Origin of the sequence: Rubricoccus marinus, assembly GCF_002257665.1 — a bacterium.
Taxonomy (GTDB): domain Bacteria; phylum Bacteroidota; class Rhodothermia; order Rhodothermales; family Rubricoccaceae; genus Rubricoccus; species Rubricoccus marinus.
On record NZ_MQWB01000014.1, the window covers coordinates 1 to 57671 of the forward strand.

At 70.2% G+C, this 57671-nt stretch carries 46 protein-coding genes (1 of these 46 running past the window's edge); 22 read left to right on the forward strand and 24 right to left on the reverse strand.

Annotated features, from left to right (window positions below):
- The coding region (locus BSZ36_RS20115; protein WP_143537000.1) for an alpha/beta fold hydrolase at nt 1–177 on the reverse strand (177 nt) is incomplete at its 3' end.
- Nucleotides 178–331: 154 nt separating this feature from the next.
- Nucleotides 332–1021 (reverse strand): type 1 glutamine amidotransferase domain-containing protein, encoded by a 690-nt coding sequence (locus tag BSZ36_RS18085; protein ID WP_094551922.1) that lies wholly within the window; start codon nt 1019–1021, stop codon nt 332–334.
- Nucleotides 1022–1339: 318 nt separating this feature from the next.
- On the opposite strand from BSZ36_RS18085, the gene BSZ36_RS18090 reads away from it, so the two are divergent.
- Nucleotides 1340–2611 (forward strand): ATP-binding protein, encoded by a 1272-nt coding sequence (locus BSZ36_RS18090; protein WP_094551923.1) that lies wholly within the window; start codon nt 1340–1342, stop codon nt 2609–2611.
- 187 nt (nt 2612–2798) lie between these two features.
- Here BSZ36_RS18090 and BSZ36_RS18095 read toward each other — a convergent pair whose 3' ends face one another.
- The 4 genes from BSZ36_RS18095 to BSZ36_RS18110 all read right to left on the reverse strand — a co-directional run bounded on the left by BSZ36_RS18095 (nt 2799) and on the right by BSZ36_RS18110 (nt 8538).
- Complete coding sequence (locus tag BSZ36_RS18095) at nt 2799–4526, reverse strand: hypothetical protein (RefSeq protein ID WP_094551925.1); 1728 nt, start codon at nt 4524–4526, stop codon at nt 2799–2801.
- A gap of 524 nt (nt 4527–5050) precedes the next feature.
- Entirely contained in the window at nt 5051–6448 is a 1398-nt protein-coding gene (locus BSZ36_RS18100) for an ATP-binding protein (protein ID WP_094551928.1), read from the reverse strand.
- A complete protein-coding gene (locus BSZ36_RS18105; RefSeq protein WP_094551930.1) occupies nt 6445–7134 on the reverse strand; it encodes a DUF4062 domain-containing protein in 690 nt (229 codons plus the stop codon). The genes BSZ36_RS18100 and BSZ36_RS18105 overlap by 4 nt, the downstream gene beginning before the upstream one ends.
- 120 nt (nt 7135–7254) lie before the next feature.
- Nucleotides 7255–8538, reverse strand: a complete 1284-nt coding sequence (locus tag BSZ36_RS18110; protein ID WP_094551932.1) for a hypothetical protein — start codon at nt 8536–8538, stop codon at nt 7255–7257.
- A gap of 199 nt (nt 8539–8737) precedes the next feature.
- On the opposite strand from BSZ36_RS18110, the gene BSZ36_RS18115 reads away from it, so the two are divergent.
- From BSZ36_RS18115 to BSZ36_RS18135, 5 genes are all read left to right on the forward strand, one after another.
- On the forward strand, nt 8738–12202 hold the full coding sequence (locus BSZ36_RS18115) for a hypothetical protein (RefSeq protein ID WP_094551934.1): 3465 nt from the start codon (nt 8738–8740) through the stop codon (nt 12200–12202).
- The gene (locus tag BSZ36_RS18120) at nt 12168–12881 is read left to right on the forward strand and encodes a hypothetical protein (RefSeq protein ID WP_094551936.1); all 714 of its coding nucleotides are present in this window, start codon (nt 12168–12170) and stop codon (nt 12879–12881) included. The genes BSZ36_RS18115 and BSZ36_RS18120 overlap by 35 nt, the downstream gene beginning before the upstream one ends.
- A 29-nt stretch (nt 12882–12910) precedes the next feature.
- Complete coding sequence (locus BSZ36_RS18125; protein WP_094551938.1) at nt 12911–13954, forward strand: site-specific integrase; 1044 nt, start codon at nt 12911–12913, stop codon at nt 13952–13954.
- A 125-nt stretch (nt 13955–14079) separates the two neighbouring features.
- The gene (locus tag BSZ36_RS18130; RefSeq protein ID WP_143537001.1) at nt 14080–16137 is read left to right on the forward strand and encodes an AAA family ATPase; all 2058 of its coding nucleotides are present in this window, start codon (nt 14080–14082) and stop codon (nt 16135–16137) included.
- Entirely contained in the window at nt 16134–20555 is a 4422-nt protein-coding gene (locus BSZ36_RS18135) for an ATP-binding protein (RefSeq protein WP_143537002.1), read from the forward strand. The genes BSZ36_RS18130 and BSZ36_RS18135 overlap by 4 nt, the downstream gene beginning before the upstream one ends.
- 15 nt (nt 20556–20570) lie before the next feature.
- Here the strand turns inward: BSZ36_RS18135 and BSZ36_RS18140 are convergent, their stop codons facing one another.
- The 9 genes from BSZ36_RS18140 to BSZ36_RS18185 form a co-directional block, all read right to left on the reverse strand.
- On the reverse strand, nt 20571–24518 hold the full coding sequence (locus BSZ36_RS18140) for a hypothetical protein (protein WP_143537003.1): 3948 nt from the start codon (nt 24516–24518) through the stop codon (nt 20571–20573).
- Nucleotides 24519–24794: 276 nt separating this feature from the next.
- A complete protein-coding gene (locus tag BSZ36_RS18145) occupies nt 24795–25106 on the reverse strand; it encodes a hypothetical protein (RefSeq protein ID WP_094551947.1) in 312 nt (103 codons plus the stop codon).
- Between the two features lie 110 nt (nt 25107–25216).
- Complete coding sequence (locus tag BSZ36_RS19765; RefSeq protein WP_218827762.1) at nt 25217–25996, reverse strand: JAB domain-containing protein; 780 nt, start codon at nt 25994–25996, stop codon at nt 25217–25219.
- 184 nt (nt 25997–26180) lie between these two features.
- Entirely contained in the window at nt 26181–26882 is a 702-nt protein-coding gene (locus tag BSZ36_RS18155) for a hypothetical protein (RefSeq protein ID WP_143537004.1), read from the reverse strand.
- A 428-nt stretch (nt 26883–27310) separates the two neighbouring features.
- Entirely contained in the window at nt 27311–28303 is a 993-nt protein-coding gene (locus tag BSZ36_RS18160) for a DUF6166 domain-containing protein (protein WP_143537005.1), read from the reverse strand.
- A 151-nt stretch (nt 28304–28454) separates the two neighbouring features.
- Entirely contained in the window at nt 28455–28958 is a 504-nt protein-coding gene (locus BSZ36_RS18165; protein ID WP_094551953.1) for a hypothetical protein, read from the reverse strand.
- 68 nt (nt 28959–29026) lie between these two features.
- Nucleotides 29027–32347 carry a strawberry notch-like NTP hydrolase domain-containing protein gene (locus tag BSZ36_RS18170; protein WP_094551955.1) on the reverse strand — a complete coding sequence of 1107 codons (3321 nt, stop codon included), beginning with the start codon at nt 32345–32347 and terminating at the stop codon, nt 29027–29029.
- A 762-nt stretch (nt 32348–33109) separates the two neighbouring features.
- Nucleotides 33110–34075 (reverse strand): ring-cleaving dioxygenase, encoded by a 966-nt coding sequence (locus BSZ36_RS18180; RefSeq protein ID WP_094551959.1) that lies wholly within the window; start codon nt 34073–34075, stop codon nt 33110–33112.
- Nucleotides 34076–34091: 16 nt separating this feature from the next.
- Nucleotides 34092–35105 carry a zinc-dependent alcohol dehydrogenase family protein gene (locus BSZ36_RS18185; RefSeq protein ID WP_094551961.1) on the reverse strand — a complete coding sequence of 338 codons (1014 nt, stop codon included), beginning with the start codon at nt 35103–35105 and terminating at the stop codon, nt 34092–34094.
- A 140-nt stretch (nt 35106–35245) separates the two neighbouring features.
- Between BSZ36_RS18185 and BSZ36_RS18190 the strand changes: the two genes are divergently transcribed.
- Nucleotides 35246–35716, forward strand: a complete 471-nt coding sequence (locus tag BSZ36_RS18190) for a DUF488 domain-containing protein (RefSeq protein ID WP_094551963.1) — start codon at nt 35246–35248, stop codon at nt 35714–35716.
- Complete coding sequence (locus BSZ36_RS18195) at nt 35713–36567, forward strand: SDR family oxidoreductase (protein WP_094551965.1); 855 nt, start codon at nt 35713–35715, stop codon at nt 36565–36567. The genes BSZ36_RS18190 and BSZ36_RS18195 overlap by 4 nt, the downstream gene beginning before the upstream one ends.
- 10 nt (nt 36568–36577) lie before the next feature.
- Here the strand turns inward: BSZ36_RS18195 and BSZ36_RS18200 are convergent, their stop codons facing one another.
- From BSZ36_RS18200 to BSZ36_RS18220, 5 genes are all read right to left on the reverse strand, one after another.
- Nucleotides 36578–36832, reverse strand: coding sequence for a CoA-transferase (locus BSZ36_RS18200; RefSeq protein ID WP_094551967.1), 255 nt, complete (start codon nt 36830–36832; stop codon nt 36578–36580).
- A 193-nt stretch (nt 36833–37025) separates the two neighbouring features.
- Nucleotides 37026–37421 (reverse strand): UBP-type zinc finger domain-containing protein, encoded by a 396-nt coding sequence (locus tag BSZ36_RS20195; protein ID WP_094551969.1) that lies wholly within the window; start codon nt 37419–37421, stop codon nt 37026–37028.
- Between the two features lie 33 nt (nt 37422–37454).
- Nucleotides 37455–38219, reverse strand: coding sequence for a TrkA C-terminal domain-containing protein (locus tag BSZ36_RS18210; RefSeq protein ID WP_094551971.1), 765 nt, complete (start codon nt 38217–38219; stop codon nt 37455–37457).
- 363 nt (nt 38220–38582) lie between these two features.
- Nucleotides 38583–38882, reverse strand: coding sequence for a putative quinol monooxygenase (locus tag BSZ36_RS18215; protein WP_094551973.1), 300 nt, complete (start codon nt 38880–38882; stop codon nt 38583–38585).
- Nucleotides 38883–39549: 667 nt separating this feature from the next.
- Nucleotides 39550–40746: a cation:proton antiporter gene (locus BSZ36_RS18220; protein WP_094551975.1), complete on the reverse strand. Its 1197-nt coding sequence runs from the start codon at nt 40744–40746 to the stop codon at nt 39550–39552.
- 288 nt (nt 40747–41034) lie between these two features.
- Here BSZ36_RS18220 and BSZ36_RS18225 point away from each other — a divergent pair, with 288 nt between their 5' ends.
- The 5 genes from BSZ36_RS18225 (at nt 41035) to BSZ36_RS18245 (ending at nt 46409) form a co-directional block, all read left to right on the forward strand.
- Complete coding sequence (locus BSZ36_RS18225; RefSeq protein ID WP_218827763.1) at nt 41035–42066, forward strand: YeiH family protein; 1032 nt, start codon at nt 41035–41037, stop codon at nt 42064–42066.
- An 896-nt stretch (nt 42067–42962) separates the two neighbouring features.
- Nucleotides 42963–44138 carry a zinc-dependent alcohol dehydrogenase gene (locus BSZ36_RS18230; protein WP_094551977.1) on the forward strand — a complete coding sequence of 392 codons (1176 nt, stop codon included), beginning with the start codon at nt 42963–42965 and terminating at the stop codon, nt 44136–44138.
- 37 nt (nt 44139–44175) lie between these two features.
- Nucleotides 44176–44580, forward strand: a complete 405-nt coding sequence (locus BSZ36_RS18235; RefSeq protein ID WP_094551979.1) for a GlcG/HbpS family heme-binding protein — start codon at nt 44176–44178, stop codon at nt 44578–44580.
- 277 nt (nt 44581–44857) lie between these two features.
- Nucleotides 44858–45385, forward strand: a complete 528-nt coding sequence (locus BSZ36_RS18240) for a TolB family protein (RefSeq protein WP_094551981.1) — start codon at nt 44858–44860, stop codon at nt 45383–45385.
- A gap of 4 nt (nt 45386–45389) precedes the next feature.
- Entirely contained in the window at nt 45390–46409 is a 1020-nt protein-coding gene (locus BSZ36_RS18245; RefSeq protein WP_094551983.1) for an L-dopachrome tautomerase-related protein, read from the forward strand.
- A gap of 73 nt (nt 46410–46482) precedes the next feature.
- Here BSZ36_RS18245 and BSZ36_RS19770 read toward each other — a convergent pair whose 3' ends face one another.
- A complete protein-coding gene (locus tag BSZ36_RS19770) occupies nt 46483–46848 on the reverse strand; it encodes a strawberry notch-like NTP hydrolase domain-containing protein (RefSeq protein WP_218827764.1) in 366 nt (121 codons plus the stop codon).
- Nucleotides 46849–47368: 520 nt separating this feature from the next.
- On the opposite strand from BSZ36_RS19770, the gene BSZ36_RS18255 reads away from it, so the two are divergent.
- Both BSZ36_RS18255 and BSZ36_RS18260 read left to right on the forward strand, forming a co-directional pair.
- A complete protein-coding gene (locus BSZ36_RS18255) occupies nt 47369–49501 on the forward strand; it encodes a catalase (protein WP_094551987.1) in 2133 nt (710 codons plus the stop codon).
- 54 nt (nt 49502–49555) lie between these two features.
- Nucleotides 49556–50215 carry a TraB/GumN family protein gene (locus BSZ36_RS18260; RefSeq protein ID WP_094551989.1) on the forward strand — a complete coding sequence of 220 codons (660 nt, stop codon included), beginning with the start codon at nt 49556–49558 and terminating at the stop codon, nt 50213–50215.
- On the opposite strand, the gene BSZ36_RS18265 is transcribed toward BSZ36_RS18260, so the two are convergent.
- On the reverse strand, nt 50163–51212 hold the full coding sequence (locus tag BSZ36_RS18265; RefSeq protein WP_094551991.1) for a class I SAM-dependent methyltransferase: 1050 nt from the start codon (nt 51210–51212) through the stop codon (nt 50163–50165). The two genes, BSZ36_RS18260 and BSZ36_RS18265, sit on opposite strands and share 53 nt — an antisense overlap.
- A 292-nt stretch (nt 51213–51504) precedes the next feature.
- Here BSZ36_RS18265 and BSZ36_RS18270 point away from each other — a divergent pair, with 292 nt between their 5' ends.
- From BSZ36_RS18270 to BSZ36_RS18280, 3 genes are read left to right on the forward strand one after another with little or no spacing between them, the layout of a single operon-like run.
- Complete coding sequence (locus BSZ36_RS18270; protein ID WP_094551993.1) at nt 51505–52134, forward strand: LexA family protein; 630 nt, start codon at nt 51505–51507, stop codon at nt 52132–52134.
- Between the two features lie 19 nt (nt 52135–52153).
- On the forward strand, nt 52154–52768 hold the full coding sequence (locus BSZ36_RS18275; protein WP_094551996.1) for an ECF-type sigma factor: 615 nt from the start codon (nt 52154–52156) through the stop codon (nt 52766–52768).
- Nucleotides 52765–53985, forward strand: coding sequence for a serine/threonine-protein kinase (locus BSZ36_RS18280; protein WP_094551998.1), 1221 nt, complete (start codon nt 52765–52767; stop codon nt 53983–53985). The genes BSZ36_RS18275 and BSZ36_RS18280 overlap by 4 nt, the downstream gene beginning before the upstream one ends.
- Here the strand turns inward: BSZ36_RS18280 and BSZ36_RS18285 are convergent.
- Together BSZ36_RS18285 and BSZ36_RS18290 are read right to left on the reverse strand one after the other, a co-directional pair.
- Nucleotides 53982–54425, reverse strand: a complete 444-nt coding sequence (locus BSZ36_RS18285) for a hypothetical protein (RefSeq protein ID WP_094552000.1) — start codon at nt 54423–54425, stop codon at nt 53982–53984. The genes BSZ36_RS18280 and BSZ36_RS18285 overlap by 4 nt on opposite strands.
- 46 nt (nt 54426–54471) lie before the next feature.
- Nucleotides 54472–55257: a ParA family protein gene (locus BSZ36_RS18290; RefSeq protein WP_094552002.1), complete on the reverse strand. Its 786-nt coding sequence runs from the start codon at nt 55255–55257 to the stop codon at nt 54472–54474.
- A gap of 147 nt (nt 55258–55404) precedes the next feature.
- Here BSZ36_RS18290 and BSZ36_RS18295 point away from each other — a divergent pair, with 147 nt between their 5' ends.
- The 4 genes from BSZ36_RS18295 to BSZ36_RS18310 form a co-directional block, all read left to right on the forward strand.
- Nucleotides 55405–55983, forward strand: a complete 579-nt coding sequence (locus BSZ36_RS18295; RefSeq protein WP_094552004.1) for a S26 family signal peptidase — start codon at nt 55405–55407, stop codon at nt 55981–55983.
- Between the two features lie 117 nt (nt 55984–56100).
- Complete coding sequence (trbB, locus tag BSZ36_RS18300) at nt 56101–57099, forward strand: P-type conjugative transfer ATPase TrbB (protein ID WP_218827765.1); 999 nt, start codon at nt 56101–56103, stop codon at nt 57097–57099.
- A gap of 124 nt (nt 57100–57223) precedes the next feature.
- Nucleotides 57224–57562: a TrbC/VirB2 family type IV secretion system protein gene (locus BSZ36_RS18305; protein WP_094552006.1), complete on the forward strand. Its 339-nt coding sequence runs from the start codon at nt 57224–57226 to the stop codon at nt 57560–57562.
- Nucleotides 57559–57671, forward strand: the beginning of a protein-coding gene (locus BSZ36_RS18310; RefSeq protein ID WP_094552008.1) for a VirB3 family type IV secretion system protein. 232 nt of this gene lie beyond the right edge of the window; the window shows 113 of its 345 coding nt (coding positions 1–113); the start codon lies at nt 57559–57561; the stop codon falls past the right edge of the window. Before BSZ36_RS18305 ends, BSZ36_RS18310 begins: the two co-directional genes overlap by 4 nt.

Consider the following 57671-nt stretch of genomic DNA (forward strand, 5'->3'; position numbering starts at 1 on the left):
GGAGACCTCGCCGTCGAGCGGCGGCGTCTCGCCGAAGCCGGGGAGGTCCGGGGCGATCACGTCGCGCTCGGCGGCGAGGGCGTCGAGGACCGTCTCCCAGGAGCGCCACGTGCCGCCAAGCCCGTGGACGAGGAGGAGCGGGGGGCCGGTCCCCTTACGGACGTAGTTCATGTTCATGGGGGTTCCGAGCAGGACCTTGTTAGATCCCGCAGTTGGGGTGGCGCGCTCTCATGTAGAGGCCGTGCGGGCCTTTCCGAGAGAGCATAAAAGACCGTGGGGCATCTCGGGGCGTGTAGGCCCGCTTTTCGAGCAGCGGCGCGGCAGGCGACGACTACGCCTCGGCGGTCTCGAGCGCGCGCAGGAGCGCCTCGGCGGCCGGGCCGGACGAGGCCGGGTTCTGGCCCGTGATCAGCAGCCCGTCTTGGACCACGTGCACGCCCCAGTCGGAGGTCTTGGAGTAGTCGCCGCCCTTCGCCTGGAGCATGTCCTCGATCAGGAACGGCACCACGTCGGTCAGGCCGACGGCCGCCTCCTCGGAGTTGGTAAAGCCGGTGACCGTCTTGCCCTTCACGAGCGGCGAGCCGTCGGCGGCCTTCGTGTGGCGGAGCACGGCGGGCGCGTGGCAGACGGCGGCGACGGGCGTGCCGGCCGCGATGGCATCTTCGATAAGCGCGATTGAGGCCTTGTCCTCGGCCAAGTCCCACATGGGGCCGTGGCCGCCGGGGTAAAAGACAGCGTCGAAGTCGCCGACGGCGATCTGGTCGAGTTTGGTCGTGCTGGCGAGCGCGGCCTGGGCGTCGTCGTCGGCCTTGAAGCGGCGCGTGTCGTCGGTCTGGTTGTCCTCGGTGTCGCTGGACGGGTCGAGCGGGGGCTGTCCGCCCTTCGGCGAGGCGAGCGTGATCGTCGCGTCGGCGTCCTTGAAGACGTAGTAGGGCGCGGCAAACTCTTCGAGCCAGAAGCCGGTCTTGTTGCCAGTGTCGCCGAGCTCGTCGTGGGAGGTCAGGATCATCAGGACGTTCATATCAACAGAGAAGGTGGGAAGGCGTACGTCAGGTCGTCGGGATGGAACGAGCCCGCGGCGCCCGACAGTTCCGCGAGCTTTCCGCGCGCATGTCGCCGCTGAGTCCGGACCGGCACGATGCCAGAGCTCATCGGAGCCTAAAGCAGATGCCCGCGGGAGCCGACGTCCCCCTCGACGCCGACTCGCACTCTGTCCATGTGCACCGCGCCGGCTTGCTCATCGGTAGTCTAGGACCCTACGTGATGGTAGCTTAGGGCGGCTCGCAACGGTAGCGTAGATGCGAGCGATGCGCAGGCCGAGACTCCCTACCCCAACCCCATGTCGTACCTCCGCCGCGTCGTTGACCGCGAACTGGACGAGCTCGTGCCTGCTCTCCCGGCGATCGCGTTGGAGGGGGCGAAGGGGGTGGGGAAGACGGAGACGGCGCTCCAGCGGGCGGCCACGGTCCACCGGCTCGACGACCCCGCGCAGCGGGCGATCGCCGAGGCCGCGCCGGAGCGTTTGCTCGAGGGAGACCGCCCCGTCCTCCTCGATGAGTGGCAGCGGGTGCCGCCGCTGTGGGACGGGGTCCGACGCGCCGTCGACGGTGGGGCCGCGCCGGGAGCGTTCCTCCTTACGGGGTCGGCCAGCCCGGCCCAGCCGCCGCCGCACTCCGGCGCAGCGCGGGTCGTGACCGTCCGGATGCGACCGCTGTCGCTGGCCGAGCGGGGCCTCGCCGGTCCGACCGTGAGCCTCCGGGCGCTGCTCGCAGGGGGCAGACCAGACGTTCAGGGGAAGACCCACGTCGCGCTCGCCGACTACACGCGCGAGATCGTCGGGTCCGGGTTCCCTGGACTCCGTCACCTCTCTGGGCGACCGCTCCGGGCGCAGCTCGACGGGTACCTCCGCCGGATCGTCGACACCGACTTCGAGGAGATGGGCCGGGAGGTCCGCCGGCCCCAGCTGCTCCGGCGGTGGATGGCGGCCTACGCCGCCGCGACGGCGACGAGCGCGAGCTACGAGACGATCCGGGGCGCCGCGACGCCAGGCGAGGCCGACAAGCCCGCCAAGACGACGACCATCCCGTACCGGGACGTGCTGGAACGGCTATGGATCGTGGACCCGGTGCCCGCCTGGATGCCGACGCGGAACCCGATCACGCGGCTGACGCGCTCGCCGAAGCACCACCTGGTCGACCCCGCGCTGGCGGCGCGGCTCCTGGGCGCGGGCGAGGAGGCGCTCTTGAGCGGCGACGACGCGGGGCCACCCGTCCCCCGTGACGGGACGCTCCTGGGGCACCTGTTCGAGTCGCTCGTCACGCTCTCGGTCCGGGTCTACGCCCAGGCGGCTGAGGCGGGCGTCGGCCACCTGCGGACGGCGGGCGGGCAGCAAGAGGTCGACCTGATTGTGGAGCGGGACGACCGCAAAGTGGTCGCTGTCGAGGTCAAGCTGAGCGGGTCGATCGCCGACCGCGACGTGAGGCACTTGCTGTGGCTTCGGGACCGGCTAGGCGAGGATCTGCTCGACGCCATCATCGTGACGACGGGACCCCAGGCGTACCGGCGGCCGGACGGGGTGGCCGTCGTTCCGGCATCTCTTCTCGGTCCATAGCGCAGTCGCGTCTCGGGTGGGCACCGCTGTCGGCCGTAAGAGGTATAGCCATTATTGCAAGTTCACCCGTGCCGACCCGACTCTCGACGGTCGTCAAATGCGGCCGATTCGTTTCCAAGCGAACGCGACATAACGGGCCTTATGTGATGAAAGAAGATCGGTGTGACGGACGCCGCCTTGTCTGCGACTAGGTGGAGCTCAAAGCAGAATTTGCGCCGGGTTGAGGTGGGAGGCCGAGATGGTGGTGCCACTGGATGACGGGGAGAGGCCCGGGCTGCTCGAGGGCGAGGAGAGGCTCAGCGCCCGGGTAGAGCTCAACGGCGCGTTGGATGAGACGTCGCGCGTCGTCCTCAGAGCCCGCTTCGCGGTAAGCCTCGGCGAGTTCGAGCGCGATGGCGGCGTCGAAGAGGGGCGGGAGGTGGAAGGCGTTTTTCTTCGACCGGCGGTTCAGGTAGGTGTTGAACGCCGCTTCCAAGGGTTCGATTGGACCCGCGAGGTTGAGGCCGCCGAGAGTGGCTGCGATGAGGGCCTCGACGGACGGCTCGTCGAAGGCCGCCGTGTACTGGTTGGCCGTCTCCAGCCAGTCGTCCGGGACCGACTCGGGGTTCACCGCGGAACAGTAGACCACGAACAGCGCGAGCATCGGGCGTTGTTGCGCAGGTGACACGCCCTTGATCTGCTCCCTGATCTTCTCGAGGACGGGCGCGAGGTTCGTAAGTGTTGCTGATTCGGGGCGGAGGTAGACCGCGGCGAGCTCCTCGAGGAGCCCACTGAGGTAGCGGGTGGCAGAGGCGTGGTTGTAGCCGTCGGCATAGCCGAGCAGGAACGTCGGAGCGAGGCGAACGGAGACCGTGTTGCCCATCCGCTTGAGGTACTCGATCTCCTCCGTCTCGACCTTCTCGCTCCGCCGGACGAACTCCCGGATTGCGGCCCGCGCGACGTGGGTGAGCCCCGCGACCGTCAACGCGGGGCGGCCCTCGACCGCGGTGTAGTCGGCGTGGGACGGGACGGCGCCGATGGGGTCCGGGAGGCCACTCAAGGTGTGGACTGCGGACGACCTCAGATTGTAGGCCTGCCGAACGGCGACCCCGATAAGGTCGCGTGGGATGGGGCATGGCCGGCCGACCGCGTCGACTCGGAAGAACGAGTCGGGGATGTGGTTGGTGGTGAAGGCCTGGAATCGTCGGCCGAGAGCGAGGTGCTCGTGTTGGAGGATCGCCTCACGAACTCGGTCGGCTTCTTCGCCTTCAACGCCCTCGAGAGCCTTGTCGATCGGGGCGCGCCGTTGGTCGGGTAGGTCCGACCAGTTGGTCTCGTGGTCGTCGTACTTCTGCGCGAGCGACTCGACGGCGGCGACGAGCAGCGCATAGGCCATTCCAGGGTCGTCGTCGAGGCGACGGAGAGCGGTCACGTAGCGCCGGATCGCTCGCATGACCGATTCGAAGCGGTCTCGGCGTAGACCGACGAGGTCCTCGATGAATGTCGCGAGGCGCGGTCCGTCGGAGGGGTCCCATTTGACCTCGGGATCAAACACGCGAGCGACGAACGAGGCGGGCGCTCCGTTGTGAGGCGGCTTGGTTTTCCGGGTGAGGCGAGCGACAACGTCGGGAGTTGGGGAGCACGTGACCTGGAGCTCGAACGACAGGATGGCGGCCATGTCCACTAGGATCGAGTCGACCCCGACCCCCATGATGAACTCCTTCGTCCCGTCGCGCCGGACCTTCTCGATCCGCTGCTCGAACTCGTAGACGAGGTGGAGCGGCCGCTGGCCGAAGACGTCGTCGACGGGTTTGAGCACGCCGACCGGTGTCGTGATCGGGCGGTGCAGCGCGTAGTTGGTGTGGAGGACGCCGCGCTGGGAGGTGACGAAGACGTCGTCGGTCGCGAAGAACTTGCCAGTGAGTACCTGAATCATTGAGGTAGACAGTATTTCACCATCGACAACGCCGGAACCCTCTACGAGGTTGGCCGCGCACCAGACGATCGACGACTGCCTGATGAAGCCGCGCAGCGGCAGCGCCACCCATTCCCTTGGTATCCGTCTCCGTGGAGTGGAACCGACGCCTTCGCTCGTGCGATGCTATCGCTTCGCGAGCGGGACGCGGCTGTCGTCCGAGCCACGGTGGCCATGGACCGGCTTATTCGCTCACGCAGCGAGGTCATACTCCTCGCCTCCCGTCGCAGGCGACTCGGAGAGACGGCCTCCAAATCCCGAGCGGTCGCTTTGACAGCAAAGAGGTGTCCGCTTTATGTCCGGTTTGTTGTCTTCCCAGGCCGGGCCACGAGCAAGAAAGAGCGCGAATAGCGCGAATGGCGCGATCTCGGCCTTTGAGAAAAAACCGGACGTGTCCGCTTCATGTCCCCTTTCCCTCACCGCGCGTTCTCCCGCGCTTCGGCGGGAAGGACGTGTGAGTGATCTTGGTCGGCGTACCGTCCGGTTCAGAAGGGGTCCCGGTTGGTACGGATGTAGCGGCTCCCACGGCCACGTCCTTCCTGCCGGAGGAGGTCGATGCGCGTGAGCTCTGCGAGGTCCCGCCGGGCGGTCCGCTCGGTGAGGTCGTCGGCGAACTCGGAGTGGTACTCGCCGAGGGTGACCTGGTCGCCGGTCGTGAGGCGGTCGAGGAGTGCGCGTTGGCGATCGTTGAGGTCAGCTTGGGGAGCGCGCGCCGACGCACGACTGAAGAGGGTGAGGCGGACGCCGTGAGAGCCGGACTCCCAAAGTGGCACGGGAAGCCCCTCTTCCCGGCAGGTCTGGATCATTTTCAGGGTGCCCCGCCCAATGCGCTCCATAAGGTCGCGAAGGTAGAGGACGTGAACGATGTCAGGGTTCGTCGGGAGTGAGGGATGGGGAGTAAAGAGGGTTTTGGGTTTCCATCCCTCCGGGAGCCTGCCCGCGTTCCAGATTTCGACGCGGGCGGGGTAGACCTCGACGGTGACTCCGCTGGACGAGGCGGCGTAGTCCCGGTGGGCGAGGGCATTGACGAGCCCCTCGCGGACGACGTAGGTGGGGTAGGACGTGCGGTTGGTCCGGCGGAGGTTATCGGGCTCGAATTCGGCCGAGAGCGGCGCGCGCTCTCGGATGAAGGCGGCGGCGCGTTCGATGACCTGAACGATGGGACCCGAGAACGTCTGGTGGTCGACGAAGTCGCCGGCCCGGTCGCTCTCATATGCGAAGGCGCGGACACGGACTTGGGGGTGGCGGATGGCCGGGTCGCGGCCGAAGCAGACGTCGGCGGCATTGGTGAGAGCGCCGCGGGTGGCCATGCCGAGCGCTGCGAGCGTGCGTTCAGGGTCTTCGCCGTCGACGGATGGGAGGTTGGCCCGTTGGAGGTCAGCGGCGGACCGAACGGTCCGCCGGATCTCGTCGAGGTCGAGGTCGTCGTCGTTGAGGGTCGGGGCTGGGCGTCGTTCCCAACGCTCGGTCGCGGCGACGGTACGTTGGAGGAGGGCTTGGAGCTCGTCCCCGGTGGCCGGGCGGGTCTCGGAGCCGGTACGGATGTAGACGCGCTCGTTGGCGACAAACGGTCCGTCCTTGCCGCCAGGAACGACGATCGTTACGACGTGGAGGCCGTCAGGGGTCTCATCGACGCCGACGTCAACGAGGGTGGCGGGGGTGATGTGGCGGGCGAGGTAGCTCTGAAGCGTGGTCGCACTCGCCTCCGCATCGACGTCGCCAGAGGGCCGACCGAGTTCGTCGACGCCGACGAGGATGTACCCGCCGCCGCTGTTGAGGAGGGCAGCGACGTGGGCGGCGACGCGGGCGGGGTCCGCGAACGCATTGACGAACTCGATTGACGGCCCCTCGCCCTGAGCGATGATCTGGTCGATGTTCGTCATGGGGTCTCGGAGGAGCCCTCCGGGTCGCGTCCTGAGCGGCGGTCGATCTCATCGATCAGGGTGTCGGCGTCGCCGATGGTCCCCCGAGCGAAGGCCTCTGCCTCCTGGTACCGTCGGAACTGGCTGGTGGCGAAGAGGAGCGCGTCGCCGTCCGTGACGAACGTCTGGACCCAGTTGCCGCGGCGGTGTTCGAGCCGGACGTCGTGGCGCGTCGCGAGCTCGTAAAGGTCGATGATGCGGAGGTCATCGAGGGGGGGCTTCCTCTTAAAGAGGGACTTGCCCTCGTCGTCCGTGCGAGCCATGAGGGCCTGGCGGTCCTCGGGGCTGCCAAACCCGAGGTTGCGGAGGAGGGCGCGCGCGACGACCACATGCTCGTGGGCGAGGATCCATCGCGGCTTCTCATTAGCAATGGCGTAGCGGATCTCCTCGTGCGTGATGGATTCCCCGCCGTCCCTCTCGATGCCGGATCCGTAGCGGGGGAGGATGATGCCGAGGAAGAGGTCGCAGGCCTCGACGACCTGTCGGCAGTTCTCGAGCGCTGAGAGGGACGAGTCGACGGGGACAGTCCCCTTGTGGGACATCCAGACCTCAAAGCCGAGGCTGTCGAGGATAGCGTAGAGGCGGTCGAGGAGCTCTTCGAATCCGAAGACGGCGGAGGACACCATGAGGATCGGTCGTCGGGCCATCGAACGGGGGCTGGCGGAAGTCGTGAGGAAAACGAAAGCTAGCGGTCCCCAGGGACACATGCGTCGGATTCCCCGAGGGAGCCTATGTCCGGCAGGGCGTACCTTGGGCTGACGGCAGCGTCAGACGTTGAAGAGGCTCGGGTACCGCTTGGCGATGAACGCGGCGGGGGTTGAACGCTCGGCTTCACGAGGGATGACGCTGTCCATCAAGAAGCCGTCGGCGTAGCTGGCGGCCACGCCGGCCACGGTGCCAACGATGGCGCCAGCGGTGGGGTCGACGGCAGCCGTGGCAAGACCCGTTCCCGTGGCGGCCACCCACCGAAGCCGTCGGCCGAGGGGCGTCTTGAGGAAGAAGGCGAACCGGCGCCCGAGGGAGTCGACATGATACGCGAGCTGCTCTTGGACCTCGTCGTCGGTGAGATCGGGAGCCGCCCAGAGCCAGTCGCGGAACGCCTTGCCCTCGGGGGAGTCGCGTGCGTCAAGGAGAGCGTGTAGGTTGACCTCCTCGGCGACGCCGGGGGCACGGAGATTCGGGAGCCCTTGGAGCGTTACAACACGCGCGAGGGCGTCGGAGGGCGTGTCGGGGTCGACCTGGCGGACGAGATAGTCGAGGTGGGACACGTAGAGGGAGGCGTCCGTCTCCGAGAACGGGGTGAGGGCGCGGAAGAGGCGCATCTCGCTCACTCGGTTGACCTCGGAGGCGAGCGCGAGGAGGGCGTCCTGGACGACCTGCCCGGCCGTCTTGGCGTCGAAGCCGAAGACGGACTCGATGTCAGTGTCGACGTGAAACACCCGGTCGTCAACACTGACTTCGAACCGGTACGGACTATCGTTGGGGCCGACGCTGTTTCGAGCGAGAGCAGCTTCCACGAACGGGTCAAACCGCCCTCGGGTCGTCGCGGCGATCGTGAAGTCGTGCGTCCTCTGCCGATCGGACGCGGCAAGGTCGGCGAACGAGGCTGGGCGCCGCTCGACGGATGCCCGGAGGGCGCTGGTTAGAGACCGCCAGTCTGAGAGGCGAGAGATCTGGTAGGACTCGCGAAAGAGTTGGATGTCCTTGTGGAAGGACTGGGGCTGCTGGTACCGAAAGGCGTCGACGTGGAGCGCGTAGGGGTTGGCGGGGCCATCCGTCGGACTGAAGACGCCGAACGAGGCCTTGTCGACGGAGAGCTCGACGGCGTCGGACTTGAAGAGGCGGATGAGGGCCTGGACCCCGAACCGGTCAGCCAGGACCGGGAGTTCGAAGAGGTTCTGGGAGTGGAAGACGTAGGTGTCGAACAGGAGAAGCCGCTCGACGAAGGCGCCGATGTCGACGTCGACGTGGGCGGGGTCCTGAATTGGGGCTCGGATGCTAGGGGCGTAGAGCCGGCGGCGGGGGTCGGTTGCGGGTCGGGGCTCGGGCATTGGGACTGTTATTGCATTATCACCATTCCAATCAACGAGCGTGCCACGAACACGGACTCATGGCGGTTGATAGACTCGTTCTGATAACAACCGATAAGGGGACGTTATCACGCCTTGACAGAGAAAGAGAGGACCTCAGTGACGGGTGGAGCGATCAGGGCCTGGGTAGAGCTAGATTGCAATAACAGCAATACACTCCATGTCCCGCCCATCGGATGAGCAACGTCGGCTGGCCGAGTCGCTCGAGCGACTCGGCCAGGACGCCGCGGCTTCGTTCTACCGCGACGGATGCCGCATGATGGTGGAGCCGCAGCGGTTCGAGACTACATCGCACCTCGTCAGCCACGCGCTCCGAGAGACGGAGTCGGCCATACGAAAGTCGCTGATCGGGTTTCTAGGGGCCCCGCCCCACGACAGCCCCAACGAGGAAGAGGCTGTCCGACTGCTCGCCACAATCGAGAAGAGTCCTAGGTCAAAGTTCTATCGGCGCGTACTTCAGATGGCACGCACCGCCGACGAGAGGACGAGGAAGGGCACGCACCGGGCCGAGATTGAACGGATTGTCCAAATTACCGGCGCTAGCGACGACCTTGCCCAAGCGTGGCTTCGGCTCACCGGGTTCACGCGCGATGAGGACGGACGCCCAACCCAGGGCCTCCATGCGAGAGCCCACAGGAACCAGCTCGGAAGGCCTCGTGCAGTGGGAGACGAGTTCGAGGCCGTGTGGCGCCAGGCCGAAGTATTCCTCCGAAAGGTCGTCGCTCACCTCGAAGCGCGGTTCGACCTCGTGCTCTTCGAGGTCGAGCGGTTGCTGACCGTCGACGCGCCGACGCGAGAGGACGCCGGTCTCTTGGTCGCTTCGGCCCTCCGGAGCCCACCCGCATTGACTCAGTTCCTCGACCGCTTGAACGGCCCATTATGGGTGGCCCAGCTTATCAAGGTCGGGCTCTTTGCGCGCCCTACCGGTCGGGTCCGCGACGAAGACGAGGGATCGACGTGGTACCCCGTGTGGCCTCCCTCACGGTTCATCCGCCGCGTCGCCGGGGACCAAGTGTGGCCCGACGACATTGTGGCGGAGGCACTACTCGCCGTGCCTCCGACGAACAACCAGCGGGTCGTAGGCGATCTAGTCGACGCTGCGAAGCGACTGCCGGGCACGCTCGTCGCCGAGTGGGCGCGAACGCGGCTCGCGGGCGACGTGCTCGGCGCGCTCGACACGCCGCTCCACTTCAATTCCTTCGCGGACATCAGCGAGCTGGCTGCGCACCTCGCGCGGGAACGCGAGGCGGGTGCCGCCCTCGACGTGGTCCGTGCCCTGTACCGGCTGACGCCGCCGCCGGAGCCGGACCCCGAGGCGTTCTGGCCGTCGAAGGACCCGGGCACGCTCGCCAGTTCGTCGTTCTACTACCGCAACGGGCTGCGCGACGACCTGCCGGCGGTCGCGTCGGTCGTCCCGTGGGAGGTGCTCGAGTTCCTGGCGGACCAGGTCGACGCCTATACCGGGTGGACGACAGACGACGTGGATCCGGACGACGGCTCCGAGCATTGGTTGGACGACGTTGGGGTGGACGATGACGGATCGTCGATGTACGAGACCGGCGCGTGGCTGGCCCGTGCCCTCTGCAGGACGGCGCTGGGGGTGGCTGCGGGCGAGACCCCACCGAGTGGGGTCATCACGTGGCTCTTGGCCCGCGAGCGCCACGTGTATATAAGGTGCGCACTGACGGTCGCTCGGGAGCACGGAACGGCGTCCGACGTCGCATCTCTCCTCTCCGACCGAGACCGTGTGTTCGACAGGCCACTGTGGGAGGAAACGGCCCGACTTGTCGAGGCTCGGTTCGGAGACCTATCGGAGGCCGACCGGCAGCTCCTGCTCGATCTGCTAGCGGACGGCCCTCGTACGGGGTGGTTCGTCGAGCGGGCGGAGCGGAACGGGTGGCCGGCGGTCACCCTGGCGCAGGCCCAGGAGTGGTCAGGTGAGATCCAACGGCACGTCCTCAGCCGCCTACGTACGGTCCTCCCTGAGGCGTGGGTCGCAGAGCACGCGGGGCTCTTTCCGGAACAGACAGAACCCGAGCAGGCGGAACCGGACCCGTCACAGGAGACGCTCGTGAGGATCGAGGCTTTGCTGGCATCCGACCCCGAGGCTGGGATGCGAGAGCTCGCGGAGTGGGAGCTCGTCGAGCATCCGCCGAGCATCGAGGCCGCTGCGTCCTCGCTGGAGCGAGCGGTGCGGGCGGACCGAACGGGGTTCGCACGCGCTGCCGACTCCCTGATCGGCGCGGACGCGACCATGGTGCGGAGGTTCGTCGACGGGCTCAGTGAGAGGGCGGACGGGGCCGACGAGATGCCGGAGGACATTGAGTGGGAGCCGGTCCTCCGTCTCGCGGCGTGGTCAGCCCAGCAGCCGTACGAGATCGCTGGCAGAGAGGGTCGTGACCGCGACGGCGACCGGGATTGGCGGGGAGCGTGGAAGCGGATCGCGCGGATGCTGGACCGGGCGCTGCGCGCCGACGCGATCCCGTGGCGCTTGCGGGACCTCGTCTGGTATACCCTCCGTCCGCTCACCGACGCCCCCGACCCCGAGCCGGGTGACCCAGACGACACGGCACGGGGCGCGGCGAGCCGTGCGCTGGACCGCACGCGCGGCGACGCGATGAGCGCGGTGCTGGGGTACGTCGCTTGGGCGCAATGGGCGACGGACGACGCACCGAGTGCGGTCCCAGAGGCCTTCGAAGTGTTGGACGCGCACCTCGACCCGGAGGTCGACCGGTCTCCAGCGATTCGCGCCGTCTACGGGAAGAACATCCCCCTCCTAATGTGGGCCGCGGGTCCGTGGCTCCGGGAGCGACGCGACCTCCTCTTCCCCGACGACGAGGCCTTGCGGCTGGGCACGTGGGACGGGTACGGGTACACGCAGCGCCGCGCGACGGAGACGATCGAGTTTTTGCGACCGGCGTACCTCGCCGAGCTGGAACGGCTCGGCGACGGGGACCTCGTCGAAATCCTCTACCCCGACGAGCCGTTCCTGCGACAAGAGCGGGTGCGGGACGAGGTCCGACGGTGGGCCGCCCAGATCGCCGACGCCTACCTGCTGGGCTCGTCTGGGCTTGGCGACGGAGACCTTGGAGCGGCCCTCTTCGGGCACTCTTCGTCCGAGGTTCGCGCGCTCGCCGTCCGCCAGGTGGGCCGACTGCTGCGGGAGTCGTGGGGTGGACACGCTCCTGGGGTTCTCGGTGAACGGGTGGTCCGGGCGTGGGAATGGATGCGTGAGCGGTTCGAGCTCACACCCGATGTCGGCGAGGCGTTCGCCGCGTGGCCGCCGATCAACAGGCTCGACTCTGCGTGGTCGCTCCCCCACCTCGTCGAGGCCCTCGCGGCGAGCCGGGGCGAGACGCGCGAGGGACACCGGCTGATCGAATGGCTGGCGGCGGACGATGGCCACGACCCAGCCCTCGCGGTCCGCGTGCTCGACCTGCTCGTCCAGGCCGAACGCGGGCACCTCTACGGCCAGGAGGCCGAGATGCGGACGATCCTCCGGAGAGCAGCGGAGGCCGGGGGCGAGGCCCGAGCCCTTGCGCGCCAGGCCGTCAACCGCATCCTCGTACGGAGCCACGTCGACCTCAGCGATGCGCTCGCAGGCCCCGACACCGATGGCGAATGACGGCCGAGTGAGCGCAAAGGGGATCGGCGGCATCGAGATCTCCGAGCGGGGTTTTACGGTGTGGCTCAGCGACGACCACGGAGGACGGTGGACATTCCGGATCGGCGTTCGGTCGGGGCTGGCGGACCTCCACCGTTCAGAGGCCGACGACTCGAAAAAGACCTTGTGGGTAGCCCGAACGAGCGAACTGGTCGGGTGGCTGGAGCGGGCGGCCACAATCGACACCGTGAGTTCCTGGCTGGGGCGCCTCACCGAGACGGTCTCGTGGGAGTGGGTCCGGGAGCGGGGGCTCTGGCTCGCCCCCATGCCTACTCGGACCGAGGAGGAGACGGAGCGGGTGGCGACCGTGATCGCGGCTCACCCCCTGGAGGAGGCCGTTGCCATCGAACCCACGCTGGCGCCCGGTCCCCTCCCCCTCGACCTACTTCCCTCTCCCCTCACGCCAGGCGCTTACGTCCTGTACCCCGCCCCCGAGGCGGGCGATGAGGGCATCGGCGTGCTGTTCTGGACGCCGGACCTACGGGGCCGCGAGTTGCTGTGGCTGGACCCAGACGGTGTGGGCGAGCGTGCGGAGCGGCTGCTCGCACCGTACCGCGCCGAGCTTCAGGCGATGGACCGCCCCGAAGTGCGCGCCGAGCTCGCCCGGTTCATCGACGAGCTGAGGCATCGGCGCTCGTAGCTTATCGGTCCTTACCGTCTCCCCTCCCGTTGTCCGACGCCCTCCAGCCCCGCACCAATACGGTCGTCTCCGCCCGCATCCAGGAGGACGCCGAGCGGGCACGGGCATTCGCCCGCGTGGCAACGGCGGCGAACACGAAGCGGGCGTACCGGGCCGACTGGGCCGACTTCTGCGCGTGGTGCGACGACCGAACGCTCCCCGCCCTTCCCGCCTCGCTGGAGACGGTGGCCCTGTACGTCGCGAGCCGCGCCGAGGTGGGGCCAGACGACGCGGACGGGCGGCCGACGCCGGGGCTCAAGGTGTCGACGTTGGAGCGACGGCTGAGCGCGATCAACCAGGCCCACCGACAGACGGGGCACGAGGCGCCGGCGAGCCGGCGAGATGAACCGCTCCACAGCGTGTGGGCCGGGATCACGCGGACGAAGGGGGTCGCCGTCGAGAAGGTCTCCCCTGCCCTCCCCGACGACCTCCGGCACATGATCGAGGCCCTGCCCCGGGGCGAGGACGGCGAGTGGACGCTGGCAGCCAAGCGTGACCGAGCAATCCTCTTGGTGGGGTTCGCAGGAGCGCTCCGCCGGAGCGAACTCGTGGCCATCGAGGCCGACCACGTCCAGTTCACGGCCGAGGGGATGCGGCTCCGGCTCCCTCGCTCGAAGGCCGATCAGGAGGGGCGCGGCGCGACGCTCGGTATTCACTACGGGCGGGCGCACCTAACGTGCCCCGTGCGCGCGATGCGGAGCTGGCTGCAGGCTGGGCGCGAAGCGACGGGCGCGCCGCTGGCGGGGCCGGTGTTCCGGAAGGTGGACCGGTGGGGGCGGCTGTGGGAGACGGGCCTGATGTCGGGGGCCGTGGCGAAGCTCGTGAAACGGGCCGCCAGCCGGGCCGGCCTCGACGCGTCGCTCTACAGCGGGCACTCACTTCGGGCCGGGTTCGCGACGCAGGCGGCGCGGGCGGGGAAGCACGAGCGGGCGATCATGGCCCACACACGGCACAAGAGCGAGCGGGTGCTCCGGGAGTACATCCGCGAGGGGGCGCTGTTCGAGGAGAACGCCACGGACGGGATCGGCCTGTGAGCGAGGAGCCTGAGATCGACGTGGCGGGGGCCGGGCGCCCCCTGATCCATCGGATCGTGCTTCGGCAAGGCGCGACTGAGGGGGCCTCGACGCTCCATTTCCAGCCAGGGCCGGTGACGGTCCTAGTGGGACCGAACAACTCGGGGAAGAGTCTGCTGCTGCGAGAGATCGAGGAGGCTCTCGCTCCAGGGTCGATCGTCGCCGTAGCGCAGACTGCGAGGGCGGGGGGACAGGAAGCGGGTCGTGCGATCTTCAACGCACGCCAGCAGCTCCAGAAGAAGGCCGAGAGGCCGAAGGTCCTGGAGCAGGTGCGGCTCGATCCCGCATTCGAGACGTTCGCGCAGCTGGCGGCCGACACCCTGTCCGTGAAGAGTGTCCCCTACCAGTACTCCGAGAAGGTCGGCGTTGGGAATGGGGAGAAGGCTGTGGGGACCGAGTTCGTGCTCAAGAGCACGGTCTCCAACATATCCGACCGCGTGGCGCACCAGCTCTTGGAGCAGTTCGACCGGGAGGGGTCCGTGCCCGGCATTCTGATGGAGCGGCTGATCCGGGTAGACGGGCGCCTACGGTTCGAGCTCGTCGGGGACCGGGAGCGCGGTGACCTTCACGACGCCCCTCCCCTCGACAACGTGCTCCGCCGGCTTCTCGACGACGGGGAGACGCGGGAGCGGCTCCGGGCCGAGGTCCTCCGCGCATTCCCCGGCGTCCACGTGGTAGTCGACGGGACGCGGGGGGCCGAACTCCGGTTCGGCGTGAACCCGGAGGCGCCTCCGAGCCCGGCCGTCGAGTTGGGGGCCGACCCGGCTGCGGTGGACTACCACGCGCGGACGACGCCCCTTGCGGAGGCGAGCGACGGCGTCAACGCCTTCGTGGCCCTGGTGGCCGTATTGTTGAGCGGGCCGTACGACGTGATGCTCGTGGACGAGCCCGAGGCGTACCTCCCTGCTCCGCGGCAGCGCCAACTCGGCCGACTTCTGACGGACCTCTCGCGGGAACGAGGCGGGCACGTGATCGTGTCGACCCACAGCCCGTCGTTCTTGGAGGGCTGCATCGAGCGGGACCCCACTGGCCTCCGGGTGGTCCGGCTGACGTACGACGGGGAGCGCGGGACAGCCCGCCTCCTGGCCGACGACGATCTCCGGAGGCTCGCCCTGGAGCCGCTCCTCCGCAACACGGCTGCGCTCGACGGGCTGTTCCGCGACGCCGTCGTCGTGACAGAAGACCACAACGACCGGGTCGTGTACCAGGAGGTGTCCCGCCGCCTGAGCGACACGTCGGCCGACGTGCCGGACCCCGACGTCTTGTTCGTCTCGGCCGAGAACAAGAGTACGCTCGCCCACCTGGCGGGCCCGCTCCGCCGGCTCGGTGTGCCCGCCGTGATCCAGGGGGACCTCGACCTGATCCACGGCCTACCCTCAAACGTTCTCGACTGCGGTGACCCTCGCTACTGGACGAAGGAGCTGCCCCGCACGCTGCGGGCGGCAGGCGTCCTCGAGGCGGAGGTGGCGCGGCTCGTGGACGCGGCCCGAGAGATCGTGCAGACGTATCGCGACCATGGCATCCAGCGGGGAGCGATCAAAACGAAGGGACGAACGGTCCTGACCGGAGACGACCGGGCGCGGCTGGACGCATGGCTGCTCAAGCTGGCCGAGTACGGGGTGCTCCTCGTGCCCGTAGGCGAGCTCGAGCGGTGGGGCCTCGCCGGGGCGAATAAGAAAGGACGGGAGTGGGTGGAGGCGGCCTTCGACGGGATGGGGAGCGATCCCAACGACGATCGCTACGTGCGTCCGCCCGAGGGGGTCTCAGCGGATCGATCGGCCCCGGCGGAGGACGTGTGGTCGTTCGTGGCACAGATGAAAGGATGGGGCACTGCACCGGCGCGCGGACTCGGCCCGGTCGGGGAGGTCCCCCCCTTCGCGCCTGCCTACCGTCCCGAGCTCGTTGCCCACCACGACGAGCAGGTCCATAAGGAGGTCGCGCAGCTCCAGGCGGTCCTGGGTGACTTGAGGAAGCGATTTGCAGACGTCGAGCGAAACCAGACTCCTGATCCCCGTCCGGTCCCGAACGCCGTCCCCCAGGTGGGCGATTGGTTCGCGGCGAGCGTGGAGCTGATGGAGAGCCGGGACCGCCTCGCCCTGGCACTCCGAGACCTCAACCACGTGAATGCACCCACGAGATCGTGATGCTGGAGGGTCTTCTCCTAGGAGTCGCGGGGTCAGTCACAGCGGACTGGCTGAGCAAGGGCGGTGCCTGGGTGCTATCGCGCTCGCCGGTCTCGAAGGCGATCGGCGACACAGTCCGTCGCTACGACTCCATCGAAGGGCGTCGTGTGCGGGAAGCCTTGGAGCGCTGGGTCAAGGGGGGCGCCTTCGTCGCACTGCTGGCCGCCCTCAAGAGCGGCGAGCGCGACGGCATCGAAGGACGGTTTGTTGACTCCTTCCGGGAGAAGGGCGGGTATCACGAGATCGACCCGGAGCACGTGCGAGCGACACAGGTGGTGCGACAGTTCGTACAGCACCTCCGGGCGCGGTTGTTAGAGGCCGGTCGGCTGGACCTGCTTGACGTTCATGTCGCCGAGGTCGGGCGTCGGCTCGAAGCGGGGCAGGCACGGTTGTCCGAGGGGCAGCAAGAGATCCTGGACAATCAGGAGATCCTGCTCGGCAAGCAGAATGAGATGCTGCACCGCCTCGGGGACGGGCCGTCCGCGTTGACGGACGACGACCTCGACGAGGCGGAGCGCCGCCTCAGGGCGGCGTCCGAGAGCCTTCTCACATGGCCGACCACGACCCGGGGCGTCTGGCTGGACCGCCCCGAGCTGGAACACCTCCTGGTCCGCGTCGCGACGGAGGACACGTCGGTGACGCTGATCGAGGGCGACCGGGGGACGGGAAAATCGGCCCTCCTCTCGGTGTTCGCACAGCGGCTGGGAGCGAGCGATGTGACGGTCGGCGCGGTAAAGGCCGACCGGCTCCCGCTGGGGCTCGTCGACGCGGATGACGTGATCCCGGACGTGCCCGGCGGGTGCGTCCGGGGCATCCGCGAGCTGGCCGCGCGGCAGCCGGTGGTGGTCGTGCTGGACCAACTCGACGCGCTGAGCGACGTGAGCGACGTGCACCCGGGGCGCCTCAACGCCGTGCTCGACCTGATCGACCGGTTGCGCGGCGCGCCGGGGGTGAGCGTGGTTGCGAGCGTCCGGCCGTTCGAGCGTTCGGTGGACACGCGGCTTCAGTCGTCGTTCCGTGAGGTTGTCGGCTTGGAGTCCCCGTCGTGGGAGGCCATCGAGCCCCTGCTCACCGAGGGCGGACACGACACCTCGTCGATGAGTGTCGCGCTCCGCGAGCTCCTGCGCGTCCCCGAGTTTTTACGCGTGTACCTCCGCGTGGCCGCCCCCGACAAGGCGTATGCGTCCTGGCATCGGCTCTACGACGACTACTGGCAAACGAGCGTGTTGCCAGCGCACACCGACGCCGCGGAGCTGGTCCGCGTGCTCGTCGAGCGGATGAGCGAGGAGGAGGCGTTATGGGTCCCCTCCTCGCTCGTGGACGCCCACGCGAAGGCGTACGACGCCCTGCTGCGTGCGGACGTGCTCGCGCGAGATGGGGACCGCGTTGGGTTCCGGCACCAGGCGCTGTTCGAGTTCGCGCGGTCGCGGAGGTTCACAGACGGGACGGGCTCCTTGGTGGAGTACGTCCGGAAGCGGGAGGATGGGCTGTTCGTGCGGCCGGTCCTGCTCGCCGGGTTGACCGCACTCCGGAGCGGGAGCCCGAGGCGGTACCGCGACGCCCTCGCGGCGTTTCTCGGTGGCAGCTTCCGGGCGCACATCGAGCAGTTGGTCGGGGAGTACGTTGCGGCTCAGGAAGAGCCGACGGCCGAGGAGCTCGCGGCCCTCCTCCCCCGCCTCGACGGGCCGCGCGCGAGGCAGACGTTCGCCGCCATGCGCCAGAGCGCGGGGTGGTTCCGCGTGCTCGTCGCGAGCGGCACCCTAGCTCGGGAGATGCGCCGACCTCCGGACGAGGCCCTGGCCGTGCTGGGCATCCTCGGGGCTGCGTCGAAGCGAGGTGACGGGCAGGCCGTGTTCGACTTGGTGCGCGCGCACTGGCTGGGCGCCCCGGCGTACGACGAATACGCGCTGTCGGCGCTGGACGAGATGCCGTCGTGGGCGCCCGAGGTCACGCGAGCGATGATGGAGGTGGCGTACCGCTTTCCCCGAGCGTTCCGCCACCACATCGTGATGATCGGGCTCAAGGGCGACGCCGCGGCGGGGTTCGAGGCTCTCCGTGCAGAGCTTGACCGCGAGACCGAGGAGGCGTTTGCGGCCAGCGAGGCGAGCGGGAACGCGACGCGCGCGGCGGAGCCGAAGGGCGAACTCGCCGCGTCTGCGTACCGTGAGCAGGCGCGCCGGAGCGTGGTGCGCGAGTGGCACCAGTGGCCCGAGATTGCAGGTCGCGTGGGCGACGCGCCGGATGTGTTCGCGAAGACGGTATGGGCATGGTTCGAGGGCGCCCTCCTGGACGAGCCCGCGTCGCGAGACCGTGCCTTTATGTATCGAAGCCCTCTCATCGACAGCGGATGGGACGACGACGAGACGGAGCGGGACCGGACGCTGCTCGGCGTCGCGACCCGATTTCTGACGGCGCTCGGGGAGGCCGATGAGGGCGCCTACGCGGCGGCCGTCGAGCGGCTATCGAACGACGACCGGATGCGGTCGCACCGCGCCGTCGCGCGGTCGTTTGCTGCCCTCGCGGGTCGGTACACCGAGCCGGCGGTGGCGTATCTGCTGGGCGACCCTCGCAGGCTCCTGCTCTCCACGATCAGGAGCGAAGTGGGTGAGACCGTCGCGCTGCTACGGGCGCTCTCCCCACACCTGACGACCGGTCAGCGGGACGCACTCGAAGCTCAGCTCCGGGCGTTCGCTCCGCCTCGCCCCGACGACGAGGACGAGACGCGGTGGGCGGACGTGACCGATCGGGCCAGGCTGCGGCTGATGCGGGGGATGGAGGACCCGAGCGATGCTTTCGGAGAGGAGCGCCAGGCGGCCGAGGAGACGTATCCCGACCTCCCTGACGAGGCGGTTCGGATGACGGGGTTCGCGGCAGTCCGCCCCCCCGTGCCATCGCCGCGCCTCGCCGAGCTGGGGGCGGAGGAGTGGACCGAGACCATGGACCGGGTCCTGGGCGGCGAGGCGGCGGCGTTGGCCGAAGCGCACCACGAGGACGATGTGCCTCCCCCCCATCTTGGGGGGGTGGAGCAACAGGCAAGTGCGTTCGGGGAAGCCGCGACGGCGGCGCCGGGCGAGGCGTGGGAGGTACTGGACCAGCTGGCTGACGTGCGCTACGAGCCCTTCGTGACCGAGCTCATCGGTGGGATCGCGTCCTCGAAGGAGGAGGCCGCCGTCGCGCTGCGCCCCCTCTTGCCGGAGCGGGTCGCCCGGTTCGATGCCGCCGGGTTCGCCAGCCCGTCGTTCCGCTACCGGTCGAGCGACGCGCTGGCCCGCGTCCGTGGCGGCCTCGACGTCGAGACGCTCGCGCGGCTGGAGTCGTGGTTCTGGGAGGCCGACGTCAGCACGGTCGAGGTCAGCGATCCGACGGGGGACCGAGTGCAGCCCCTCTTGTTCGGGAACGCGCCGCTGATCCTGGGGGGCGGAAAGGGCCACATGCTGGAGGCGATGGCGGCGGGATGCTTCTACCGGCCGGAGCCGGCCTTTCCCTGGTGGACAGCGTTTATCGGACGGCTCGCCGAGGCAGAGCCCCACGAGAGGACCGCCGCCACGGCGATCCGTTTGTCAGGCGACCTCTTCCATCGCTCCAACCCCGACCATGCCCGAGCGACGGAGGCATTAGCGGCGTTGGTCCGAGCGTGTCCCGAGGCGGTGACCCGCCCCGAGGGGCTCATCGGGCTGAGCCAGGTGCTTCGGCACCTCGATCCACCGGAGGCCGCCCTCGACCTCGCGGACCTCGTTCGTGGGCTGGCGTGGGACGGGGCCGAACAGGCGTACGGCGAGATGATGATCGCCCTCCACGTAGGCACGCACCGCGACGCGAGCGCGGCCCGGATCCGTGAGGGGACCCAGCAGGGCGACGATACGCTGCTCGGCATGGCCTTCGGCGCCGCGGCCCTCTGGGTCCAGGCGAAGAGCGAGCGGCCCCTTCTCCTGGAGGTGCTGGAGGCCGCGACCGCGTCCGACGACGAGCACGCGGCGGGCGCGGCGCACCGAGCGGTTCAGTCGTTCGCCCTGGGCTCGCCGCCCCGTGCCTGGGTGCCCGAAGACGAGGCGTTGATCCGCGCCATCCTGGCGTCGGATCCGGCGTTGCGCACGGCGTTCGAGGGGGTGCTGGCGGCGGCCGCGGACCGGATCCGCCTGGCTCCCGACCTCGCCCACGAGGCGGCGACGGCGGTCGTGAGCGGTGTGGAGCGGGGCGTGTTCGACCGATGGCAACGCGCCCGACTGGCCGAGCCGCTCCTCCAGATCGCGCTGACGCTCCACCGATTTCCAGGGCACCGCGAGCACGGGCTCGCCTTGTTCGAGTCGGTGTATACGCTGGGCCTGGGGGCGGCGCGCGCTGCGATCCAGACCCTCGACCGGAATCCGTTTCGGTCGTAGCCCCCTGGGTGGATCTCAGGCCCTCGACGAGATGCCAGCGGCGACACGCTCGAAGTAGGGGCGAGCCTCCTCCGAGATCGATATGCGTGAGTCGGTCGCGAGGATGGCTCTCGCAGCGCCGGCGTAGCCCGCACCCGGGTTCCCGGTCACGAGGCGGGATACGTGGCGTTCGAGGACGTCGGAGAACATGCGTTGCTCCGCGACCTGGAGGACGGTCGCCCGTGCGTAGAACTGCGTGTCGGGGTCCTCCGCATAGAGCGCCAGCACAGCGGCGGCCGTGGCCCTGACGGACAGACCCTGACCCTCGTCGATGAGCTGCCGATGGAGCGGCGCCGCCGCCCTGCGCGTGCCGGACTCAAGGGAGACCGCGAGCGTGGCCGTTTCGCGCCACCGCTCCATCTCTGCTCGCGCTTGAGGGTCGTCGTCCAGCATGGCGCACGCGGACGCGACCCACGTGTCGATTGGGAGTTCGGAGAGCGCTCCGTCTGCGGCGGCCCGGATCCAGGCCGACGTGAGCGCGCTTTGTGCGAGGTCGAGATCGAACGGCGTGATGGTGCCTGGGTCCCTCCCGGCTCCCAATGCTGCACAGCGATAGGCGTCGCTGAGAACCTCCATCAGATCCGGGTGCCCATCCAGGATCGCGAGCGACGCGCGATGCTGGGCTCGATCGTAGACGACGAGACGGTCCGTGACGCCGGTGCTGAGGGCGAGGTACCGTTGGGACACAGAGCGCGACGAGCCCACCAGGGACTCGATGTGAGCGAGTCGGCCCCAAATCATCGCGGGGCTAGCCGGTGCCTCGAAGTCCTCGAAGTCAGGTTCCGGCTTGCTAAACAACCCGACAAAGGGGTCCGAAAATCCGTCGGGTGTAGGACGCCCTGTCAGCTCATGCTCAATGATGACGAGGACGTGCCCGACCCGTCCGCGGAGAACCCCGAACCCCTGCTGCTCCGGGGCGTCGTCGAGTGCGAGGAGGGTCTGCTCGAAGGCGTGAACCGTCTCGGCGAGGCGTCCGGCCCGGTAGAGTGCATAGGCGTGGTCGGCGCTGTACCCGATCCAAAGCGGGGCCTGAATTCGAGCGAGTTCCTGTGCCGCGACCTCCGTCCCGCGTGCCGCGAGTTCGGCCGCCTCGCCGAACTCACCCATTTCACCTGCCGCGCGAATGGCGTCGTGGTAGGCGCGGGCACGTGCCGAGTTCATGCGAGCAGGCTGGGAGGCCCAGGCCGGCAGCAGGCGACGGTACAGGTCGAGCGCGGCACTGTAGTCCTTGTCCAACGCGTGCATCTTGGCCCGATAGTCGAGCAGCTCGGCGCGGTCTCCACCGGCGGCCAGCACGGCGAGGGCAGCGGAGCGGTCGTGGACGTGTTCATTGAGGACCGTCGCAAGGGAGCGTCTCGCACTCGTCGCCAGCGCGTCGTAGCCCCGCTCGTCAGCAAACACGATCGTCCGTTGGAGGACTTGCACCGCCGGGCTGAAGTCGACCTCTTCTCCTGACCGCTCTGCCCGGAATTTGTCGAGCCACGCACCATCGGAGATTGCCGTGGTGGCGGGACCGTCTTCTCGGAAGAGAGGTGAGAGGGCCTGCTCCAACACAGAGTCTGCCTCGACGGCATCGAGAAACTGTACGAGCAGGGACGCCGAACGGACGCGCACGGTGAGCAGGCGAACGAGGGGTCCAATCAGGCCGCCCAGAGACTCCACCCCCAACTCCTCGTCGAACGGAGGAGGTGCCAGCCCCGCATCCGCCGCGGCTGCTTCCATCTGCCCCAATGCGCCGGATGCAGAGATACGAGCGGCCGTGGCGGCCTGCTCGAGAACGAAGGGAAGGTGTTCGTCGGCGTCGATCTTCGTGACGACGAGGCTGGCAAAGGCGTATCGGAGGGTTTCCGGTATCGACGGAGCGCCGTCGACGCTCACATCGTCGATTTCGCGGAGGGCCGCGCGAGCGACCAGGACCGCTGCGTCCTGCTTCCCCAGAGCCGCAGCGACACGGAGCTGAAGCTGGCGCAGGAGAATGCCCAGGATGGGGTCAGGGCGGTACAGCGGATTGAACTCATCCGTCGCAGCATGCGCGAACCACGAGACCCACTCTGCGAGGAGGCCGAATTGCTCGTCTTCGAGATCGCTGACACTGTGGAACGCGGCGACGAGCGCCTTCTCGCACTCTCCGGCCATGCCGTGGAGCAGCAGGCCACTGAACGCTCGCGCGTCGAGGACCGGCTCGAGAAACGAGAGGGCCGCCGCGTGGTGGAGCCGCTTGACCGTATCGGGGTCGAACTGGGTCTCGTAGCTCTTTGACAGGAGGGGCGAGACGCGGAAGTGCGATTCGTCGACCTGTTCAATCCAGGGTCCAGTGAGAACGTCGAGGGCGTCGCCCGCACCAGGCAGTGACGGCGGGGCCGCCGCCAGCCGGAGCGCCTGCGCGCGCGTGAACGGCGTGGCATACAGGCTGAGGCGGTAGGCCACGTCCGACGCCCCGAGCCCTGCCAGGGTGGTCACCAGCCGTCGCCGAGCGTCCCGCTTGACGCGCTCGATGGTGGGAGGCGTCCCGAACAGATCGTCGTCGGAGACCGTCCCCCACCCCTTCTCCGCAGCGCTCCGGGCGTGTGCGGCTGCGAGCTGCGGGTGTCCGCTCGTCTGAATTTCGATGACGCGCGCCCATTGCTCGGCCCGCTCGGGGGGGCAGCCGGCCCCGAGGCATAACGTGCGGAGTTCGTGTGTAGAGAGTGGAGGGACGTCGAGATGCGCGTCCGCATCGTTCTGCGCCGTCGCCGCCAGAAGCGCGCTGGGGAGGCGGGCGTGCGCAGTGACGAGGGCGCGGCCTCCCCGGTCGACGACAGCGTGGACCAGGTGAATGAGGGGGAGTTCGATCCGCCCGTTCATCGCCGCGGGGAGGTCGTCAATCACGACGGACGTCGCGAGGGGCAGGTCCGCGACGGCGAGAGCGGCGAGGGCGAGATGATCCGCGGCGTCGTCCTCGCTTTGTCCCCGGAGATCGAGCCGGACCCAGTTCCCTCCCGCGCCTGCGACTAGAGCGGCCAGGGTTGATTTGCCTAATCCCGACGCCCCTGTGAGAGCCAGGACGCTCACGTCGGGGAGGCGTCGGCGGATGTCGTCCACGACCGCCTCGCGCGGAACGGGCGCCTGGACGAGCACTCGGACATTGGAATCGAGGACGCGCTCTGCCCGCGCGGCGAGTCCCCCTGTGGTCGCCGTCGTCGCGAGAACCGAGCGAGCGGTCAGGACGGACGTCGCCTGCTCGAATGCGTCGAGAAAGTCGACACGATCCAGCCGCCTCGGCCCGTCGGCGACGAGGGTCTCCCAGGCCCTGGCCTGGAGGGAATCGACGGCGACACGGGACTGGGAGGGGGGGAGTCCGATGCGGTCGCCGTGGAGAACTACACGGCGCTCGACACGGTCTCGAAGCCCATGCCGATCGGGCTCGCCCGTCGCCCATCGTACTTGGCGGAGGAGCAGGTCTCGGACCTCAGAGTCGCTCGCCGTCGTGAGGAACTCGCCGAGGCTCGCGCCGAGGTCGAGCGTTCCTAGAAAGACGCGCAAGGCATCGAGATCGGCACCTTCAAATCGGCACTGGTCCCACTTGTCGAGGCCTGGCATTTCCCCGAATGGAGATCCCGCCTCGACACCGCGCTGCGCCGTCGTGAGGAGGACGAAGGAGGCGCGCAGATCCGGGTTGCGTGCTCGGAGATCCCAGAAGTTTCGGAGCGCACTCTGCACCGCCTCGGAGCGGAGGGTGAGAGGGCGGGCGAGCGTCTTGACCTGTCCCGCCTCGACCCTGTCCTCGGCGCGAAGATCGACATCCTCGGCGGCTTCGAGGAAGAGCGCCTCGGTCGGACCGAGCGCCGTCCACAGATCGACCGACTGCCAGAGCTGGTAGTCGAAACCACGAACGGCCCCCATCGCCTGGCGGCGCGGGTTTCCTTGCGGAGCAGAGAGGGGCACCGGGGACTGCGACAACGGCTTCCAGATACGTTTGCGGTTCCCTAACCTATGTGCGGGTGAGGCCTCATCGTGTCACACAGAGTCTCGCGGCGAGGGTTCTTGAAGTGATCCTCAGCCTTTCCAGTACGCCCCATTTGGAGACATACCGTTAGCCTAGGGTGTTGACCTGCAAGACCTTGCATCAGGCGATTGGGCTGACCCGCCGTGGGTCCGGCCCTGACTCAGATTCCTTTGACAGCTTGAATTGATCTCAGATAAGCGGACTCCCAGTGGAGCTCAATACTCCGACGGCAGAAGGACTGTCGTCGCCGAACGGTCGGCCTCAGTAATGATCCAGAGCCGGCCGCCAGTCGTCTCGTAGGCCGAGAGGACGCGGGTGCCCTCCCCGACCGCGCGGTCGTTGGCCCGTGCGTCGTGCTCGGAGACCGATCCCCAGTCGCCAGCCCGGTGGCGGTGGAGGAGCCCCACGACGTCGAGGCTGTGACTGCGGACGACCTCGAGGGCGCCCGGCGTGGCGACCACGTGCCCGAGCGGAAAGCGGACGGGGCGGGTCTGGGGACGTTCGTTCTTGGCAGCGGTCGTGCTCATGGCAGCGGTGGTTGAAGCGGAGGGCTCTCCCGGCGTGGGGGGCGTTCGCCATTCGGCGCCTCCTCGCCGGGAGAGCCCAGCCACCACCTGCTGGGGGCAGAACCTCTCAGCTACATCAGCCCTCGCCCCGCCAGGCTCGTGTGCCCGTGGTCGGTCAGGATCAGGTGGTCGTGGACCGGAATGCCCATCACCTTGCCCGCCTCGACAAGCTGGCGCGTGACGGCCACGTCCTCCCGGCTCGGCTCGGGGTTGCCGCTCGGGTGGTTGTGCGCCAAGAGCACGGCGGCGGCGTTCGCCAGCACGGCCGCCTTGAACACCTGGCGCGGCTCGACGATGGACGCCGCCAGCCCACCGACTGACGCCACGTGGAGCCCGGTCAGCGTGTTCGCCGTGTCGAGGAAGGCGACCACGAACTCCTCGCGGTCGCGGTCGGAGAAATACTCGGCCAGCACGGCCGCCGCGTCGGCGGGTGAGCGGACCTGGTCGCGCGTCGGGAACGTGAACGTCCGCTCACGGACGAGCCGGGTCGTGTAGAGCGGGACGCCGGAGAACAGGGCGTCCCGGTAGGCCACGTGCGTGTCGGGCTGGCGGAGCATGCCGACGGGCTCCCGAACGACGGATTGAGGGCCGACCTCTGAGGTCTCGGCCACCGTGCCGTACAGCACGGTCCGCCGCGCGAACCACGGCGCGTCGGACTCCAGCCGACGGAGCCGCCCACGCACGGCCAGTCGCCGGGCGTGGTAGCGCTCGCGGCGGTCGAGCTTGGGCTGAAGGATTACAGGAGCGCCGTCGTAGCGGTCACAGCCCTCGGGCATCCTGGCCTCGATGTCGCGGAGCACGCGGAGGTTGAGCGCTGTGAGGGGCGAGGCCCCGGATTTCTGGGTTGCCATGAGTTTTCAGGCGTCGCTCCGCACAGTCAGACATCGACCGTGGTGGGAGCGCCCCCGTCGGCCGACGCGCCCTCGCGGCCGACGGGGGCGCCTCGCTCGCCTCCGTCGAGCGCCTGCCCCGTTGCGGCAAAAAAGAAGCCCGGCGACCGCCTGGGTCGCCGGGCTGAGGGCCTCAGGCTCTGGGCTACTCGTCGTCCCAGTCGGTCTCGCTGGCGGCGCTGCCGCCGTAGGCGTCGGCGCCGTAGAGGAAGTCTCCGTAGCTCGCCCCCGGTGCCACCGTGTCGAGATAGTTCGCCCGGTATGCGTACGGGCTCTCCTCGGCCACCGCGTGGGCCTCGGCCCAGGCCTTGCGGTCGTCGGCCCAGTCGAGCCACGCCGACGCGGCCTCGTGCGCCCGGCTGATCGCGACGTGTACCTCGTCGTTCTGGCCTCCGGTCACGTGGTACCGCAAGACGGTGCCTGTGCCGTAGGCGTCGGACTCCAGCCGGATCAGAGGGGCCACCCACAGGGCGTCCACCGGCGGGAGCTTGCCGAGCAGGTGCTTCTCCGCGTGCGTGCCCGTCCGGTCGGCCACTTCGAGGAACAGGTGGACCTCGTCGGCCGATGCGTCGTCTGGATCGACCACGGCGATCCGGGCCACCAGCTCCGGGTACTTATCGCCAGAGGTGGCCCGAGCGGCGAGCCGTGCGAGCCCGGCGGCCTCGCAGTCCTGAAGACGCGACGGGAGGATGATCGACCGGCTGCCGAGCCGGAAGCTCTCGCGCAGGGCGTCCTCCTTCATGAGGTGCGGGTGGAACTGGGGGCACGACGTGCGCCGGAGCCAGCAGGCGAAGCGGTACCAGGTCCGGGCCTGAGCGTAGTGCGGACGGGAGTAAGTGCGGGGCATGACAAGACCTCGGAAGAGGGGCTCGTGACGACCGCCATGCCCGGGGACCCGAGTGGTCCCCGCTAGCCAGCGGCCACACCGCCAGCAGGCGTAAGGCCGGACTACAGGGTCAACAGGGCTGCTTGCAGCCCGGGTGGAGCGCCCCCGCGCGGAGGGACCGTCGGAAAACCCTGGGCGGCGAAGACGCCCGCATCTGGGTTTTCTGTCGCAGCGCGAGCACGGGGCGAACGACCTTGACGCTGTCCGGCCGTCGCCTAGATTGCTAGAAACCGCTGCCAACACCCCGCCCCCCTCCTGCCGGTGTGCCGGGTGCGGACCGGCAGGGAGACCGTCCAGGGCCGCCAGGTCCTGACCGTCCTCCCCTCTGATGGCGCCTCTGGCGACCCGCCTGCCCAGGTACCCGTTCGACCTGAGCAAACGGTGACCCGTCACGCAGCCTGCCTCTCCACCCACGCCCGGACGTCGGCCGCTCGCAAGACCCCGCCCGTCTCCGGGACGCGTGCGACGACCTCGTGCTTGAACCGCTGGTAGAGTGCGTTCGCTGCCCGCTCGCCCACGAGCGCGAGGAGCACGCTCAGCGCGAGGTCGGCCGGACCCGACCCGCCGTATCCCCATTCGATGCCCGTCGGTGAGTGCCGCGCCGCGTGGGGCACGGAGGCGCGCGCCACACCCTCGGCCGTGCGCCACAAGACGACGTCCTCGGCGTCGCCCGTGATGGCCTCGTACTCGGGCCGGACAAGAATGCCGATCCTGTCCCGGGTCGTCTCGGTGACGCCGTTTGAGACCACGAGCCGGAGGGCACCGCTGCCCGCGCCGTCTCCGCCGGGGCCGGTCATCGTCTCATCCAGCCGGCCCAGCGCTTTCCCCACGTGGCCGAAGGCGACGTTGCACCCGAGTCGGTAGCCCCTCCCCTGGCCGGACGCGTCGGTCCCCGTCACACGCGCCAAGTGGACGGTGAGCCCGAACGGGACGAGCGGGCGGACCCATCCGAGGTGCTTCGGCTGAACGCGCCCCAGCACGCGCCCGCCGCGCGAGACGACGAGGTGGTCGCCTCGGGCGCCCAGATCCAGCGCCAGCCAGGAGGTGTCTGGGTCGAGGGCGAGCGACCGAAGAAGAGGCTGGTGCCGCGAGGTGCCGACGAGCTTCGAGGGGACGGCAAACGACGAGGCGCCGTGGTGGACGCTGAACGCGCAGGCGTCCAGGGCCTTCGCGTCCAGCGTGCCCGGCCGCATCCGCGTGCGCTCGGCTGCGAACGTGCGCCAGCGGCCCGCTTCACGAGCGACGCGCCGGGCGCGGAGTTCGGCGGCCGGGATGCGCGTCCCAGCTGACGTTAGGGCGTCCTCCGACGTGCACACGTCCGTGGTGGTGTGGTCCCCGCGCAGGGGAGCGGGCAGGGTCGAACGGGCAGACGAACGTGTCATCGGGATCGGGGCCTCCCCCGGTCTTGGTGCAGGCGCCAGAGGCGCGTTAGCCTCTGGCGCCAGGAGAGAGGCCCGGCGGACATCACCGAGCCTCGTGTCGGATGTGGCGCTGCTGGCCTCGTAGGCCGCGGCGCCGGGTTAGCGAGAGCGACTAGAAGGGCATCCAGTCGTCGACCTCGACCACCTGGGGCGAGGACTGGATGGGCTCGGGCTCCTCATCGAGGTCCGGCATGGGCTCGTAGGCGTCCAGCGCCGTCTCGGCCCGGGCGTGGGCTAGCGCGTCGCAGACGGCCGACGGCAAGCCTGCGCCTGCGTCGTCGTAGCCCGCGAGGTAGCCCTCCAGGTGGAACCCGTAGAGCCGCTCGAACCACCGGCCATAGGCCCAGACGCTCGCGTGGCGATGCCGCCAGGTGAGCTCGGCGAATCGGAGCGGCGTCATGAAGTAGCGCAGGCACTTCGCATCGGCGTCCCACACGGCCCGCGAGCCCGTCCGGTAAACCCACTCGGTCATCGGGCGCTCGGAGTAGCCGTCGGCGAGGCACGCCTCGTAGCCGACCTGGTAGGACGCCTCATGATGAGCGTCGACATCAGGCTCGGGCTGACATCGGCAGAGCAAGCGGTTGCAGCCGTGGCAAAAGTCACCAGGGCCGGGCATGGATCTGGACATGGATCTCAGAGCAAAGGATTCCTGAGCGACCTCCGGCCGAGTGCCGGAGCCGCTCCTCACCGAGGGGGAGCGGCCTCGGCATAGGCCTCTGGCGCATCGCAGGCGCCACTCAGGCGGCCCGGCGGTAGCCTGTCCCCTCCTCGGATCTCGACCACGGGGCGATGTTCGGTCACTGCGCGCAGAACGGCCGCCGCCCGTTCGCCCGTCGGGACGAAGAACCGTGTGCGGAAGGCGTGGACCTCGGCGAAGACCCCGTCGACCTCCAGCTCGCGCATGGCGGCCAAGTCCGGCCCCACGAGTTCGATCCGGGGCTCGTTCGCCACGCGGCGCACTCGGAGCTGCCAGCCGTTGGCGAGGTCGGCCTCGGCGCCGGCCAGCAGCCGCTCCGCCAGCGCGTCGGGCGTGATGTCCACGCGGTCGCCCGTGGCTCCCAGCGCCTTGAGCGTCGCGCTCAGGTGCTCCGGCATGACGGCCCGGCCGATCATGCGCTCGCCGCTGTCGGTTTGCGCTCGGTAGATGCGAGGGTGCCCGGCGATCCGGTCCCAGATGGGAAGGATCGTCCCGGTCACGAGGTGGATGGGCTCGGTGGTGAACTCGGGCGCGGCGTCGACGCCCGCGGCCCAGAGCGCTTTGGCTTCGTCGGTCGGAACGGGCTGGTGGCCTCCGGACGGACCGCTCGCGGTCCGCTCCCCTGGCTTGTTGAGTTCGGTCTCGTCCATGAGCCGGTTGGACCGCACCCCGACACGGTGGAGCCTGCCGACGACGCGCCCGGTCTCCGTGGTCCGGCTCCCGGCCCGGAAGAGCGCGTAGGGCTGCCCGCTTCGCCGGTTGACCACGAACCCCACCCACGAGCCCAGCGCCTGGGCGTCCTTGGCCCAGCGCCAGATCTCGTCCCAGTCCACGATCTCTGTCCGCCGCGTGAGCTCCAGCGTCACGACCTGCGTCGTGGCCCCGGACCGCTCGTGCGTGTAGACGAGCCGCTCGTCGGTCTTGACCACGCGCTCGGCTCGGATCGTCTCCACGCCCACGTCGAGCGTGCCTGCCTCTCGCGCTGCTTCGGTGGCTTCTTCGAGGTAGGCGTACCACGAGTCGAAGACGGCGTCCATGGCGCCGGTCTGGAGCGACAAGAGCCGGTTCAAGAACTTCGGCACCTCGGGCACGGCGCTCACGTTGAGCTGCCCGTCCTGGTCCAGGACTTTGATGCCCATCTGCTCCTCCACGAGCGCTGGCGTGACGCCAGAGGCCACCGCCCTGCCCTCGCCCCGGTAGAGGTCCACGAACCAGTTGTGTAAGGAAGCCCTGGACAGAGGAGTCTCCAGGTTGAACTCACTCGACAAGAGCCCCTGGCTCGCCGTCTGCCGCTGGCCCTTGGTGAGCGCGCCGAGCTGGTCGAGCCGCCGCGCGATGGTCGACAAGAAGCGGCGCTGGGCCTTGAGATTCGTAGTCACAAGCACCAGCTCGGGCGGACACGCCTGGTTAGCCCGGTGGACCCGGCCCATCCCCTGCACGCACCGCGCGCTGCTCCAGCCCGGCTCGACGCAGTACAGGACTCTCCTCTGCTGGTTGGCCGCCGCGAGATCCGAGTGGTAGCTCCGGCCGGTCCCCCCGGCCTGGCTGAAAACGAGCACCCGGCGCTTTCCCGCCATGAACTCGTCGGCCTCGGCGTTGCACGTCCGCCTCGTGCGGCGCTCTTCCACGACCTGCTCGATGCCATCGACGGTCTTGGTCACGAACCGGCGTCCACGGCCGGTCACCTCGGCTACGGCCTCGGGTCCGAAGTGGGCCACGACCTGGTCGAGCACGCCGTGCGGCACACTCACCGCCCCCACCTCCAGCATCAGCCGGTCCCGCGCGGCCACGGCCTCTGGCGATTGGACGAAGTCGCCCGCTGCGTTCTTGACGGGCCGCGATCTCACACGCCCGTCGTCGTCCTCGTACTCCTCGTAGAGAGTCGTTGGGAAGCTGGCCTCGACGAACTGCAGGAGTTGGTCGCGCGGCGTCACGTCGAGGTCCCGTAGATCCTCACCATTCGCGACCGCCTTCGCGTAGGCCCGCTCGGTCGCCGCCTCCATCGTGGACACGAGTTGCACGACGCAGCTCTCGCCCTCGGCCAGGCGCGCCTCCATGTCCCGGATCAGGCTCGGCGCGCTCATCGCCACCAGCACGTGCAGGAAGAACCGCTGGTGCGCCCCCCAGAACTGGCTGTACGCCGCCGCGCGGGCGCGGCCGCACTTGTCCGCCTTCGTGACTTCAAGCGCGTCTTGGATGTTGCGGAGCACGACCTGCCAGGCCTCGGCGCAGCGGTCATAGGTCTGAGCCTGGTGGGATTCGAGGTCGTGGACGAGCGTGCGGTAGTCGACGCCGTCGTAGGAGACGGACCGGGCGAGGTAGAGCCCCATCGACTTCAGGTCTTTCGCCACGAGCTCCATCGCCGCGATGCCTCCTGCGGACACCTTCTCGACGAACGCCTCGACGGTCGGGAACGGGGTGCCCCGACCCCAGAGCCCCAGGCGAGCCGCGTAGGCGAGGTTCGCGACCTCTGTGGCGCCGGTCGCGCTGGCGTAGACGATGCGGGCGTTCGGAAGCCGATCCTGGAGATCGACGACCGCCAGCGCTCGCTGCGAGGCTTTTCTGACTCCACGTGAGCCCTGGGTGTCTAGGGCGGCACTGGCGTTGTGGCTCTCATCATAGATGATCACACCCTCGAACTCGGACTCCTCTCCCCCACTCGAGAGCCAGGCGACGACCTGCTCCAGCCGGTGGATGCCGGTTTCGACGCCGTCCCGCTCGCGCGGCTTGCCCTTGAGGGTGTCGTAGCTCGCGAAGCAGATGCCATCGGCGTGCTGGATGGGTCCTTTGCATGCACCCAGGTCGAAGACGAAGTCCGCCGGGCCGCCGAGCGCCGTCCAGTCGCGGACGGCGTCGCGCATGAGGTTGCGGTTCTCGGACACCCAGAGCGCCCGGCGGCGGCCCTGAAGCACGTTGTCGAGGATGATCGCCGCAGATTGGCGCCCTTTCCCCACTCCGGTTCCGTCACCGAGGAAGAACCCTTGCCTCGGTCCGGCCTCCTCCCCGCTGCCCGGGAGGTGCCCGGCGTGCGCCGCGCCCGCGCGCGAGACGGTTTCGAGCTGCGCGTCCGAGAGGATGCCCTGAGCCACGAGGTGCTCGGGCAACGTCGGGCGGTAGTCGCTCTGCGGCGCGCTGGCCGCCGCCATCGCAGCCGACTCGACGAGGCGCGTCGGGTGCGGGCACGCGCCCGGGACCCGGACGCTCGGGCGGTAGGCGTCGAACACCGAGGCCGTGAGCGCACCGGTCTGGGCGGTGACCTCGGCGGTAGAGACCACCAGCGGGAGGGCGTCCGCGAAGGGCCACTCCATCGCAGAGTCCGGATGGGTTGCCACCTGCGCTCTCGAGCGCGATGGCACGGCGCTCAGACGGGCAATGCGCGGTGCGAGGAGGGCGAAGAGGTCGAGTTGCTCGACCGGTGATGTCGTCGCGCTCGTTGCGACATGGGAAGCGAAGGGGGCCACGGGATTTCTGGCTGGCACGGAGTGCGGAGCCACGACCCGAGACACTCCCCGGTGGGCTCCGGCCCGCCGCGTTGACGGGCTCGCCCACCGGCCCGGCACCGCGACGGGCTGTCGACCGTGCTACTTCTCCCTCCTCCCGCTCTCCTAGACCACCGGCTTTGCGTCCGCAAAGCCGCAGGAAGGGGAGTTGCTGGACGCAGATTCCCGGACGGGTTTCCGATCGCGAGGCGCGACGGATGACCCCGATCTGCCTCGTCCACCTGGCTCGAACAGGAATCGGCCGTTTGTGAGAGGTCGATGAGGCACCGCGCCGTCCCGAGGAACGCGCCGAGCTCTCCCCGCTCGTAGAGAACGGCGAGGCCCTCGCCCCGCAGACGCAACGACCCCTCGGCCACGAAGAAGACCATGGCCGTGGCGATCGCGGCGTAGGCCCCCGTCCGGAGCGCGAGCGTCTGCCCGAACGTGAGGCGGCGGGCCAGAGCGAGCAGCCACTCGCCCTCGATCTCGCGGCGCAGCCGGACGGCCAGCACCACCTCGAGCGCGCCGGTCACGATGGACCACGCGGCCACGAGCGCAAGCAGCACGAGGGCCGTGATCTCGGGCCGTTCGTCAGTCCAGAGGTTTGAGGCCCGCGACGATCTGCGCCCGGCGCTGCTCCAGGAACGGCGGCAGCACGACCGTCTCTCCCAACGTCGCCGCGTCCTCGTCGACGGCGAAGCCGGGGCCGTCCGTCGCCAGCTCGAACAGCACGCCGCCGGGCTCGCGGAAGTACAGGCTCCGGAAGTAGTACCGGTCGACCGGGCCGCTCGACGGGACGCCGAACCGCTGGAGCCGCTCGGCCCAGTCCTCGTAGGCGTCGTCGGGCACGCGGAAAGCGACATGGTGGACGGCGCCGGCGCCTTGCCGCGCCACCGGCAGGCCGGGTTGGACGGCGACGTGGAGCTCGGCGTGGGGGCCGCCGCCGCCCGCGTCATCGGGCGCGCCCATCTCGTAGACGTGGACCGTGTCGGACGGCCGGTCCGGCAGCGGGTACGTCCGGACGGGACGCATTCCGAGGACCGTTCGCAGCGCGAGGTCGGTGTTCTCCAGGTCCGGCACGCTCATCGTGATCGGTCCGAGGCCGCGGATCTGGTGCTCGTCCGGAACGGGGCTCCGGTCCCACGGGGTCGGCGGGTCGCCCGCGCCACCGTCGGCGATGAGGGCGAGGCGCTGGCCCTCGGCGTCCTCGAAGCGGAGCGTCGGCCGGCCGTCGATCTCGCGCACCGGCTCGGCCTCGATGCCGGCCTCGGAGAGTCGGCCGGCCCAGTAGTCCAGGCTGGCGGCCGGGACGCGGAGTCCGGACCGGATGACCGACCGCGTGCCGCGCTGCTCGGGCGGGACGGGCCAGTCGAAGAAGGTCAGGTCGTGGCCCGGCGTCCCGACGGCGTCGGAGTAGAAGAGGTGGTAGGCCGAGACGTCGTCCTGGTTCACGCTCCGCTTGACGAGGCGCATGCCCATCGTCTCGGTGTAGAACCGGTAGTTGTCGCGGATGGCGGCCGAGACGGCCGTGAGGTGGTGGATCCCGTGGGGAGACATGGCAGTGAGGGAGGAGCTAGATGGAGACGACGACCTTGCCGGTGTGGTCGGCCTCGGCGAGATAGCGGTAGGCGGCGGAGGCCTCCTCAAACGGGAAGACGCGGTCGATGACGGGTTTGATCTGGTTGGCTTCGATGGCGCGGTTCATCGCCTGGAACATGGGCCGGTCGCCGACGAAGATGCCGTGCAACGCGGCACCCTTGCCCATCAGCGGGTACGGCGCGGGGCTGTCGTCCGCGTCGGCCAACACGCCGATGAGGCCGATCTTGCCGCCCTTCGCGACGGCCTTGAACGACTTGCCGAGCGTCCCTACGCCGCCCACCTCGATGATCGCGTCGGCGCCGTGGCCGTCGGTCAGGTCGAGCACGGCCTCGGCCCAGTCCGGCGTCTCCTTGTAGTTGACGGTGAGGTCGGCCCCGAGGCCACGGACGGTCTCCAGCTTCGCGTCGCTCGACGAGGTCACGATGACGCGGGCGCCCGCCGCCGCGGCGAACTGGAGCGCGAACGTCGACACGCCGCCGGTCCCGAGGGCGAGGACGGTCTGCCCGGGGCGGACCGGCGCTCCGGCCTCCATCAGCGCGTGCCACGCCGTGACGGCCGCGCACGGCAACGTCGCGGCCTCCTCGAACGAGTAGCCCGCGGGGGCGTGGACGAGCCCGGCCTCGTAAAACAGCCGCGACTCCTGAAGCACGCCGTCGAGCGGCGCGCCGAGCGGCTTCTCCTCCGCCGACGGAACGCCCGAGGTGGGCTGGAAGAACGTCCCGGCCACGCGGTCGCCGACGGCGAACTCCGTCACGCCGTCGCCCACGGCGACGACCTCGCCGGCCCCGTCGGAGAGCGGGACCGTGTCGCGAGCGAGGCCCGCGCGCCCATACGTGCCCTTCGCGATCATCAGGTCGCGGTAGTTGAGCGAGGCGGCGCGGAGCCGAACGAGGACCTGTCCCGGCGCCGGGTCGCCCGGGTCAGGGCGCTCGGACTGGCGGAGGTCGCCGATGGAGGAGGTGTCCTGGGGGACTTCGTAGACGGTCATCAGAGGGGAAGAGTGGAGACGAAAGGGGGAGGCTCACCAAGGCGTCCGTGGGCAGTTCCGTGATATCTGTTTAAACAGGAGTATCCCGGGATCGCCCCGTGCCGACGCGGGGTACCCGCTCTTCCCTACTCCCCTCCACGATGCCTGACGCTCTTCCCCTCGCGACCATCGGGTACGAAGGCGCCACGCTCGACGGCGTCGTCCGCGCGCTCCAAGACGCAGGCGTCGAGACGCTCGTCGACGTCCGGGCCGTGGCGCGGTCGCGACGGCCGGGATTCGCCAAGACGCGGCTCGCGGCGGGCCTCGCCGAGGGCGGCATCGGCTACCTCCACCTTCGGGGGCTGGGCACGCCGGCCGACGGCCGCGCCGCCGCCAAGGCCGGTCGGCACGACGAGATGCGACGCGTTTTCGGCGAGCACCTCGCCACGCCCGAGGCTCAGACGGACCTCCACCACCTCGCCGAGCGGATCGAGGCCGGCGAGCGCGTCGCCCTCCTCTGCTACGAGGCGGCTCCCGAGCACTGCCACCGCCGCCAGGTGACCGAGGCGCTCGCTCGGATGCTGCCCGTCGAGATCACCGACCTCTCTCCCCTTCCCCCAACGGACTCATGATCGCCATCACTGGATCGACCGGCCACCTCGGCCGCCTCGTCATCGCCAAGCTCATCGACCGGGGCGTCCCCGCCGCCGACATCGTCGCCCTCGCGCGCGACACGGACAAGGCGTCCGACCTCGCCGACCAGGGCGTCGTCGTCCGCGAGGGGAACTACGACAAGCCCGAGACGCTCGGCCCCGCCCTCGACGGCGTCGACACGCTCCTGCTTATCTCGTCCAGCGAGGTCGGGCAGCGAGCGCGCCAGCACCGGGCCGTGATCGGCGCGGCGAAGGCGGCCGGCGTCGGCCTCATCGCTTACACGAGCGTCTTGCACGCCGACACGTCGGAGCTCGGGCTCGCGGAGGAGCACCGGCAGACCGAGGCGGCGCTCGCCGAGAGCGGCGTTCCGACCGTCCTCTTGCGCAACGGGTGGTACACCGAGAACTACACCGGGTCGATCGCGCCGGCCCTGGAGCACGGCGTCGTGCTCGGGAGCGCCGGCGACGCCCAGATCGCGGCAGCCACGCGCGAGGACTTCGCCGAGGCCGCCGCCGCCGTCCTCACCTCCGATGAGGACCAGACGGGCCAGACCTACGAGCTGGCCGGCGAGCCGTTCACGATGTCCGAGTACGCCGCCGAGCTGTCCCGCCAGTCGGGCACGTCGGTCACCTACCAGAACCTCCCCGAGGACGACTACCAGAACGCGCTCGTCGGTGCCGGCCTGCCGGAGCCCGTCGCCGCCATGCTCGCGCAGTCGGACGTGGCCGCTCGCGGCGGCGCCCTCGACGACGACAGCGGCGACCTGGAGCGCCTCCTCGGCCGCCCGCCGACGCCGCTCGCCGACGCCATTCGCAACGCGCTGTCCTGATCCGCCCGGGCTAGGCCGCGACCGCCTCGGTGAACGGGGCGGTCGTCGCGGCCCGGACCCCCTCGACGGTCACGTCCGGCATCGTCTCCGTGAGCACCATCCGGCCGCCCCCGAACGCGAACACGGCGAGGTCAGTGACGAGCAGGTCCACGACTCCCGAGGCGGTGAGCGGGAGCGTGCACGCGGGGACCACCTTCGGTATCCCGTCGCGGCTCGTGTGCGTCATCGTGACGATGAGGCGCTTGGCGCCGGTCGCGAGGTCCATCGCCCCGCAACGGCGAGCGACGTCCTGGCCCAAATCCGCGCGCTCCCATGGGACACGGCTCGGGCGCTCCAACTGCCTTCGCGACCGCTGGCGCCGAGAGCCGAACCGTGGGTTCTGGGTGCGACGCTTGGCGCCCTTGCGGCGCTCACGGGGGCCGTCGTCTTTGCCCGGCTCTCCGGCCGCGGGTAGCGGCCTACCGCCCGCCGCGCCGAATCCCGAAGTGGCGGGCCTCCAGAGCGAAGCCCCCTCCCCTGCCCCGCTCGGTCTCTTCCAGGTGGCGCCGGAGCGCCTCCTGGACGACGTCGTTCTGGCTCACGCCACTCTCCTCGGCCGCCGCCCGCACTCTGGCGCGCATCCACGCCGGGACGTTCCAGTTTCCCTGGACGATCCGCTCGTAGCCCTCCTCGCCCGGCGCGGGCGCCTCGGGTCGCTGGACGGGCTTCGCCGGTCCGACGACGGGGTGGCTCGTGTGGTAGAAATGCTTCGTCGTGTGCCGTCCCGGCGAGCTGTCGCAGCAGCTGACGTGGTCGCAGCGCAGGCAGAGCCGGAGGTGGACCCAGCGCAGTCTCGACTTCAGGTCTTCAGGCACTCCTTGTAGCCCCGGGTCCGCGCGGGGAGTGGGTTATGTCGCGCCCTCTCGTTCTAGCTGCTCCCGCTGCTCGCCACGATCATGCGCGTGCTCGGCTCTCGCTTCGCGGTGGGCCGCGTGATCCCCCGATGCCCGCGTGGAGAGCTCGTGCAGGCGGTGCCTCCGGCCGTAGAGGACGACGAGGTCCTCGGGGCGGAGGCGGAGGTCCGCCGGGGGGGCCCCGACGTAGTCCCCGCCCGACCGCTTGACCCCGAGGACGAGGACGCCCTCGCCCGCGAGGTCGAGCTCGCCGATGGCCCGGTCGCCCAGCCACGTTTGCTCCCGGACGTCCACCTCTACGATGCGGTAGTCCTCGCGGAGATGGAGCAGGTCCGCGTAGTCCCTCAACTCCAGCGTGGTGTAGCGGGCGAGCACGCGCTCGATGAGCGGCGTGAGCACGCGGCTGAAGGCCCGGCTCCGAGCCAGCGTGAGGAGGGCGAGCACCCCCAGCCCCAGCACCAGCAGCCGCTCCGGGGTAGCCCCCCCGGCTCCGACGAACGAGAGCAGCAGCGTCGCGATCGACGAGACCACGCCGATGGCGCCGAGCCGGATGAGCACCGTGGCGATCCGGCGCCGCGCGGGGTCCTTCACGACGGTCTCCGCCTCGTCCGTCGTGAACCCGGTGCCGGAGAAGGCCGAGAGCGATTGGAACTTCGCCACCTCCTCCGACAAGCCCGTCATCGAGAGGGCGACGGTGCCGATGCGGATCACCAACATCGAGAGGGCGACGACGACGAGGAGGGAAACGACGGAGACCATCGGGGCTACCTCCTGGGTGACGACGCCTCAGCGGCAGAACGACTGGCCGTTCACCCGCGAAGGGCGGCGCGGCGGTTGGACGAGGCAACGTAGGCGCCGGACGTCGTGCGAGGCAAGGCCGTAGCGCCCTGCGTCGGGTGCGACGGCGGGTTCTACCGCGACCCCGCCGTCGAGCGCGGACGATCCGAGGAAACCGACGCTGGAGCCGAAGCCGCCGCGTGAGGCATTTCGAGCCCGTCCATCCGCCGGAGCCCAAACGGCACGGAGCTGTTCGGCATGCCAACGACGAGGCCCAGTTGAGACCGCCCGCTCCGCCCGCCCGGGGGCGACCGGAGCGGGCGGCGTGGACCAGGAGATGGCAGGCTACTTGGCTGCGAGCACGTCCACCTGCTCGATCTGGGGCGGCTGGGCGAGCAGGTCGTCAGCGTGCTCCATGAGCGCCGCCGCGATGTCGCCGTCGAGGTGCGCCTGGCGGCCGTCGTCGTCGGCGAAGGTGTCGAAGATGCCGAAGGTGGTGTCGTCGAGTTGGAGCGCGTACCACTTAATGGTGCCGTCCTCGGCCTGCGCCATTGGGAGGGCGCTCTTGAGGAATGCGGCGACCTCGTCCTCTTTGCCGGGCTTGGCGTGGAGACGGGCGAGAAGGGCTTTCTGTTCGGTGGCCATGATGGGGAGAGGGAATGGAGGGGCCGTACTTGCACGGGCCGTCGGTCGTTCCGCGCGCGGCGCCGGATGCGCCCCTGTCCGACAGGCCCCGCGCTGGCGGAGGGCCGCCGCCAGCGGAGAGTTGAGGCGGGGCGCGGCGCTCGCAACCGACGTTTCCAGATCGATGCGTCGCGGTAGAACCATGAGTTATGCCGCCGCAAAGCCGATGGCGTCCGCATAGTACTCACCGACAATTACGCGGCGGGCGAATGCGGACGTTGGCGGCGTAGTACGCAGGCCGTGGACGACCCCAAGCCCACGCGCGCACGATGCAGATCTCGTCCCCCCGCGTCGTGTATCGCGTGCTCATCCGCTGGCACCGCCGCGTCCACCTCGGCGCCCCCTCCGACCCGTCCCGAGCAGGCGGTCATCGGACCCCGAGCGGCCGAGGCGTACTCCTGGGGGCGCCACCGCGAGGCTCACGCTAGATGCGGCCTTGGCCGGGCTGGCAGAGCGGGGGCTCGTCGCCCAGCCGGCCGAGGCGGCCCGGGTCCGCGCGGCGCTCGCGGAGTACCAAGACCGGCTGGGCGAGGGTGACCGTGTCGAGCGGCAGCCGCCGCGAGACGGAGAGTGAGACGCGCGGTGTCGAGGGAAGATCTACCCCTCCTCCACGATGTGGATAGCCCGCTCACGCAGCGGACGGGGAGGCTGAGGCTCGCCGCTCATCGAGCCGGCGCATGACCGGTCCCGCCGTCGCCCCGTGGAGGACGGCCGAGAACGCGACGGCTAGAAGTGCCACGGCCCACACGTCGCCGAGCCCCTCGAATGCCCCGCGCGTCTGCGCGAACGCGAGGTAGTACAGCGACCCGATGCCCCGGACGCCGAAGAACGCCACGGCCTTCGCCTCCGTCGGCGAGAGCCGACCGCAGCCCCGGAGCGAGAGCCACCTCGCCAGGGGCCGGACGACCAGCACGAGCAGGGCGGCGACGAGCGCGGCCTCCCATGAGAGGTAGGCCCATTCGCCGACCAGGATCCCCCCGAGGACGACGAGCGCGAGCGCCGTCAGGGCCTGCTCGATCTGCTCGTTGAACTGAAACACCGACCGGTGATACGAGCTCTCGGTGGCGGCCCCACGGCCCGCCACGCCGGCCGCAAACACGGCCAGGAACCCGTAGCCATGGACGAGCTCGGCGAGCCCGTACGCGAGCGCGATCACCGTCAGCGCGATGAGGCCTGGGGCCTCGGTCTGCTCGCTCTCGTCGCTCCGCTCGAACACGTACCACGCGAGAGCCCGCGCGACGCCCGCGCCGACCGCCAGCCCGGCAACGATCCGGTAAATGATGTCGACGGCGATCCACTCGGCCCACCCGCCCGCGCCGAGGCCGCCCAAGAGCGCGAGCGCGAGGTAGGTGAACGGGAACGCGAGCCCGTCGTTGAGCCCGGCCTCGGTCGTGAGCGACCCGCGGACCTCGTCCTCCTCGCCCTCGTCCGGCCCTCCGACCTGGACGGCCCCGGCCAAGACAGGATCGGTCGGGGCCACGACGGCGCCCAGGAGGACGGCCGAGGCGAGCGGCAGGCTCAGCACGGCGGCTCCGAGTCCGGCCACGGCCGCGATCGTGAGCGGCATCGCGACACCCAGGAGCTGCCACACGACGCGCCACGCGCGCCACCCCGGGCGCCGGTCGAGCCGGACCCCGACGCCCACCAGCGAGACGATCACGACGACCTCGGTGGCGTACTCAAGGACGTGGGCGAGCGCGTCGTCGGCCGTCGGGCGCAGCAACGGGAGGGCCGGCACGAGCGCGAACGCGGCGGCGCCGAGCGCGATGTAGAGCACGGGCAACGAGAGCGGCCCCCGGCCGAACAGCCGGGGGAGCGTCGCCATGCCCAGCAAGGCAGCCCCGACGACGAGGTAGGTGAGAACGTGGAGGTCCAGGGTCTGCGGGGGCGGCCGACGGCGCCGGTCGGGAACGAGCGGAGGATACCGAGAGGTCGAGCGACCGCCCGCGCCGGGTCGCCCGGACGTGCCAGGGCCATGCCCCCGGAGCTCTCGACCCAACGACCGTATCGGTCGAACCGTTCGGGCCGAGCGAGCCGCCGGAGCCCGTCGGGAACTAAACCGCCCGGAACTCGCGGAGGCAGACCCTGTTCGTCGACGGCGGCGTGCAGACGCTTGGAGTGGCGTGCAGGCGCTCGGAGTGCAGACGCTGGACCAGAACGCCCGATCATCCGACCGGCCCCGGACATTCTGACCCACTCTTCTGCGATCGCCCCGCTCTGGCGCCGCGCGCTGTTCCTGGCGCTCGCGGCCCTCTCCCTCCTCCCCGTCGTCTCGCCCGCCGTCGCGCTCGGCGTCGGGGCCGTGCTCGGGCTGACGCTCGGGAACCCCTACGAGGGGCCGAGCGCCCGGGCGTCGAAGTGGCTCCTCAAGGCGTGCGTGGTCGGGCTCGGGTTCGGGATGTCGCTCCCAGCCGTCCTCGACGTGGGCCGCTCGGGCATCGTCGTGACCGCGCTCGGGATCGCGTTCGCGCTCGCGGTCGGGCTGGCGCTGGGGCGCCTGCTCCGCGTCGAGCCGACGACGGGCGCGCTCGTCTCGGGCGGGACGGCCGTCTGCGGCGGCTCGGCCATCGCCGCGCTCGGCCCAGCGCTGGGCGCGGGCGCCGAGGTGATGGGTGTGGCGCTCGCGACCGTGTTCCTCCTCAACGGCGTGGCCCTCTACGTCTTTCCGGCCGTCGGCCACCTCCTCGACCTCTCGCAGCACCAGTTCGCCGTGTGGGCGGCCGTCGCGATCCACGACACGTCGTCGGTGGTCGGCGCGGCGGCCTCGTACGGGGCCGAGGCGCTGGCCGAGGCGACGGTCCTCAAGCTCACGCGGGCGCTCTGGATCGTCCCGCTCGCGCTCGGCGCGGCGTGGTGGCGTCGCCGGTCGACGGGCGGCGAGGTGAGGGTGGCGGTCCCGTGGTTTATCGGCCTCTTTGCGCTGGCCTCGGCCGTCGTCGCGGTCTTCCCGGGCGGAGCGCCGGTGTACGACGCGCTCGTGGCCGCCGCAAAACAGGGGCTCGTGCTGACGCTGTTCCTGATCGGCGCCGGGCTGAGCCGGACCACGCTCCGCGCCGTCGGGGTGCGGCCGCTCGTGCAGGGCGTGCTCCTGTGGCTGGCCGTCGCTGGGGCCTCGCTCGCCGCCGTCCTAGCCTGGACCTCGTGATGCCCCCTCCCACGTCCGCCCCGACGTCTCCGCTGTCCGCCCGGACCGCTCCGCCGAGGCGAGAGGTGCTGATCGCGGGGATCGTTGAGGTCTGACAAGTCATGGATACGGCTGGCGAATCCTGGTGGGACCGCCGGGAGGCTCTGAGGTAGGGGGCTCACCGCCTCCGCCGCCATGTCGCTCCAGCCTCCAACGGTCCCGCCCGTCTCTGAGCAGACTGCCCGCGTCGCTCGCACGGCGTTCCCAAAGGACCCCCCTTCGTCCAGATGCGCGACACGCTCGGCGCACTCTACGACGACGCCCTCTTCGCCCCGCTCTACTCCGAGCGCGGCCGACCAGCCGGCCCCGTGGCGACTGGCGCTCGTCTCGGTCATGCCGTTCGCCGACGGGCTCGCCGACCGCCAGGCCGTCGAGGCCGCCCGCTCGAGGATCGACTGGAAATACGCGCTGAGCCTGGAGCTCAACGCCCCCGGCTTCGACTTTGCGGGCGCCACATCCGCGATCCGTGCTCTCGGAGTTCGGGACCCGGCTCGCCGAGGGCGGTCTGGAGCGGAGGCGTCCTCGACGCAATGCTCGCCCGCTTCCAGGGGGACGAACTCCCGAGGGCGCGGAGGAAGCCGCGGACCGACTCGACACATATCCTGTCGACCGCACGAAAGCTGAACCGTCTCGAAACGCTCGCCGAGACGGTCCGCGCCGCCCTCAACGCCGTGGCGCCGGTCGCGCCCGAGGGGCTCCGCCGGGCGACCCACGTAGCGCGGCGGTGTCGGCGGATTCTGCCAGGGAGGAGGTCTGACGGCCCCATAGGGCACCCGAGGAACTGCGGAGCTGACGGACCAGTAGCCGAAGCCTCCCGTACCCACACCGTCCTCTCCTACCGATCCGCCCTCCTCTCCATGAAAGCACTCACCTGGCACGGCCAAGGCGACGTCCGCGTCGACACGCACCCCGACCCCGAGATCCAAGAGCCCACCGACGTCGTCATCCGGGTCACGTCGACGGCCATCTGCGGCTCCGACCTCCACCTCTTCGACGGCTTCATGCCGTCGATGGAGCCGGGCGACATCATCGGCCACGAGCCGATGGGCGTCGTCGAGGAGGTCGGGAGCGGGGTCACGAACCTGAAGAAGGGCGACCGCGTCGTCGTCCCGTTCACGATCTCGTGCGGGCACTGCTGGTTCTGCGAGCAGACGATGTACTCGCTCTGCGACACCTCGAACCCCAACGCCGAGATGGCACGGGAGGCGATGGGCCACTCCCCGGCCGGCCTTTTCGGGTTCAGCCACATGCTCGGCGGCTTCGCGGGTGGCCAGGCTGAGTACCTCCGCGTCCCTCACGCCGACGTCGGCCCGATCGTCGTGCCGGACGGCATGACCGACGAGCAGGTCCTCTTCCTCTCCGACATCTTCCCCACGGGGTATCAGGCCGCCGAGAACGCCGAGATCGAGGGCGGCGACACCGTCGCCGTCTGGGGCTGCGGGCCCGTCGGCCAGTTCGCGATCCAGAGTGCCTGGATGATGGGTGCCGGCCGTGTGATCGCGATCGACCGAGAGCCGGAGCGGCTGCGCATGGCGAAGGAGAACTCGAAGGCGGAGGTCGTCAACTTCGAGGAGATCGACGGCCCCGTCCACAAGCACCTGATCGATATGACCGACGGGCGCGGCCCGGACCGGTGCATCGACGCGGTCGGCGCGGAGGCCCACGCGGCCAACGACGCCAAGGCGCTCGTGGACCAGGCCGCGCAGGCGGTCCACCTCCAGAGCGACCGCGGCTACGCGCTCCAGCAGGCCATCATGGCGTGCCGCAAGGGCGGGACGATCTCCGTCCCCGGCGTCTACGCCAAGACGCTCACGCTGCCCTTCGGCGCGGCGATGAACAAGGGGGTCACGTTCAAGATGGGCCAAACGCATGTCCAGCGCTACCTCGAGCCGCTGATGAAGAAGATCCAGGACGGGGACATCGACCCGTCGTTCATCATCACGCACACGGCGCCGCTCGACGACGCGCCCGAGATGTACGAGACGTTCCGTGACAAGAAGGACGACTGCATCAAGGTCGTCCTCAAGCCCTAGCCGACGCCCGCCACAGCACAACCCCTCCCCCCACCGCATGAAGACCCTTACCACCGCCCAGGCCACCGCCATCCTCGACGCCGCCCAGAAGAAGGCCGAAGACATGGGCATCAAGCAAAACATCGCCGTCGTCGACGCCGGGGCTAACCTGCTCGCCTTTCGCCGGATGGACGGTGCCTGGCTGGGCTCCATCGACATCGCCATCACCAAGGCCAGGACGGCCCGCTACTTCGACATGCCGACGGGCGACCTCGGTAGGATGAGCCAGCCAGGCGAGAGCCTCTACGGCATCGAACACTCGAACGGCGGACTCATCTCGTTCCCCGGCGGGCTTCCGCTCGAAGACGGCGACGACGTGATCGGCGCCATCGGCGTCTCCGGCAGCACGGTCGACGACGACCACGCCGTCGCGCAGGCTGGCGCCGATGCCCTCTCCTCCTAACCTTCCGAACACGTGAACGACCGACAGAAAAACATCGACGCCCAGAAGCGCTGGGGCGTGACGGACCAGTCCGCGATCCTGGAGCAGCTCGGCCTCCTCGACGCCTAGCTCCTCGTCCCCTTGTCGGTCTCTCCCAAACCGCTCGACCATCGGACGACCGTCGCCACCGGCGCGTCGTCGGGGATCGGCCTCACGACCTGCGTGCGCTGACCGTGTCTACCCGCGTCACCATCGCGGCCCGGCGCTCTGGCGGTTCCGGGACGGTGCGGTCGAGCGGGTGACCGACCCCGAGGGCGCGTCGGACTACGGCCCTGCCCCACTCGCGAACGGGGGCGTCGTCTTGTTCCGGATGGCTCCGGAGGAGGAGCCCCACCTGCTCCGCCTCGGTCCAGACGGCGGTCTCCATGCGCTCGGCGAGGAAGGCGACCAGCCGTGGCCGGTGGGCGGCGGCCTCGTGTTCCACTCCGACCGCGACGGGACGGACGCCGTCTGGCGGCTCGACGTCGACGGTGTCGGGGCGGTCCGCGTCACCCCGGCCGGGCTCGACGAGGGCACCCCGACCGTCACGCCCATGCCGTCGCCGGACGGCGGCTGGATCGCGTTCACGCAAGGCGACGACCGCGAGTCCCAGGTGTGGCTCATGCGCCTCGACGGCCGCGACCGCCAGCGCCTCACCGACGGCGAGCCGCACAGCTTCCCCGCGTGGAGCCCCGACGGCCGCGCCCTCGTCGTCACGCGCGGGCGGCCCACCGCCGAGGCCGACCCCTCAGGCGACCTCTGGCGCCTCAACCTCTCCTACTCCTGACTGTATGCCCTCCCTCTCCCTCGTCGCCGCGTTCGACCACCAGGTAACCGGCGTCACCGTCACCGACGACGGCCGCACGTTCGTCAACTTCCCCCGCTGGACCGAGGACACGGCCGTCTCCGTCGCCGAGATTCTGGACGACGGTTCGCTCCGCCCCTACCCAGACGATGCGTGGAACGGCTGGCGGAACGCGAACGACGCCTCGCCCGGCGACCACTGGGTCTGCGTCCAGGCCGTCGTCGCCGACGGCGACAGCGTCTGGGTCCTCGACCCGGCCGCGCCGGCCACCGCCCACCTCGTCCCCGGCGGCCCGAAGCTGGTCCAGATCGCGCTCGACGGTGACCGCGTCGCGCGCACGGTCGCGTTCGGCGAGGACGTCGCCCCCGAGGGCAGCTACCTCAACGACGTCCGGTTCAGCCCGGACGGCACCCACGCCTACATCACCGACTCCGGCTGGCGCGGCGCGCTCGTCGTCGTCGACCTGGAGACCGGGACCGCGCGGCGCGTGCTCGACGGCCACCCCTCGACCCAGCCCGAGGACGACGTGACGGTCGAGATCGACGGTGGGCCCTTGCGCCGCCCCGACGGTCGCGGCGCCGTGTTCGCGGCCGACAGCCTCGCGCTCTCGAACGACGGCGAGACGCTCTACTGGAAGGCGCTCACCGGCCGGACGCTCTACCGCATCGCCACGAGCGCCCTGCGCGACGAGAGCCTGGACGCCGACGCGCTGGCGGAGGCCGTCGAGAAGGTCGGCCAGACCGAGATTACCGACGGGCTGTGGATCCACTCGTCGGGCCGGTTTTTCCTCACGGCCGTCGAGACGTACGCCGTGATCGAGCGCGACGGCGACGCCGAGACGGTGGTGGTCCAGGACGACCGGCTCCGCTGGCCCGACACGATGTCGGAGGGGCCGGACGGGACGATGTACGTCACGGCCTCCCACATTCAGGACTCGCCCTGGTTCAAGCCGGACGCTGACCACGCGGTGCCGTCGGCGCTCTACCGCTTCGACCCCGCTGACTGAGCCGCGCGAGTTCCGTCCTCCGATCCGGTCTCGCTTCCGTCCCTGATAAGCGCCGTTATCGAGCGTCTACCGCTCATGCTTTCCCCATTCCGGTCCCGTCACCGACGAAGAACCCCTGCCTCCGTCCGGCCTCCTCCCCCGTACCGGGCAAACGCTCCGTGTGAGCGGCGCCCGCGCGGCAGACGGTCTCGAGCTGCGCGTCCGAGAGGAGGCCCCGGCTCACGAGGTGCTCGGGCAGCGTCGGGCGGTATGCGCAGGGTGGGGCGGTGGCCGCTGCCATCGCGGCCGACTCGACGAGCCGCGTCGGGTGGGGGCAGGCGCCGGGGACCTTAACACTCGCGCGGTAGGCGTCGAACACGCTCGCCGTGAGCGCACCGGTCTGGGCGACCTCACTGGCCGTCTCGACCGCCAGAGGCCGGGTGTCCGCGAAGGGCCACACCGGCGCGACGGCGCGCCGAGGGACGGATCCGCTCCGGGACTCCACCGTCGCCTTGGGGCGCGGTGTCGAGGCGCCCCCCGCGATGCGTGGTGCGAGGAGGGCGAAGAGGTCGAGTTGTTCGACCTGGGGCTGAGTCGCTGAGGATGCGACGTGAGATGGAGAAGGGGCCACGGGATTTCCGGCTGGCTGGGCGTGCGGAGACACGACCCGAGACGCTCTCCGGTCGGCTCCGGCCCGCCGCGTTGACGGGCTCGCCCATCGGCCCGGCATCGCGGGGGGGGGGGCATGACCCGCTCCCTCGCGCCCTAGCAGCTCAGGCCACTCACCGGTGCCACACCCCCATCGCCACGTCCGGGAAAGCGTCGCGGGCGGAGGCCGGACGTTGATTCCTGGACGGGTTACCAGCGCGCCGGAAAGCCTTCTACATCGGTGCGTGTCTGCCCTCCTTTCGCATCTCCGAACCGCATCCCACGCCAGAGAGTATGCCCACCACCTCTCTCTGCCCCCTTCCCATCTTCCCATGTCCGACCCGAAGCGCCTCACCGACGACCAGGGCCACGACGAGGCCGCCAAGGACCGCCACCTCGAACCGTACCGCGAGGACGCCGACGGCGAGTACCTCACGACGAACACCGGTCTCCGCGTCAACCACACCGACGACTCGCTCAAGGCTGGCACCCGCGGACCGACGCTCCTGGAGGACTTCCACCTCCGGGAGAAGATGACCCACTTCGACCACGAGCGCGTCCCCGAGCGCGTGGTCCACGCCCGGGGCTCGGCGGCCCACGGCTTCTTCCAGGTCTACGAACCCCTCACGGACCTCACGAAGGCCAAGGTCTTCCAGGACCCGTCGCAGAAGACCCCCGTCTTCGTCCGGTTCTCGACCGTCGTCGGCTTCCGCGGCTCGGCCGACACCGTCCGCGACGTGCGCGGGTGGGCCACGAAGTTCTACACCGAGGACGGCAACTGGGACCTCGTCGGCAACAACATGCCGGTGTTCTTTATCCAGGACGCGATCAAGTTCCCCGACCTCGTCCACGCCATCAAGCCCGAGCCGGACTCCCAGACGCCGCAGGCCTCGGCCGCCCACGACAACTTCTGGGACTTCATCTCGCTCATGCCCGAGAGCGCGCACACGATCATGTGGGTGCTCTCCGACCGAGGCCTTCCGCGCTCCTACGCCATGATGGAGGGGTTCGGCGTTCACACCTTCCGCCTGGTCAACGCCGAGGGCAAGGCTCGCTTCGTCAAGTTCCACTGGCGGCCCGTCCTGGGCACCCACTCGCTCGTGTGGGACGAGACGCAGAAGATCGCCGGCAAGAACCCGGACTTCAACCGGCAGGACCTCTGGGACCGAATCGAGGACGGGGATTACCCCGAGTACGAGCTCGGCCTCCAGGTCGTCGAGGAAGAGGACGAGCACGCCTTCGACTTCGACCTCCTCGACCCGACCAAGATCATCCCCGAGTCCGAGGTGCCCGTCCGCATCGTGGGCAAGATGACGCTCAACCGCAACCCGGACAACTTCTTCGCCGAGACCGAGCAGGTCGCCTTCCACCCCGGCCACGTCGTCCCCGGCATCGACTTCACGAACGACCCGCTCCTCCAGGGGCGCCTGTTTTCGTACATCGACACCCAGATCAACCGGTTCTCGAGCGCCAACTTCAACGAGCTCCCGATCAACCGGCCCGTCGCCGCCGTCCACAACAACCAGCGCGATGGGTTCATGCGGCAGACGATCAACCGCGGCCCCGTCAACTACTCCCCGAACTCGCGCGGCGGCGGCTGCCCGATGACGGCGCCGGAGTCCGAGGGCGGCTACGTCCACTACGCCGAGCGCGTCGAGGGCCACAAGGTCCGCGAGCGGAGCGACAGCTTCAAGGACTTCTTCAGCCAGCCCACCATGTTCTGGCACAGCCTGACCGAGGGCGAACAGGACCGTCTGGTGTCCGCCGCGCACTTCGAACTCGGGAAAGTCACGATCATGGAGGTCCGCGAGCGGATGGTGACCGACTTCTTCAACCACATCAACCACGACCTCGCTGTGCGTGTGGCAAAGGGCATCGGGGTCGAGCCGCCGACCGCGTTCGCGGGGACGGAGACGGACAAGCGGATCCCCGAGGTGAGCACCATCAAGCGGGGCCGCTACGACACGATCCAGACCCGCAAGGTGGCCATCCTCCTCGCCGAGGGCTTCGACCACGAGCAACTCATGGCCGTCAAGGAGATGCTCATGGACGGCGGCGCCATGCCGACGGTGGTCGCTGAAACGCTGGGAATGCTCACGAGCGCGTCCGGCGAGACGGTCGAGGTGGACGAGAGCTACCTCACGACGGCCTCCGTCCTCTTCGACGCCTTCTTCGTGCCGGGCGGCGCCGAGAGCGTCGAGGCGCTCAAGGCGCACGGCGACGCGCTCCACTTCGTCCACGAAGGGTACCGACACGCCAAGCCCATCGGCGCGACGGGCGAGGGTGTCGAGTTGCTGAGTGCGGCGCGCCTGCCCGACCTCGACGTCTCGGACGGCCCGACGACCTCGGACCGGGGCGTCGTCACCGCCCACGACGACCTCGACGGGTTCCCCGGGGCGTTCCGCGAGGCCATCGCGCAGTACCGCCACTTCGACCGGAACAAGAAGGACCAGGTGCCCGCGTAGGGCGCCTGCAAGGCGCGTGGCCTCCCGCGTCGCATCCTCGAACCGTCAGAGGGTATGCCCGCCTCGTCTCTCCCCGATCGTCCCCTCCCCGTCTCTGGCGACCCCGCCAGAGGCGAGGTCTACCGCGCGCCTCAAGACGTCGGCGCGCTCGTCGCCGATCACGCCGAAGGGTTCGACCGCGTCGACGACGCCGACCCCGGATCGGGTCCGGGGCAGGCTCTCGGGCCGATCCTGGACCGCATCGGCGACGCCCACGTCGTCTGCATCGGCGAGGCCAGCCACGGCACCCACGAGTTCTACCGCCTGCGTGCGCGCATCACGCAGGCCCTCATTGAGGAGAAAGCCTTTTCGGTCGTCGGCGCCGAGGCCGACTGGCCCGACATGGAGCGCATCGACGCCTACGTCCGCTGGCGCCAGCCGGACGATAGCGAGTGGGAGGCCTTTGCACTCCTCTCGCGCAGCGGCCTGCGAGTCGCGGAGAGGCCCGGGCTCGGCGCCCGCCGGGCTGGCGGCGCCGTTCACCGCGCGCCGCGCTCGCTCGCAGAGACCGCCAGCGCGGCGCCCCCTGACCAGGGTCGGCTGGGTAGGACGGCCCCGCCGCGCGCGTTCCCGACGCGGCGGTCGTACACATGCGCGCACCACACCTCGACATCAACTTCTGTCAGGGCCACCGACGTCCGCCTCGCGTGGATCGGCCCGCCCGCGTTGGCATGAGCAGATCGACGACGTCAGGCACCGCCTCCACGACGCCTTCCACGCGCGCCCTGGCTGCGCCGGATGAGTGCTCTGGCATCCGCTCCACGACGAGGAGGCGTGTGCGTACAGAGGTCCCATACGGGCGATAGACCGCGCCGCCCACCTCGACATCGGCGCAGAGGATGAACGGGTCGGCGTCAATGGTCTGGAAGAACGCCCCGTGCGTCGGCTTGCCGCGTTGGACGGCGGCGCTGAGGACGGCGACGAGCCGTCCGCCCGGCTCCAAGCGACGGAGAGCCTGGAGTACGTGATCGGTCCCGACCGTCGGGACGCGGCGGGTCCCGAGGCGCCCGGCAGTCTGCGAGAATGGGGGGTTCATCAAGACCACGTCGGCGCGGACGGACGGCGGCAGGATGGCGTCGAGGTGGTCGGCGTTTTCGCGTGTGAGCGTCTCGCCCGGGTCCTGGTCTGCCGCCTCCAGTAGGACCGCCAGCAGGTCGGCCCGTCGGTCAGAGAGTTCATTGGCGTGGACCGAGGCGCCAGAGGCGAGCGCGAAGGTGCAGAGTGCGCCCGTCCCAGCGGATGGCTCCAGGACGCGGTGCCCCTCCCCTACCCCACTCACCCAGGCGCAGAGCCCGGCGTAGGCGGCGGGCGTCGAGAACTGCTGGTAGTCGTTCTGCTCCGCGGTTCGGCGCGTCTGGCTGGGTAGGAGCGCCGAGAGCCGCTCGACCTCGGCGAGCGCGTCGCGGGCGCCAGAGGAGCACTCCATCGAGGCCCCTGGCGGGAGGCGCCCGACAGCGCGGAGCAGGTGGAGGTGGAGCCCGAGTTCAGCGGCGTCGTAGGCGTCGCGGGGCGTGAAGGCGCCCTCGGCGAGCGAGCCGCCATAGGCGCTGGAGGCGAGAGCGAAGAGGTCGGCGGATGAGAGCGGTTTCGAGGCCGCGACGTACGCTTCGACCTCTCGGGCGAGACGGACGTGGGCGTCTAGAGCCAGTGGAGATGTAGCCGGATGTGGCATGGCGCTTTGCGAGATCGGGGCTCGTGAGGGGTGGCGACGGCGTGTCACGGGGGTCACGCCGTCGCCACCCCGGTCCCGCATCGACCCACCGTTTTCTCAAATGCTGAGACCCGGATCCCCACCGACTATCCATATCTGTAATTCACGGACTTGCGTACCCACGCAGGAACCGTTGGAATCCCTCCATAAGCGATCCGGCCGGTGCTTTCAGGGCACACGGGACCCAACTTGACACTTCGAGGTGTAAACTGACAACCCCGCCGTCACACTGCGCCCGCCGCGCACCCCAACCGTGCTCTACCCCCGCCAGACCGAGCTCCTTGCGCTCCTCCGCGACGCCGTCCGCCGCGGCGGGGCGGCCCCGAACGGGAGCGAGCTCGCTCGGCGGATGGGGCTCGCCAACGTGTCCGCGGTCTACGCCCATCTCCGCAAGCTGGAGGCGGCCGGGTTCGTCGCGCTCACGTCCGGGGGCCGGGGCGTCCCGCTCCAGATCGAACTCACCGAGTCCGGCGAGCGCCACGGTCGCGCGCGCCCCTGGCCGCGGCTCGGGAAGATCCCCGCCGGGCCGATCACCGACGTGGCGGCCCAGGCCGACGACTTCGTCGCGACGCTCCCAGACCTCGTGCCCGCGATGCGGCCCGGCGACTACCTCCTGGTCGTCGACGGGGAGTCGATGACGGGCGCAGGGCTCCTCCCCGGGATGACGCTCGTCATGCGGCCCGACGTGACCCCGACCGACCGCGACGTGTGCTCGGTCTACGTCGAGGGCGAGGGGAATACGCTCAAGCACGTCGTCGAGGACGGCTCGTACGTCGTGCTCGTCGCGCGCAACCCCGAGTACCCCGACCAGCGCGTGCCTAAGAGCATGGCCTGCGTCCAGGGCGTCGTCGTCGCCGCGCTCGCCGTCCAAACCTTCCGCTAAGCCGCCCCCACCACGACCCATGACCTCGACGACCCTCCCGCCCCGCCGCCGAACGATCCGCACGAAGGCCGACGCCGAACGGGCGGTCTACGCCGACCTCCGGCAGATCGCCCGGAGGCTCCGCTCGCGGGAGAGCCCCGGGATCACGCTCGCGACGACGGGCCTGGTCCACGAGGCGTACCTCTCGCTCCAGCGGAGCCACGGGGCCGGATACGAGATCGGCTGGAACGCCGAGGTGTCCTTCGGGCTCTACGCCACGGCCATGCGGAACGTGCTCGTGAGCGCGGCCCGCCGGAGGCGCGCCGACAAGCGAGGCGGCGGGGCGGCCACCGTTCCGATCTCCGAGCACGACGTCCGCGCGGGCGCCGACCCGACGGGCGTTGAGGGCTGGGCGCACCTCACGGTCGATCTCGACGCGGCGATGGAGCGGGTCCGCCGCGCGAGCGAACGGCTTCACCGGGTCGTCGAGCTCAAGTTCTTCGCCGGCCTCGAGATCGCCGAGATCGCGGGGGTGACGGGGACGAGCCCGGCCACCGTGAAGCGGGATTGGGAGAAGGCCCGCGCGCTGCTCTACGCCTACGTCTCCGAGGACTCCACGTCGCAGGAGACCATCGACGCGCCACAAGCCGGATGACGCAGCCCCCCGCCCCACTCTCGAACGGCGGGGACGCCGCCGGACCGACCTCTCTCGACACGCTCCGCCTCCTGGTAGAGCAGGCGGCCGAGGGGCACCCCGTCGGCGAGCACGTCCGGGTCGACGGGGTCCTCCTCGACCTCCTCATGGACGCTGACTCCGCCACCCGGGCGTCGGTGATCGAGACGGCACGAGCGCTCTCGCCCGACCTGGGCGAACGGGCCATGCGTCTCGCGTGGGCGTTTTCCGCCGCGCCAGAGGCCGACTTCCTCTCGCGCCCGGCGGCAGAATCGTTCGCGGCCTGCGTCGCCGATCCCGCCCTCGCTCCGGGCGACACGGTGGGCGACTACCGCGTCGTTCGAGAGATCGGGCGCGGCGGCATGGGCGTCGTGTACCTCGCCGAGCGGTCGGACGTAGGGCTCCGGGCCGCGGTCAAGGTGCTGTCCGGCCCCGTCGTCGCCAGCGGGGTCGAAGACCCCGACGCCCAGCGGTTCTTGGACGAGAGGCGCCATCTCGCGACGCTCTCCCACCCCAATGTCGCCCGGCTCTACGACGCCGGCCACACGGCAGACGGGCGTCCTTACTTCGCGATGGAGCACGTCGACGGCGAGCCCTTCCCGGCCTACGCCGACCGCCGAGGGCTCAGCCTCCGCGACCGGCTCGCGCTCTTCGAGCAGGTCTGCGCGGCCGTCCGGCACGTCCACGGGCGCGGCCTGGTCCACGGCGACGTGAAGCCCGAGAACGTGCTCGTGGCCGACGACGACGAAGGCCGCCCGGTCGCCAAGCTCCTCGACTTCGGCGTCGCGACCCGCTGGAGATCTTGGGGTGACGGCGCCAGCGGCGCCCAGTCTTCGACGTGCCAGCCGTTCACGTACGGGTCCGCGGCGCCCGAGATCGTCGCCGGTGGAGAACCGACGCCCGCGTCTGACCTGTACTCGCTGGGCGTGCTGCTCCGCGAACTGGTCCGGCCACCCGCGAGCCGCAGCGCGCCCCGAGCGGTGGTCGACGCTCTCGAGTCGCTCGTCGAGCGGGCGACGAGCGCGGAGGTCGGACGCCGCCCCCCGACGGTGGCAGACCTCTCGGCGGAGCTCCGAGCGCTTACGTGGAGACCCCGGCCAGCGCAGCAGGCCGAATCGTGGGCCTTCGGAGCCGCGCTCGGGACCCTCGCCGCGCTCGCCGGAGCGGCGGTCTTCGCGCGGCTGCGGGGTCGAGGCTAGCGCCCCCCGCGGCGTGTGCCGAAGTGACGGGCCTCCAGCGCGAAGCCCCCTCCCCTGCCCTTCTCGGTCTGCTCCATGTGCCGCCGGAGCGCCTCTTGGACGACGTCGTTCTGGCTCACGCCGCCCTCCTCGGCCGCCGCCCGGACCTTGGCGCGCATCCACGCCGGGACGTTCCAGTTGCCCTGGACGATCCGCTCGTAGCCCTCCTCGCCCGGCGCTGGCGCTTCGGGTCGCTGGACGGGCTTGGCCGGCCCGATGGCGTTGCCGGAGGCTGCCTTGCCCGGTGCCGCCTTGCCCGAGGCCGGCTTTCGGGTGGCCTTCTTCGCCTTCTGCTTTGGGCCAGCCGGTTCAGCTGGGGCCGGGGTGAAGGCGCCCTCGAACGCGGTCCCCTCGGTCGTGGCCGGTTCGATGTTGAGACGGGGCTTGCGGGATGATGCCATGGATCTAAGGTCTAGACGCTAGATGCTAGGGTGTAGAGTCTACGTCCTAGATGATTCGGGGCGACGGGCGCGCTTCGATCTCGTCGGCCAGCGCGGCGTAGTCCTGGGCGGCCGTCGAGGCGCGGTCGTAGAACGGGAGCGGGACGCGCGCCATCTCGGACTCGCGCACGCGGACGGTCTCCCGGATGTAGGTCTTGAGCCCCCCCTCCCCGTCCGGGCCTGCCACCTGCTGCGCGACGTACTCGGCGAGGTCGAGGTCGTGGTGGCTCGACACGTTTACGCGCGTGGCGAAGGCGCCCGAGACGGGCGTCGTCCCGAACCGCTTCGAGAGCTCGACGACGTCGACGAGCCCGTCGAGCGCGCCGCGGCCCGACGCGACGGGCACGTAGACCTCGTCGGCGGACGCGAGCGTGGCCGTGACGAGCGCCGACGCCTGGGGCGGCGAGTCGATGACGACGAAGTCGTAGTCCGCCTCGACGGCGTCGAGCAGCGCGACGAGCCGGTTGGCGAGCCGGGCGACGGCCTGGCCCTCGAACTGGACGAGTTGGCGGCTGGCCGGGACGAGGTGGAGCGCGCCGCCGTTCTCGGCGAGCGGCTTGTCCCAGAGCCCCTCGGGCCGGAGCACGGCGGCGGCGGCTTCGATCTCGCCCTTGAGGTACTGCGCCGCGGCGTGGGACGGGTCGAGCCCGGCCGATTTGGTCAGCGTCGCCTGCGGGTCGAGGTCGACCAGCAAGACGCGGCGGCCACGGCGGGCCAGTTCGGCCGCGACGGCGAGCGAGGAAGTCGTCTTGGACGAGCCGCCCTTGAGGTTGCTGAAGGCGATGACGCGCACGGGGGAGGGGGGATGGCCTAGCCCCTAGATACTACCGGCTAGGGTCTATTGTCGAGAGTCTAGACACTAGTCGTGATACATAGGACTCTCGTGAGCCGTCGCGGCGCAGCGAGGCGCTGAACGGAGCGAACAGAGCCTAGGGTCTAGATGCTAGAACGACATGAAGCACAGCGTTGCGAGGACGCCCGTTGGGCGCGCCGCCTGCGTCTATGGTTCGTCGCGGTCGGAGGGGCGGTCCTTGCCGTGGCTGTGGGGGCGCTGCTCGGCGTCCGCGTCAACACCACGCCCAGCCTCCCGAGAGGGCTCTACGTCGCCTCGGCACTGGGAGAGCAGCCGGTCGCGCGGGGCGACTTGGTGGCCGCGTGCCCGGACACGGCAGCGGTCCAACGTCTCGGCCGGTACTGGACGAACGGGCGGTGTCCCGGCGGCACCGGTCGCCCCAACGGCGTCCGGCCGCTCGCGAAGCCGGTCGCGGGCCTCCCAGGCGACACCGTCCGCGTCGACCGCGGCGGCGTTTGGGTAGGGGGTAGGCTCCTGCCGTCGAGCGCGCCGCTCGTCCGCGACCGTGCGGGACGACCCGTCCGGCCCGCACTCGGGGTGCGCGTCCTCGGACCTGGCGAGTACTGGCTCCACTCGGGGCGGGTGCCCACGTCGATCGACTCCCGCTACGCCGGACCCGTCCGCGTCGTCCTCGAACGGCTCCGGCCGCTCTGGACGGAGGACTGAGCCTCGGCGCGGCCGGGGCGCGCTCTACCCGTCGGACCCGCCCGGCCACCTCTCCGAACGAGGTGACAGCCCGGTGAGCGTAGCCCGAGGCGGGTCCCGACTTCCCCAACCCCGTCCGTGCCCACGTCCTCCCGCCCTCAACAGACCCGGACTGGCGCCGACGGGAGCGCCGAAGCGGGGCGCGAGGGCCGCTACCGCGAGCTCATGGAGCGGTACCTCGGCCCGCGCGTCGTCGAGGCCTTCGCGGACGACGACGTAACCGAGGTCTACGTCAACGGCGACGGCCGGCTGCGGCTCGACACCCACTCACGGGGCAAGGTGCTCGCGGGCGTCCAGCTCCGCGCCGCCCGCGTCGAGCAGTTCCTGCACGCCGTGGCCGCCTTCCACGGCGACGCGCTCCACGGCGGCACGCCGACCGTCCAGGCCGAGCTCCCCGACGCCACGTTCGGGGGCGCCCGCCTCCAGGGCTTCCTGTCGCCACTGGCGGAGGCCTCGTGCTTCGTGATCCGCAAGCGGGCCTCGCGCGTGTTCGACCTCGACAGCTACGTCCCCACCGTGATGACGGCGAAACAGCGGACCGCGCTCCGCGACGCCGTACACGCCCACGAGAACATCCTGGTCTGCGGAGGCACCGGCTCGGGCAAGACGACGCTCTGCAACGCGCTCTTGAAGGAGATGACCGACCTATTCCCAGAGGAGCGGATCGTGGTCCTGGAGGACACGGGCGAGCTCCAGTGCGCGGCCGACGACCACCTCCAACTGAGGACCTCCGACGACGTATCGCTCGCCGACCTCGTCCGGCACACGCTCCGCTGCACCCCCGACCGGATCGTCGTGGGAGAGGTCCGCGACGAAGCCGCGCTCCACCTCTTGGACGCTTGGGCGACGGGCCACCCCGGAGGCTGCGCGACGCTCCACGCGACCACGGCGCTCGGGGCGCTCCACCGGCTCGGGCGGCTCGCGCAGCGGGCCAACGTGCCGCCCCAGCACGAGTTGGTGGCCGAGGCCGTCGGTGTCGTCCTCGTGATCCAGGGCGGCAACCAGGGGCGGCGCGTGACGGAGCTCGTCCGCGTCGACGGACAGACGGAAGGGACCTACGAGCTCTCGCCCGTCTAAGCGCCGCTGTGAGCGCGACGTCGCCCGGGTGAGCCTCGGACGCGGCCCGCCGCGCTCTCGCGCAGTAGGCGGCCCTCCAGGGCCTCTGGCGAGCCGCCGCGACCTCTCACTCCACCCCGCGCCCATGCCCCGCTCGCTCCAGCCCGACCCCAGCCGCTGCGTCCTCGTCGGACGCGCCCTCACGCTCCTCGCCCTCGCGGCCGTCCTCGCCGACCCCGCCGCGGCCTCTGGCGGCGCGGCCATGCCGTGGGACGGCCCGCTCCAGACCATCGCCGACGCGCTCACCGGCAACACCATCCGCCTCGTCGCCGTGATCGCGCTCGCCGCCGGCGGCATCGTGTGGGCATTCACCAAGAACGAGGAGGGCGTCAAGCGGATCGGCCAGGCCGTGCTCGGCCTCGGCGTCGCCATCGGCGCGGCCTCGTTCGCCGCCACGCTCGGCATCTCAGGCTCGACGTTTTGAGCGCGGTCCGCAGCGGGGGAGGGGGGACGCTCCCCGAGCGGCCCGTCCACCAGTCGCTCGTCCGGACGCCCCGCTACGCCGGGGTCGACCGGACCTTCCTCGTCTTGGA

What these genes read in the sequence shown, in the direction of transcription:
- BSZ36_RS18305 (WP_094552006.1), top strand. Translation starts at nt 57,224, where the DNA reads ATGCCCCGCTCGCTCCAGCCCGACCCCAGCCGCTGCGTCCTCGTCGGA.
- BSZ36_RS19765 (WP_218827762.1), bottom strand. Translation starts at nt 25,996, where the DNA reads ATGGCAACCCAGAAATCCGGGGCCTCGCCCCTCACAGCGCTCAACCTC.
- BSZ36_RS18090 (WP_094551923.1), top strand. Translation starts at nt 1,340, where the DNA reads ATGTCGTACCTCCGCCGCGTCGTTGACCGCGAACTGGACGAGCTCGTG.
- BSZ36_RS18190 (WP_094551963.1), top strand. Translation starts at nt 35,246, where the DNA reads ATGCCTGACGCTCTTCCCCTCGCGACCATCGGGTACGAAGGCGCCACG.
- BSZ36_RS18185 (WP_094551961.1), bottom strand. Translation starts at nt 35,105, where the DNA reads ATGACCGTCTACGAAGTCCCCCAGGACACCTCCTCCATCGGCGACCTC.
- BSZ36_RS18160 (WP_143537005.1), bottom strand. Translation starts at nt 28,303, where the DNA reads ATGACACGTTCGTCTGCCCGTTCGACCCTGCCCGCTCCCCTGCGCGGG.
- BSZ36_RS18200 (WP_094551967.1), bottom strand. Translation starts at nt 36,832, where the DNA reads ATGGACCTCGCGACCGGCGCCAAGCGCCTCATCGTCACGATGACGCAC.
- BSZ36_RS18110 (WP_094551932.1), bottom strand. Translation starts at nt 8,538, where the DNA reads ATGCCCGAGCCCCGACCCGCAACCGACCCCCGCCGCCGGCTCTACGCC.
- BSZ36_RS18115 (WP_094551934.1), top strand. Translation starts at nt 8,738, where the DNA reads ATGTCCCGCCCATCGGATGAGCAACGTCGGCTGGCCGAGTCGCTCGAG.
- BSZ36_RS18220 (WP_094551975.1), bottom strand. Translation starts at nt 40,746, where the DNA reads ATGGCGACGCTCCCCCGGCTGTTCGGCCGGGGGCCGCTCTCGTTGCCC.
- BSZ36_RS18165 (WP_094551953.1), bottom strand. Translation starts at nt 28,958, where the DNA reads ATGCCCGGCCCTGGTGACTTTTGCCACGGCTGCAACCGCTTGCTCTGC.
- BSZ36_RS18170 (WP_094551955.1), bottom strand. Translation starts at nt 32,347, where the DNA reads ATGGAGTGGCCCTTCGCGGACGCCCTCCCGCTGGTGGTCTCTACCGCC.
- BSZ36_RS18120 (WP_094551936.1), top strand. Translation starts at nt 12,168, where the DNA reads ATGCGCTCGCAGGCCCCGACACCGATGGCGAATGACGGCCGAGTGAGC.
- BSZ36_RS18265 (WP_094551991.1), bottom strand. Translation starts at nt 51,212, where the DNA reads ATGCCACATCCGGCTACATCTCCACTGGCTCTAGACGCCCACGTCCGT.
- BSZ36_RS18230 (WP_094551977.1), top strand. Translation starts at nt 42,963, where the DNA reads ATGAAAGCACTCACCTGGCACGGCCAAGGCGACGTCCGCGTCGACACG.
- BSZ36_RS18285 (WP_094552000.1), bottom strand. Translation starts at nt 54,425, where the DNA reads ATGGCATCATCCCGCAAGCCCCGTCTCAACATCGAACCGGCCACGACC.
- BSZ36_RS18100 (WP_094551928.1), bottom strand. Translation starts at nt 6,448, where the DNA reads ATGACGAACATCGACCAGATCATCGCTCAGGGCGAGGGGCCGTCAATC.
- BSZ36_RS18215 (WP_094551973.1), bottom strand. Translation starts at nt 38,882, where the DNA reads ATGGCCACCGAACAGAAAGCCCTTCTCGCCCGTCTCCACGCCAAGCCC.
- BSZ36_RS18145 (WP_094551947.1), bottom strand. Translation starts at nt 25,106, where the DNA reads ATGAGCACGACCGCTGCCAAGAACGAACGTCCCCAGACCCGCCCCGTC.
- BSZ36_RS18295 (WP_094552004.1), top strand. Translation starts at nt 55,405, where the DNA reads ATGCTAGAACGACATGAAGCACAGCGTTGCGAGGACGCCCGTTGGGCG.
- BSZ36_RS18095 (WP_094551925.1), bottom strand. Translation starts at nt 4,526, where the DNA reads ATGATTCAGGTACTCACTGGCAAGTTCTTCGCGACCGACGACGTCTTC.
- BSZ36_RS18210 (WP_094551971.1), bottom strand. Translation starts at nt 38,219, where the DNA reads ATGGTCTCCGTCGTTTCCCTCCTCGTCGTCGTCGCCCTCTCGATGTTG.
- BSZ36_RS18245 (WP_094551983.1), top strand. Translation starts at nt 45,390, where the DNA reads ATGCCCTCCCTCTCCCTCGTCGCCGCGTTCGACCACCAGGTAACCGGC.
- BSZ36_RS18280 (WP_094551998.1), top strand. Translation starts at nt 52,765, where the DNA reads ATGACGCAGCCCCCCGCCCCACTCTCGAACGGCGGGGACGCCGCCGGA.
- BSZ36_RS18155 (WP_143537004.1), bottom strand. Translation starts at nt 26,882, where the DNA reads ATGCCCCGCACTTACTCCCGTCCGCACTACGCTCAGGCCCGGACCTGG.
- BSZ36_RS18085 (WP_094551922.1), bottom strand. Translation starts at nt 1,021, where the DNA reads ATGAACGTCCTGATGATCCTGACCTCCCACGACGAGCTCGGCGACACT.
- BSZ36_RS18235 (WP_094551979.1), top strand. Translation starts at nt 44,176, where the DNA reads ATGAAGACCCTTACCACCGCCCAGGCCACCGCCATCCTCGACGCCGCC.
- BSZ36_RS18260 (WP_094551989.1), top strand. Translation starts at nt 49,556, where the DNA reads ATGCCCGCCTCGTCTCTCCCCGATCGTCCCCTCCCCGTCTCTGGCGAC.
- BSZ36_RS18180 (WP_094551959.1), bottom strand. Translation starts at nt 34,075, where the DNA reads ATGTCTCCCCACGGGATCCACCACCTCACGGCCGTCTCGGCCGCCATC.
- BSZ36_RS18105 (WP_094551930.1), bottom strand. Translation starts at nt 7,134, where the DNA reads ATGGCCCGACGACCGATCCTCATGGTGTCCTCCGCCGTCTTCGGATTC.
- BSZ36_RS18255 (WP_094551987.1), top strand. Translation starts at nt 47,369, where the DNA reads ATGTCCGACCCGAAGCGCCTCACCGACGACCAGGGCCACGACGAGGCC.
- BSZ36_RS18275 (WP_094551996.1), top strand. Translation starts at nt 52,154, where the DNA reads ATGACCTCGACGACCCTCCCGCCCCGCCGCCGAACGATCCGCACGAAG.
- BSZ36_RS18195 (WP_094551965.1), top strand. Translation starts at nt 35,713, where the DNA reads ATGATCGCCATCACTGGATCGACCGGCCACCTCGGCCGCCTCGTCATC.